Genomic DNA, 57,671 nt, shown 5'->3' on the forward strand with positions numbered 1-57,671 from the left:
ATCAAGTAACCAATGACTAAGCATAAAAATACCCTCATAATCAAAAGATGATAAGGGTATTGTGAAGCAACCAAAAGATCGGTCAACCGATCAAAAATACCTTAACTGATCGGTGTTAGCTTATTGCGGCTTTTTGTTCTCTGTATTTTCATGCAATTCGAGCTTTGGTGCACTCATACCCTTGAGTAATCGACCAAATATATCAGCGCCAGTAATAATGCGCTTTACATCACTCCACACTAATACCACATCGTGATCAATGGCCCCATCAAACGATTTATCGAGAGAATGACTAGCGCGTATTTTTAAAATCACTTCACTCAATCGCATCGCTTCGTCAGCAACAATTATAGGTCTGTGACAATAATGATACGGGTCAAATGTATCTGGCTCAAACAACGCTGAGCGTAAAAAGCCGTCTGCATCAACAACCAATAAAGGCCAACCATCTTCATTAGTAATGATCACCCAGTTGTAACCAGACTTATGTAGTTTTCGTAAAAACTCATTATCAGTCGTTAATGTAAGGTCTGGGAAAATAGGTAAATCGAGTTTAGTCGGCAGTGCAATAATAGAATCAGGATCAATTATCTCCCCTTCTTTAGTTACGCTTATTTCATCTAAACTAAAAAAGTTAAGCGCGCCTATACCCTCAACATGTTGAACATCAGCTTCTTCTGCTTCTATGTGTTTGCGAATAATACCTCTGAGCTCACTTTCAGCAAAGTACGTAATCCCCTCTTTACCTAACCATGCATCAAGTATTAAAGCGGTTGGTTTCGCAACTACATAAAACAGAATCTGATAAAACTTAATTAGCGGCGAAAGCAGGCTCGCCATTTTAAGTGCATTACGAGAAAAATAAGCTTGCGGCGTTATTTCACCAATAATAGTAATCGCAATGGTTGAGAATAAAAACGAACTAGCGCCCATTAATACCGAATCAGAAAGTAGCGTAAGCAGTACATTAATACCTACGTTACCCCATAAAATAGTCGATAATAAAAAGTTAGAGTCGTTTCGAAGAGCCATCACTTTTATGGCCGCTTCGTTGCCTTTTGTACTTTCCATTTCTAGCTGTAATCGGCTTAGCGAAAAAAACGCTAAGTTTAAGCCTGAAAATATTGCCGATTGTGAAATACACAAAGCAATTGCACACCAAATCATGACTTCAAAGGTCATTGTATTTTCCTGTAAGTAATACCAATCCGCAATAATACTTAATCAATTTGAGGGTTATACCTGACGCTAACTACGTTAAAATTTCGGATATAAAACAACTAAATAACGAAATTTTTGCCTTGTTATCGACAAGATTTTCTTCCCTCAAAATAGATCACTTAATTAAGCAACTTGGTATAAGGCTTATAAAAGCAATAAACTGCCCAAGCCTAAAAAGGTAACAAACCCAACAATATCGGTAACGGTAGTTAAAATTACCGAGCCAGATAATGCAGGATCAATTTTCATTTTGTCTAAAATAGACGGAATAACAACACCCGCAAGTGACGCAGCGACTAAATTTAATAATATGGCTACCGTAATCGTAATACTGAGCATTAAATCGTTAAACCATAAGAAGGTAAGCAGACCTATTACAAATGCCCACACCAAACCATTTACAGCGCCAACACGTAGCTCTTTTTTAAGTAACGCATTGCGGTTTGAATCTGTAACCTGTCCGAGCGCTAAACCACGCACAATAACCGTTAATGTTTGGCTACCAGCGATCCCGCCCATAGAAGCAACCACTGGCATTAATACAGCGAGTGCTACAACTTGTTCTATAGTTGCTCCAAATAAACCGATGAACCACGACGCCAAAAACGCAGTCGCTAAGTTAATACCCAACCATATACCCCGGTTTTTAGCACTTTTTCGCACACTTGCGAACAAGTCTTCGTCTTCACGTAAACCACCGGCTTTAGCGGCTGCTTCGTCAGCAATCTCTTGGCGTAATTCGTACGCAGAGGCAATGGTTAATCGTCCGAGTAATTTATTGTCAGAGTTAACCACTGGCAATGCCATTTTTTCACTGTGGATCACCACTTCTGCCGCTTCATATAAATCATCATCAGCATGGAGCGATGAAAAGTCATGATTTGCCAATGTCATTAAGTTATCGGTGTCGCTGGCTTTTATTAAATCATTTACCGCAACCTCTCCTATTAAGCTGCCCTTACGGCTTACCAAATAAATAACCTCACTGTATTGCGGTAAACCTTTATGTAGCAATTTTTTAGCGCCACCGGCAGTTAGCTTCTCCGATACTTTTAAAAAGTCAAAACCTAACCAGTGACCAAGTTGTTCTGGCGGGTATTGCTGCGCTAAATCATATTGTTTGGTTTGCGCTTCATCGAGTTGCTTTTTTGCATACTCAACAAATCGCTCAGGTATAACTTCTTCAAGTTCCAGTAGTTCTTCTACATTAACTTCGTCAAGAAGCTTAAAGGCATCAGTGTCCTCTAGTGTTTGCAGTAACCACAAACAGCTGTCATCACTTAAATTAACAAAGATTTCGTGTTGCGTGTCTTCGTCAAGTAGTTGCCAAATTTCTAGTCGTTGCTCTTTTGGTATAGCCTCAAAAAGTAATGACAAGTGCTCAGTAGAAAGCGTTAACTGCGCATCTGCTAATAACTTATTTTTACGTTCTGTTGTATCGCATTGCAGTAAATCATTTATGAGCTGTGGAAGTTGGTCTACCGGATACTCAATCATCTTAAAACCTTAAAATTTAAAAGCGCACATTACTTATAGTTTACTTGAACAATAAAAAATTGCAGAAAAAACGTGAACTTATTAAGCATGCGCAGGCTATTTTTGCGCATTGTATGGGCAAACTAAATGCAGTACTAATATTTATTTTAAAAAATTAAAAAAACAGTAAAAGGAATTGTTTTTAAGGAATTAAACGACAAGTAAGTAAACCAAACGGATTACTTATAATAAAAAAAATCCCATATTAGCCAGGCTAATATGGGCAAAATCACACAATGAATAAGGTGTTTTTAAATTACGGTTTGTGCTTTTAATTAAAGTCTATCGGTAATATTTCGTACTAAGTCAGAATCTACAAATTGAGCAATAAGTGCAGCGCCCCACGCATAGCCACGCTGTATTGGGTAGCCTTTAAAAATCCAGCGCTTACGCACGTGATTAAAATGTTCTAGGTAGTCTTGTTTAGATTGTGGCAAAGGTTGATCGCCTAGTTTATTCCATGCTTTATATACACCTGACATATCAGAGCCTCGCATAAAGCGTTGCAACCAACGCGGAAAACGCGAAAAGCTAATGGTTGACTGAAAATCAATAAAATAAGGTTTACCGTCTGCGCCGCATAAAATATTACCCATATTACGTAAGTCTAAATGCACGATGCCTTTACGATGCATTTTTGCTACTTGGCGCTCAAGCTCGCTAAAAAAGTTAACCGGTAGAGTTTTGTCTTCATGAATTAAAGAGCGCAGTGGCGTGCCTTCAATATAGTTATAAGCCACAGCTATCGGCGATAACCTACAAAAGCGATTAGCAACTGCGTCAAGCTCAGCTAATCGGCTCAATCCTTTATATTCTTGATTTACAGATAGTCGCGCAAATGTTTTGCGAATAAGCCACGGGCTTTGGCTAAAATCTTTAACAATTAAATCAAATTCATCATCTTTATATCGATATACAATCGCGTTAGCAAAACGCCCCTTATGAACAACACTTAAGTGATGTTGCATAAAAGTATGTTCTGGATATTGCTGCTGTAATTGTACTAACAAATTATTTTCAATCATAACAAACCTAACAAGATGATAACATTAATTGCCTAGGCAACTATATTAGCAAAATTAGATTCTACGCACAATCAGATCAGCTAACTTGCACGCTAACTTTCTATTGAAACAGTATCGCTATTTTATTGATAATCTATTTGTGAGGGGCTACTTCGGGTAATGAATCGAGGTTATTTATAGCTTTGAAGAGTAAGTCTATTATTTGGTTTTTTTCAGGTTCTGAAAAACCACTTAATGCTTGAGCATATACTTCATTTACTACTGGCATTATTTCTGGACAAAGGACTTTACCTTTTTCACTTAAACACAAAATAGTTGAGCGCTTATCAAGCTCACATTGTGTTTTAATAATGAGCCCCTTTTCTTCAAGCCTATTTAGTAAACGGCTCATAGCGCCACGATCGTAAACCATATACTCACATAATCCAGCAAGCGTATTAACCGACTTTCTCGCAAGTAGTACTACCACAATATATTGCGCTGACGTTAAATCCATAGGGAGTAATTTAGCATCGACATGAGTGGCTAATCTCGAACGTAAAAAAGACACTAAACGCCCCAAGTCTTGCTCTGGTGCTAGTTCTTCTCGAGTGCAGTGTTTAATTGATGGCATATTTTGCATGGCTATTTCACTATAGTAGATATATTTGCATGCAGATAGACCTTAGCACATACAAAAAATTCAATAATTTTTATAAAAATTAAGCAGCTAAAACTAAGCCAAAAAATAAAGCCGCAATCTGCGGCTTTATTTTATACAGTTTAGGGTTTTATTAAATTTTAAACTGGCCAACAAGCTGGCCTAAGTTTTCACCACGGGCAGCTAAATGTTGACCTACTGTAGAGGTGGTTTTGCTTGAAATAGTCAACTCATTAACTATTTCTTGAATGGCAAATACATTACGGTTTATTTCTTCTGTAACGCTACTTTGTTCCAGTGCTGCAGTCGCAATTTGCGTACTCATGTCGTTAATTGATCTAACCGAGCTTGTTACTGCACCTAAACTTTCTGAAATAGCACGAGACGATTCAACCGAGCGATTACAGCTATTTTGACTCGCTTGCATTGCGGCTACTGCATCTGATACTAAATTATGTAGCTCGCTCAACATTTCACTAATCTCTAGCGTACTAACTTGAGTACGACTAGCTAAACTTCTTACTTCATCAGCAACAACTGCAAATCCTCGGCCTTGCTCGCCCGCTCGCGCAGCCTCTATTGCAGCATTAAGTGCAAGTAAGTTTGTTTGTTCGGCTATTCCGCCTATTACACTTAGTACGCTATTAATTTTTTTAGATTGGTCACTTAGTGAATCAACTTGTTTAGCGGCTAAGTTTATCTCGCCCATTAAGTTAGATACTTCACTGAGTGAAATATCAACACACTCTTGCGCTTTAGCAACTTCTTGCGTTGCCGCTTGGGTTGATTCTGCTACTTGATTCGTATTTTGTGCCACCTCATGAGAAGTAGCCGACATTTCGGTAATCGCAGTCGCGACCAAGTCTGTTTCGTGATTATGATTAAGTAGTTTGTCTTCAATTAATCGTGTTTGTGTATTTATATCACCAGAAGCTGTTTTTACATCGTGTGTAACATCAACCACATTAGCAATAATGCCATGTAACTTACTTACAAACATATTAAATGCTTCACCAAGTTGGCCTATTTCATCGTTAGTATCAATGTCTAAACGTTTAGTTAAATCGCCCTCACCTTTGGCAATATCGTCAAGGCTTTGCGCCATACGCTGTATTGGTTTTACCATTGTATTTGCGGCAATTAACGCACATATAATTGTTAAAACAACCCAAAATAAAGCAATTAATAATAAGGTCATTACTTTATCATTCATGTGTTCTTGCATTGTCGTTTGGTATTTAACTAATTCGGTGTCTATATCATCCATATATGCGCCAGTGCCAATCATCCAGTTTGTGCCGGGGATCATTGCTGCGTAGCCCATTTTCTCAACTAGACCTGTCGTGTTTGGTTTTTGAAAATGATAGTTAAAAGCCCCGCCGCCTTTTCTGGCTTGCTCCAGTAAACCTACTATGATTTTTTTACCGGTAGGGTCTGTCATCCCTATTTTGTTTTGCCCTTCAATAGCATCACCTAATAATGCATGAAAAACACTAACGCCATTTGTATCATATATAAAAAAGTAACCACCTTGGCCAAACGTCAAGTCTCTTAAAGCGTTTTTAGCATCCTGCTCAGAGCCATTAGCTAATTGATAGCGAACAATTTTGCTAGCAATTTCAACTTCGGTGCTTAATAGCGTTTGTTTGTCACTTATTAACTTAGTTTGAAATGCTTCAAAATTTTGCTGCTGATTTTTATTCTCTAAATAATAAGAGCTCAGCATTAAGCTAATCAAAAGTAGCATTAAGGGCAAAATAGCTAACAACAAAAGTTTGTTTTTCAAGCTTAAATTACTCATTGTTTCTCCGGGGTGTATAAATGCACATATAGCGACAATAGCCAAAAATTAAATTACGACTGTTTACATCGTTTTATTGGGGTTTAAAAGCATAGTAATAAAAACAAAATTAGTGGGAGTAAACTCATACCATTGTTCAATTGGCAGATATTATAGTTGCAAGGTAGGTATTTTGACACTAAAAACACTGAGACCTTCGTATTAATTAATGTATAATTTGCCGCCCTTTCATAAGAGATTTAAAATTCTAATGACTGGATTGATCTAAACTTAATTTGATCGCGTATTAAAGCGGCTAATTAATCCCTATGTAATGAGTTAGCGCATTACTCATGTTAGTATAGATTTTAGGTTCATATAAATAATGAACATATAGATATTAATATTTTATTAACATATAATAAGCCTATATCACTAATACAAAATAGCTAGAATGAAATCGGAACGCATCACTTTGAATCACAGTTATAATCTTATAAAAATGAATTATTAATGAAATATATTTTATACCTTGTATTTTTAGTATCTGCACACGTTCTCGCAACGCCTGTAAATAATAGTATTGCTTTTTACTACTCGGCACCTATGCCATTAGCCGAAATGACTTTTTACTCACGCGTTGTCGTCCAGCCTGAACTCGTCACCGAGCACGAGCTTAATTGGTTTAAAAAACGAAACATTGCTGTTTACGCTTATTTAAGTGTGGGTGAATCGTTTAATAAAAGTGAGTCTTCACTTTCAGTCAATCCTAATTGGAATAGCCATATTGCCGATTTAACATCTACGCATTGGCAACAACAAATGCAAGATAGCGCAGCTACTTTAAAAGCGCGTGGTTTCAGTGGTTTATTTTTAGATACGCTAGACAGCTATCAACTTTTAGATGACAAGCACAGTAAGTCAGATCAACAAGATGGCTTAGTCGCGATTATAAAAAACCTCTCTGATACGTTTAATAAGCATCTTATTCTTAATCGAGGCTTTGAGTTATTACCTAAACTTACTGGTTTAGCTAATGACTTAGTTGCTGAAGGTTTATATAGCCATTACAACCCAACTAATAATAGCTACAAATTAACTACTGAAAACGATCAAGCTTGGCTAAGCGCACAATTAAAAACAGCACAAAAATTAGGTTTTAAAGTACAAGTTATTGATTATGCACAGCCTGACAACCGCCTTGCTATGGCACAAAAAATAAAACAAGCTGGCTTTACTCCTTGGGTAACAGATGGGCACTTACAAACATGGGGTACATCAACCATATCGCCAGTACCAAGGCGCATCCTAATTCCGTACAACAGTAATGTAAAACCACTCATTTACACTACCGTACATTTAAAGCTTGCGACCATGATTGAGTACTTAGGGTATATCCCTGATTATGTTGATGTAGCTAAACGAGATTTGCCGTTAGTAGATCCAAGTTTACATGCTGGTATTATTTCATGGACAAACAGCGATGCTTTTTACACCCCAACTATTACTAATTGGTTGGAAAGTAACTTAGGCGTTGTACCTGAGCTAATTATGGGTGAGCTACCGCAATCAACGAAACTGTTACTTAACCTTGGTATTGAAGCGCTTAGCGTATTGCCTCCTGGCCCTTATGAACTTAATCATTTTACTACATGGCTAAAAGGCGAAGCGACAACATCGCCTGCGATAATTAAGCCCTACTTACTGAAATTAGCAACTGATGCCACCCCGCTTATCAATATAAAAGCGGCTGATGGAACTATAATAGTGCAGAGTACTAAAACAAAATATGGCGCGGTTGTTGTTGCACCTTGGCTTATAGATACCTTGCCAATGGAAGGTAGTAAATGGGTTATTGACCCACGTACACTACTCACCAAAGCAATGGGACTACCTCCGATTCTAGTGCCTGATACCACAACTGAAAGCGGTAGGCGTATGCTAACGCTGCATATAGATGGCGATGGTTTCACAAGCCCAGCACATTACGCAGGTAAACCCTATTCTGCAGAAGTGATTCGCGATGAAATAATTAAACGCTACAAACTCCCTTTGACTTCATCGGTTATTCAAGCTGATATTGAAAAAAGTGGCTTACATTCAAAACAAAGTGCCAAGCTTGAAGGTATAGCGCGCAGTATTTTTAATTTGCCTTATGTAGAAATTGCTTCACATACTTATAGTCACCCTTATTTTTGGACTGCGTTATCTGGCCTTAGAATAGTAGATAAAGATGAAGTAGATTATGGCTTTCATCTTGATGTACCTGGCTACAACAAAATAAGCTTAAAAAAAGAAATCACCGATTCAATAAAGTATATTGATGAAAACCTGACACCAAAAAATAAAAAAACAGTGATGATGTTGTGGTCAGGCGATGCAACTCCCGGCCCTAAAGCGCTTGAATTGGCTCGCGATGCTGGCGTATTTAACGTCAACGGTGGTAATACAGATGTAAATGCCGATAACCCAAGCCTTACGCATGTATCTCCAATAGGCAGACCAGAGCGAGATTTGCTGTATCAAATTTATGCCCCCATATTAAATGAAAATGTATATACAGACTTATGGCATGGGCCTTATTACGGTTTTAGACGCTTAACCGAAACGTTTGAAATAACAGAAAAACCATATAGATTAAAACCATACACTATTTATTTTCATTTTTACTCAGGTGAAATCCCTGCGGGACTAGACGCACTAAAACACAATATAGATTATGTTTTAGCTAGGCCAAATACACCGGTGCATTTGAGCCATTACGCAAAAGTAGCAAAAGACTTTTACTTTTCTGCGCTAGCAAAAAACAGTAATAATGAATGGTTATTTAGCTCAAAATACATTCGTACTTTACGAATTCCTACTGATTTTGACAGGCCAAATATTGCCCAAAGTGAAGGTATCTCAGGCGTCACCAAAAAAGGTGACTACATACACATTATTAATAACGTAGCTCGTCTTAGCTTTGATCACAGCAAAAATAGCAAAAAACCTTATTTAGCGTCTGCAAATGTTGTTATTGATAACTGGCAAGTTAACGGACCTGTTAGCTTTAAAGCGTGGGTACCTGCTTCACTTGATTTAATAAATGCACGTTCTTGCGAGTTTGTATCTAGTTTGGGAGAGCGCTTTAAAGGTATTACACGCGCTAATGTGACGCACTTTAATCTGCCAAAAGGTCAATTTTATGGTTATCTTAACTGCAATGGAGTCGCTCGATAATGAATGCTAAAAAGCGCCCTCAGTTAATTTCTGTAAAAACAATATTAGCGATATTAGCTGTAAGTTGTTTTGCACTATATGCGTTATTTCCTCATACCTTATTTTTTGAAGATGATGCACTTTCACAAGATTATACTTTTGAAAAATCGTATCTTAATGCAGCGCTTAACACAGAGCCAAATAACGAAAAGCTACGCGCAAAATTGGTTGAACTACATATAGGACTTAGCGAGTATTCACAAGCGACTAACGAGCTTGAAAAACTACCAAGAGGTGAGCGCAAAGCAACTCTTGAAATAAAGCTGCTTTACTCATTATGGCTAGCAAGCGGCGCTAAAGTTGACGATCGCTTTGAAGAGTTATCTTTAAAAATAGGTGCCCATAAAAACTGGAACGAACAAATACTAACTATTGCAAAAGCCGTTGGGTTAAACGCCAAAATTGCTCAGTATTATCAAAAAAATAAGCAACCTCTCCTTGCAGCCGATTACTGGTTAAGCGCAGGCGAACCAGCCAAAGCACTCGATATTTATAAAGCAAACATAAATGCTGACATTGCAGTCAAAGCGATTAAAACGGCACTTGGTGCAAATAATCCGATACAAGCTTACGCCTGGTGGAAAACCTATGGTGATAAAACCAATATTAAGCGTACGCTTTATTTAGCTAACTTAGCTGGCAACACAGAGGATGCAGCTCAAGCAATTGAAAACTTATTAAATGCCGAGCCAGGTAACACCGACTACTTAACAAAAGCCATGCACCTGCGTTTAGCTAATGGAAATGCAAAAGGGGCAGAGCAATTACTCGCCAAACTATTACTACAAACCCCAAATGACAAAGAGCTACGCTTACTAAATTGGAAAATAAAGCGCTGGCAGAACAAGCCTAAAGAAGCGCTTAAAGAGTTTAAATGGCTAATGTCGAACAGAGCTGTAACCCCAGCAATGCTTACTGACAGTGTTAATGACGCTGCGGCATTATATTTATACCAAGACGCCAACGATATATATGCATACAAAGCACAAAACCGACAATTAAAAGGCAACGGCTTTGCTAAGTGGATGCAAACAAACGAATTTATAGGCAACACAAAACAAGAACTTAGTAATATTGACCGTTTTGAACAAATAAATGGTAAGAGTGCATTATCACAATATTGGAAAGCGAAAGTACTTCACGATTCCGGAAATTTAAAAGCACTAAGAGCTTTATGGCCTAAATATAAAGGACCTAAAAATGAAGAAGACTTACTTTGGATGGCTCGTGCTTTTTGGCTTAAAGATGACTTTAAAACGGCATTGTCTATTTTAAAAAACAAACAACAAAGTACTGATGGAGAATTTTGGACCGCACGAGTAGATATGGCAATGCGTGTTCAAGATAAAAAAGATGAACTTTATGCTTTTGAACAATTAAAAGAAATCAGCACACTAAGCGTTGGCGATATGCTTCACTATCAACAATTAAAGTTTGAAGATGATCCTAAGGGCTTACTAAACTATTTATGGCAACAATCACCACTTCAGCCTAGGCAACTTATTAAAATTGCACTACTAAGCACACAAGTAAATGATGCTAAATCGGTTGCGCGCATTCATAAAGAGCTTGAAAAGCAACGCTACAATAAAGCCCTCTACCCTGCTTGGCTAATTCTTTCAAATTGGTATCAAAATCAGAGTGATCTAAATGCGGCTTACACCACATTAAATCGTGCAGCAAAACTAAGTGAGTACAATCCTGATGTAGTACTTGCACAAGGTTGGTTAGCGCTGCAAATGCACGACACCGTAATGATTAGCCGTATTTTAACTCGCTATTCGGACAGCGATCCATCCTATGCGTGGACGCAATTATTAGCTAGCCTATCTATTTATGAAAAATCATATAACAGTGCTTACTTTTATTTACGAAAACTAGCTGTTGCAGATCCAAGTGACTTAACAACACTGGTTAACTTAGCCGATGTAATGAAGCAGCTTGGTTATTATGCGAATGCTGCCGAGCTAAATCACTATTTATTACAGCATTTACCTAAAGATAAATACGCATACAGAGGCCTAATGTACCGCTGGGCAGGTGCAATGGCTGTTCCTCATTTAATACAGTCAAACGCCATGGATGAGCTTGCGCCCGACACTATTGGTGAGCCTCAAGCAAACTGGTGGTTAGCACGTCGAGCTGCACAAAAGTTAGAACCTTGGCAAAAACTACAGCTTTATATGACCAACGGCGAATTCAATAAAGCGAAACAACTAATAGCCGAAGGCTCACTAAGCAAATTGGATGAGCTAAACGCTTTACTCTATTTGAAGCAGCCATACGCAACAATGCAGCGTTGGTATGAAGAGCTGACTGGTGAGCTTGACGAATCACAATTGAGTTTACTCAGAAATGCACGAGCATCCTACTTTAGAGCGCTTGAAATTAATCTATCGCCAGAGGCTGGTTTAAACAGCAGCCAGTACGATGTGAACGTTTATTTTCCTTATGCAAGTGGGCAATGGAAATTAAGTTTAAGTAATCAGCAAAACCTTGATAACAACGGGTTGCTGTTTGCGATAGAAGATAAAATGACATTTGGTCGTTGGTATTTTGATGCAAAGATAGATTCTCACCAAGGCAGCTTAGCCAGCCGCCAAGGTCTTAGTCTTGATTCTCGTTATCAATGGGATTCTCGTACTCAGGTAGGTTTAAAACTTGAATATAATGTTGAAAACCGCCAATCAGAAGCGCTACTTAGTTATGCTCAGCTAGATAAAGCCACGGCCTATGTTAACTACAACATTGATAATAGACAAAATGTGCAGCTTTCAGCAGCCGCTATGTCTTTTTCTCGAAGAGACGATGGTAGTTCACTCATTAATGGCCAAGAATATAACGCGCGTTATCAGTACAGCATTTTAAAAGATCGCCCAATTTGGAACGCTTACTTTAGTGCGCAATGGCAAGACTTTGAGCGTGTAAATGCGTTAATAAACACAGAAACAAGGCCTCTAATAGTTGATCTTCAACCATTTAGACGCTTTGCACTAGGCACCTCATTTGCCTCAACGGGTTCATTAGAGCCGCCTTATTTAGGCGCAAATCCTTCGTGGTTATTTGATATAAGTACTGGCTATCAAACACTTAACGATACAGTAGATGTATCTGTTTCGAGTGGTGCTGGTTGGTCTGTACTAGGCGATGATTTATTTAAATTACAGCTGGGTTACCAAAGTAGTAATAAAGTGGGTAACTCAGATACACAATTACAATTAGGTTATTACGTACATTTTTAATGTTAGGAGAGAGTATGTTTCGTTTAATTATACCGTGTTTGGTATTACTATTATCTGCTTGTACCACCAGTAGAGTTGCTGATGATGTAGAGCTTAGCCCTTCAAAAACAGTGGCACTTATGCCACTAGTTAATCATGCTCAAACACCGCTTGCTGGTGAACGTGCTGAAGATATTTTAGCCAGTATTTGGCAGCAAAATAAATTGCCAACTCTTATACGCGCTCCTCGCGTAAACACTAAAGAGCTTCCACCACTGGACGATCAATACCGTTTAGACAATGCTATGCAATGGTTAAGTACTCAACAAGCTGACTATGTACTAACAGGTAGCATTGAAGAGTGGCGCTATAAAGCAGGTCTTGACGGAGAACCTGTTGTAGCACTGACCTTATCACTCACAGTTAACGGGCAAACAACGCCAATTTGGACGGGAACTATTGCTAAAAGTGGTTGGGGTCGCGATAGCATTGCAGCAACAGCACAAGATGTGATTGCCGATTTAATTTCTTATATAGAGGTTAGTGAGTGAAAACACATTTCCTTAGACCAAGAGACGTTCCTGAGCTACAAATATGGGCTGAGGTATTTATATTTACCGCGCTTGCTTTAGGGCTGCCTGTATTATTTAACGCAGAGGACCCATTTTGGACTGAGGGAGGGTTTTCGTGGCCTGTACTTGGCCCACTTTTAGTTTCTCTACGTTATGGCTTTTCAAAAGGCTTTATTAGTATTTTATGTTTGCTTGTTGGCCAACTTTTTTTACTTCAAGCAAATATTTTATCATCGCAAAGCGACTTTAATATTAACGCCATGATTGGCTACATTATTGTAATTATGATCACTGGCGAGTTTAGAGATGTGTGGGAGCGTACTAATCAACAGCAAAGTATTCAGCTCGAATACGTAACCGACCGCCTTGAAACCTTTACTCGTCAATATCATTTAATTAATTCATCTCACGATAGAATTGAGCAAATGCTAGCGGGCCATACTTTAAGTTTGCGTGAATCACTACAAGCAGTAAGAACCACTATCGGGCTATTAAAAGAAAGAAGACTTGATAGCGCAGCGCAAAAAATAATCGATTTATTTGTTGAGTATGGTTCACTTGAACGGGCAGGTTTATATAAAGTTGAAAACGATACCGTTTTAGAACCACCACTTGCCTCTCTCGGCAACATGAGTCAAGTAACTGTAGATGATCCTCTTATATTAGCGATGATTGAAGAAAAAGAATTAGTATCGGTAAAAGACGAAAAAGCAGCATCGGGTACAAGCAAATACCATATAGCAATTCCCCTTATCGACGTAAATAATACTATTTACGGCGTTATTTTGGTTGAAAGAATACAATTTTTTGCGCTCAAAAATACGACTCTTACATTACTTGCTGTAATGGCAGGACATATTGGCGACCTGCTGCGCCATGAAATAACAAATCCAGTAATGACCTATGAGGAATCTCCGTACTTTATCCGTCAAATTAAACGCGCGAATAAAGAAGCCAAACGATACAACATTCCATCGCAGCTACTGAAAATCAAAGCCGAGAATATTACGGATAAATCAACTCAACTTATGAGTTATTTAAGTGAAGCTCGTCGTGGTTTAGACATTTACTTATATGATGATAAAAATCAAATATTACTGCTATTAATGCCATTGGCTGATGAACTTGAAAAAGCAGGATTTATTGCCCGAGTGAACACTTGGTGCAAAGAGCGTACGGGTAACACCTTAGCTGAAATCGACATTGTAATTGAACAGCAACTCGCTCTGCCTATAAGCTCAGATGACATAAAGCGATTGGTTTCACTTTCATGATTATAATTATTGTAGCAGCTATATTAGGGTGTATTTGTCAGTACTTTGCACTGATAGAAGTATTGGAAACACCTAACTGGTTTTTAGCTATATTATTACACGCTTTTGCTAGCATCTTTTTTGCTATTGTTAGTTATTTTTTTATACCTAAAAAATACAAAACCACTCCTTATAGCTCTTTTTTGCTCATGTTTTTATTATTATTTACATTACCTGTACTTGGAATTATTGGCGTTGTAGTAGCGCTTACGTTTGCTCTTTGTAAACCTCTAAAAAACGATGATATAGAAATTGAAGAGCATAAAATACCGGAGCTTCCTTTTGAAGCTAGAGCAATATCTGCAAATCCAACCTATTCTATTGGCGGGCTAAAAGCAATTTTAAAGCACGCGAGTGAACCAAATAAACGTTTAAGTGCTGTAATGGCAGCTCGTCACATGAGTGACTCACAAGCTATTCCTATTTTAAAGCTAGCACTTAAAGACTTAGAAGATGACATTCGGCTACTCGCCTACTCAACTCTTGATGGTAAAGAAACCAAACTTAACGAAAAAATCAGTTTATACCAGCAAGAAATAGCCGTTACAACTAAGCAACCAAAGTTAAGTAATTTACAAAAACAACTAGCCGAACTTTATTGGGAGCTAAGTTATTTAGGGTTAGCGCAAGGTGCACTGCAAAAATACGTTTTAGAAAAAGCAGAAACACTTGCACAGCAAAGTATTGAGCACGTAAAAATACCTGCAACCTTTATATTTTTAGGCCGTATATCTTTAGCCTTAGGTAAATATGAAATAGCTCACGAGTACTTAATTAAAGCGACCGAATTGGGTATGGCAAGGCGTCATGTTCTCCCTTATAAAGCCGAAGTTGCCTTTTGTATGAACAAGTTTGACGACTGTAAACGCTACTTAAAAGAACTCCCAGAACAACCAAAGGGCAGTGAATTACGTCATTTACAGGAGTATTGGCATGAGTAATAAAAATGCAGATATTTTACTGCTTTTAGAAGGTACTTACCCTTATGTGCGTGGTGGAGTATCTAGTTGGGTTCATCAAATAATTGAGGGGTTACCTCATTATAACTTTGAGCTTGTTTTTATAGGTGGTGCGCCAGAGCATTATGGCGAAATTCAATATACTTTGCCTAAAAACGTTACAAAACTGCATGTTCATTATTTAGTTGAAAATGACACCTCTGAAATAAAAGCTAAGCACGGGGTTAAATATAAAAAAGAACTCTTTGATTTTTGGCAGCAACTACAAAATTATTTTAGAGATTGTAATGAGCCGATACCCACTGAGTTATTAAAATTTGCATTTGAAACCTTAGCTAAAAAAGACGGTATTAACGAAGCCGACTTTTTGTATAGTGAATCGTCATGGCAAGTACTCACTAAATACTATTCAACTTATTGTGATGAATCTTCTTTTATTGACTTCTTTTGGTCTTATCGCAATTTATATAAGCCATTATTTAAAATAGCTGAAATTGCACGCGGGCTTCCAAAAGTTAAACTTATTCACTCAATATCTACCGGATATGCTGGTATTTTAGGCTCTGGTGCCAGTGTTATAAGCGACACACCCTTTTTGTTGACCGAACATGGAATTTATACCAAAGAGAGAAAAATAGATCTTATTCAAGCCAGTTGGATCAAAGAATCAGAACAAAGCCTAGGTAAAAACTTAAATACAGAAATGGGCTTTATTCGCCGTATGTGGATTAACTTTTTTGAGCAAATAGGCCGAACAACATATCAAGAAGCCGATAAAATCATTTCGCTATACGACGGTAATAGGCAACGCCAAATAAAAGATGGTGCCGCACCAGAAAAAGCATTCGTGGTTCCTAACGGCATTAAAACAGTACGCTTTATTGAAGCGCTTGAGCAGCGCCCAAAACACATCTCACCTATTGTTGGATTAATTGGACGTGTAGTGCCTATAAAAGATATTAAAACCTTCATACGTGCGATTAAAGAAGCGCAGTCGGTACTGCCAGAAGTAGAAGGTTGGATCATCGGCCCCTTTGAAGAAGATCCACAATATTACAAAGAATGTGAATTGCTTGTAGCCAGTCTTGATTTACAAAATAATGTTAAATTTTTAGGTATGCAAGATATTACCAAAATCTTACCAAAGCTCGGGATTGTGGCTTTAACCTCTATTTCCGAAGCGCAACCTTTAGTACTTTTAGAAGCAATGGCAGCCGGTGTTCCTGTACTTGCTAGTGATGTGGGCTCATGCCGCGAAATAATCGAAGGCGGAACCGATGAAGATAAAGCATTAGGTAAAGCCGGTGAAGTTGTCTCAATTGCTTCACCTAGCGAAACAGCACAACAAATATCAAACATGCTAACCAATGAGCAAGCCTGGCTTGAGTATCAAAAAAGTGGTTTAGACCGCGTACAAAAATTTTATGACGAGAGCCACATGTTTGCCCGTTACGATAAACTTTATAAGGATACAATGGCATGGCCGGAATAGGTTTTGAGATACGAAAAATTCTCAAAAAAAATACCCTGCTCTCAGTTTTTGAAGCTTACGGCTACGCGGGCTTAATAGGCTCGGGCCCTTGGTTGCTCTCTATTGTAGCGCTCATGCTCATTGGTATTTTAAGTTTAGGCATTGTATTACCTAAAGTACTTATCATTCAGTTTTTAACACTCGTTACCTACATGATGGCCGCCTCACTTATTTTAACGGGGGGTTTGCAGTTATTACTAACTCGATTTATTGCCGATTTGTTTTTTCAAAAAGAAGAGGCAAAAGTACTCCCTAATTTACTTGGTGCGCAACTTGTAACAACAATAGCTGCGTTATTGGTGGGCTTAGCTGTATGGCCTATGCTCCCTATACCCGTAGTAACTAAGATAATAATTTTAGGTGCCTTTGTAAGCCTATGTAACCAATGGCTTGGTGCTATTTTTCTATCGGGCATGAAAGAATACCGACTGATTCTAATTACCATGTTAAGTGGTTACGCCTTTATGGTGTTGCTCGCATATTTACTAAGAGACTGGCAACTAGACGGTTTGTTTTTTGCTTTTTTTGCAGGTGAAGCCCTACTCTTTTTTAGCTTTCTATTCATGATTATTCGCCGCTACCCAGGTGAAAAACTCATAAGTTTTGACTTTTTAAGTAATAAAAAAGTGTATTACAGCCTATTCTTTTGTGGTCTATTTTATAATATTGGCGTGTGGGCTGATAAAATCATTTTTTGGTATTCTCCGAGCACATCAATTCAAATTATTGGCACGTTGAGAGCCAGCCCTATTTACGACTTACCTATATTTTTGGCCTATTTGTCTATTATTCCTGGTATGGCAGTGTTTTTAGTAAAAATGGAAACAGACTTTGTAGAAGAGTACGACCGTTTTTACACTGCTATCCGTAAAGGGTCACCTCTTGAAGAGATCTATATATTGAAAGACAATATGATCCAAACTGCACGTGCCGGTTTATATGATATATTTAAAATCCAAGGTATTACCGTTGCATGCTTATTATTATGGGGTGAGCAAATACTGACCTTTATAGGCATTGATCCAAACTATAAAACGCTTTTATTTATTGATGTAGTTGGTGTAGGCGTGCAAGTTATATTTTTATCTATTTTAAATATTTTATTTTATTTAGATAAACGCTCAACAGTACTATTTTTAGCCGGGTTGTTTTTAGTAATAAATGTTGTTTTAACTTTACTATCTATCGCTTTTGGGCCGCAGTTTTATGGTTACGGCTTTGCATTAGCAACTATTATTACCTCAGTAGTAGGATTGTTTTGGCTTTCAAAACAGTTTGAAGATTTAGAATACGAAACGTTTATGCTGCAATAGCATGTTATAAAAGCGCAAGATAAAGGCTGCAAACTGCAGCCTTTATCTTCATGTTAAAAACTCTAATAAACCGCGCTCAAACCGGCTAAGGTACTTTGTTTTACGTGGTAATTTAAAATTGTCGCGCCAATGAGTTTGATCTGATTCATTTTTCTTACAAAGCTCAATAACATCAGGGTGAATATAAGAGTTACGCGCTATTGTTGGCGTATTGTCGAGCTTTGAAGAGACTTCATCAAGCATTGCTTTTAATGTAATAGCGCCTTTCGCTTCGTATATTTCTTTAAAAGCAATCACACTTGCTCGCCATGTTCTAAAGTGCTTTGCGCTAAATTCTTCACCCATTATCTTTTGAATATACTGATTGATTTCAGTAGAGGTAACGTTAGAGCGCTCACCTTCTTCTATATATTGAAACAAATGTTGTCCGGGTAAGTCTTGCAGTTCCTTAATAACACTACTCAATGCTTTGTCCGTTATATTTACTTCCCTTTCTTTACCTGACTTTGCACGGTATTTTAATCTAATATTTTTACCTGTTAATTTTGCATGCCTTGATCTTAGGGTTGTCGCTCCGAAACTTTTATTTTGTTTTACATTACGTTCATTCCCCACCCGTAAAGCACCTAAATCCATTAATCTAACAATGGCTGCTAAAGTACGTTCATAATCGAGCTCATCACCTTGCAATGCTTCCTTTAATTGAGCCCTAAGTAACGGCAGTTTATGTCCAAACACACTACAAGCTTGATACTTTTTAGCATCTTGTTGTTGTGTAAATAATGGATGATATCGGTACTGTTTTCGTCCTTTACTGTCGTAACCTGTTGCTAAAATATGCCCATTTTCTTCAGGGCAAAACCATACACTTTAATAAGCAGGCGGGAACGCGAGTGAATTTAAGCGCTCAATAACGGCCTTCTCTTTAATTATTTTTCCTATTGGGTCAAAATACTGCCAATATTTGTTTTTTTGCTTTCGGGTAATTCCGGGCAAACTATCATCAACGTAAATCAATTCCATCATTCCTCCTCAAGCATTTAAAAGAGATATTGTTAACTCGCTTAAGCTTATATTTCAAAGCATAGAATGTACCACTTTAAAATAACCTTAAACTGAACGACTTTATTGATATATAATCAAAAATTGAGCAAAAACAAAAATACGATATATATAATGGTTATTATAACTACGCTTATATTCTCCCTTAATTGGGCATGCTGTTTAAAAGGAGCATTCAATGGCTTTTGATTACGGATCGATTGATCTTGGACTAAAAAACCCCTTCAAACTTGAAGGTAAAGTAACAGCTGTAAGAGGACTCATTGAGTCTATAGCGGGTATTAGTTTACTTGTTATTGCTGCAGGCTCAGTAAAAGAAGATACAACCGCTGGATGGATTTTAATGGTGTTTGGCATGCTTATTTTAGCATTCGGCATTCGCTCACTTTCAAGTGGTATTTATGCAACGCTTAAATATTTTGTAGGCCGAAACCACCCTACATCTCTTGCTTATAACTACAGCAAATCACAAGCATCAACTGCTCAAGAAGAGAAAAAAGAAGTAGCCTATAGCGCACAATCACTCGAAGAAATGCTGGTTGGTCGTAAAAACAGTACGTTTAAAGAACCTAATGGCTTTTTATCACGTTTACTTCACAGCTTAATTCCTAAGTTATTATTCCTACCTTATCCGATTCGTAATGTTGCCCAGCGCTTATTTGGCTCATGGGTCAGTACACTTGTTGCCCTTATTGCTTATGGCCTTGTGGCATTTGTATCTTTATCGGGTTTTACCGGTGAAGCTGGCGAATTAGCATTTCCTGTTTATAGCGCAATATTAATGTTTTACGTGCTTTTTTCATGGCGCTCTACGGGTAAACCTATCTCTCGAAATGCTGAAAAAAACATTGAAGCACTTGGCACTGGTGCACTTGCCAAAATTATTTCTTTATCTTTCATCCTGCCAATCGCTATTGGCCTATCTATGTCATGGTTAATGAAAGAGCAACGCATTAGTAAACAAGAAATAGATAGCTGGCTTGAACAATTGCCAAGCCTTCATGCTGGAATGTACTTAATTGCAATTATTATATTAGCGACTCTAAGCTGTGCGCTTGCTTTTATTATGATTAAAGCACGTCTAAATTCAGTGACACCTTCAGCTGAAGTATCAGAGCTACGTGAAAACTGGCAAGAATCAGTTCATCCAGACGAAATCTTTATAAACCTTGATAACTTAGTAATGGCTAATCGTCGTTATAAAGAAGTACCAAATCGAGTTTATAGAGAGTTAGATCCTAAGCTTCAAGAACAAATTGAAGGGAAAGGCGGTTTTAAAGGTGAAATGATTCAAGAAATTCAACCTAAATTGCACTCAATGGATTTAGGTAAAAACTTCTCGTTAGCAAGGCTAATTTCTTTAGTGAGCGGTAACTTACTTTATATTGTAGCGTTGGCGTTTACTGTATTTTTAGCGTATTCGTTTATCAACATTTACCATTATGTTGACGCGGCAAATATTAATAGCTTTAAACAAGCATTTAATAACCAACATGTTGTTCAATTTAGTGAGCTATTAATGACAAGCTTTCACTTATTACTAATTGGTATACTCATTAAAGCATTTGCGCAATTGCTAACAAACACAGCTCATTTATTTTTTGCTGAAATGCAGTTTGAATCACTATTGGTATATTTTAAATGTGAAGGCACATTTACTGAGTCTAAAATATCAACTGGTACGGGGATTCATGATAGTACCCGCTCAGAAAATACGTTAGTACGCAGTAGCATAACGCCTTGGATTATTGTATCTCGTGTTATTTCTACTACGTTTGCAGCAACAGGTATGAAAAACCTTGAGCACCCTCGCCATATTATGGAAATGCATAAAGACGAAGGTCAATTACAAGCAATCAAAAAAGACGTTATCGCGTTCTTGAAAGACCGTGAATCTATCGCCTCAATCACCAGTGAGCGTGATTTAGGTAATGCGTCACAAATACATCAATTAAACCAGCAAACGCGTGCTATACCTACTCAGCAAGCGATAACTAAAGATGACGAAGAAGCAGCAGGTTATTTAAGACAAGAAGAAAACTTATCTCCTGAACCTAAAGCCTAACTCCTTTATTATTAATGCCACCTTGTTAAATTAGGTGGCATTTTTTATCCTTTATTAACCTCTATTCAATACCTTTTAACTTTATTACCTCTTTTATACTCAACAACATGATTAATATTGCATTAGTCTACAAAGCCCTTGCTTTATGTGCCAAAACACAAATAATGAAGTATTAATCACAGGGTAAGAATGAGGACAATGAGCTATATACTAACCACCCAATGTGCTGATGATGTAGGCTTAATAGCTAAAATCACAGGGCTTTGTTATAAAAACAATTTGAATATTACGCGTAACAATGAATTTGTAGATAAAGACGCACAGCGATTTTTTATGCGTACAGAGCTTACAGGTGAGCCACAAAGCGACTTTTTAGATAAACTACGACTATTGTTACCACAAGGTGCTCAACTTGCACTGCACTGTGGTGCTAAAACAAAAGTGGTTTTACTTGCCACCAAAGAAGCACATTGTTTAGGTACTGTATTACTCAAACAGTTCGAGCAAGCCCTCAACATTGAAGTATTAGCCGTTATTGCTAACTACCCTGACTTAGAGCCATTAGCAAAAGGGTTTGATGTGCCATTTCATGTGGTATCGCACGTAGGGCTTACTCGTAGCGAGCACGATGAAAAAGTAGGTGACTTAATTGCCAGCTATAACCCTGACATTATTGGTCTTGCCAAATACATGCGTATTTTAAGCCCTGAGTTTGTTGGCCGATTCGATAATAAAATTATTAATATCCACCACTCATTTTTACCTGCATTTATTGGTGCAAAGCCTTATCATCAGGCATTTGAGCGCGGTGTAAAAATCATTGGCGCAACGGCTCATTTTGTAAACAATGAGCTGGATGAAGGACCTATCATTCTTCAAGACGTAACAAGCGTAACGCACGCTAATACTGCAGAAATGATGGCAAAAATGGGTAAAGACGTAGAAAAAACCGTATTTAGTAAAGCACTGCAACTCGCCTCTGAACACAAGCTATTTATTAATGGTAATAAAACGGTGGTGTTTTCTTAGCATTAATTATTTTATACATAAAAATATGCCAGCATTGTTGCTGGCATTTTTTTGCTCATAAATAAGCAAGTGACTTTTTAAAGGTAAATTATGCCTGCTCTATCGGTTCTAGTTTTAATTTTGCGGCAATTAAAACGGCTTGAGTACGATTGTACACGCCGAGCTTTCTAAATATGGCTGTAATGTGTGCTTTTACTGTCGCTTCTGATATGTGTAGCTCATAAGCAATTTGCTTGTTAAGTAAACCTTCGTGCAGATATTGCAGCACTCGATATTGCTGGGGTGTTAATGAGGCAACTTGCGCTGCTATTTCTCGGTCTTCACCTTCTATTTCAGCTACTTTGTTTTTTAACTCTTTTGGTAGCCATGTATCGCCTTCAAGTATTTGGTTAATTGCGCTGGCAATATCATCAGACGATGACGATTTAGGAATAAAACCCATTGCGCCGTAACCCATTACTTTTGAAACTATATTAGCGTCTTCACTACCTGAAACTACTGCAATAGGTAAGCTTGGGTATTCTTCTCTAATACGAATAAGACCATATAAATCACCATTACCTGGCATGTGAAGGTCTAGCAGTAATATATCAAGATCCTCTTGCTCGCTTAACACTTGCAACGTGCTGTCAAAATCGGATGATTCAAAAACGTCTAAACCTTCAAATTTTGCGCTCAATGCGCCCTTTAGTGCTTCACGAAATAACGGATGATCGTCCGCTATTAAAAACTGACTCATGGTTCACTCCTAATAAATTCGGCTGCCAGTTAGGTATAAAACCTTCACTGACAGCCGATATACTACGTTTAGAATCAACTTGTAATCAAGTTTTTAACGCACATTTAACGATTTAATCTGTTCTCGATTAGTTCATCAACAACAGAAGGATCGGCAAGCGTTGATGTATCGCCAAGTTGTTGGTGCTCATTTGCAGCGATTTTACGTAAAATACGACGCATAATCTTGCCTGAACGCGTTTTTGGTAAACCTGGAGACCATTGAATCATATCTGGTGATGCTATTGGGCTAAGCTCTTTACGAACCCAGTTACGTACCTCTTTGGTTAACTCATCACTGACTGTTACGCCTTCATTTGGCGTAATATAAACGTAAATGCCTTGGCCTTTAATGTCATGCGGGTAACCTACAACTGCAGCTTCTGCAACCGCTGGGTGAGCAACTAACGCACTTTCAATTTCTGCAGTACCTAGTCGATGACCAGACACATTAAGCACATCATCTACACGACCTGTGATCCAGTAATAACCATCTTCATCACGACGACAACCATCACCTGTAAAATACACACCTGGGTAGGCACTAAAGTAAGTTTGCTCAAAACGCTCATGATCGTTATAAACCGTTCTCGCTTGTGATGGCCAGCTATCTAAAATAACTAAGTTACCATCTACAGCACCTTCAAGTGTATTACCTTCAGCATCAAATAATGCAGGCGCAATACCAAAAAATGGATGTGTTGCAGAACCTGGTTTTGTATCAGTAGCGCCTGGTAATGGCGTGATCATTATGCCACCGGTTTCTGTTTGCCACCACGTATCAACAATCGGACAATTAGATTTACCAATACTCTCGTAATACCAAGTCCACGCTTCAGGATTAATTGGCTCACCAACCGAACCTAAAATACGTAAACTATCACGGTTTGATGAAGCAATTGGCTCATCACCTTTCGCCATTAATGCACGAATTGCTGTAGGCGCAGTATATAAAATAGTTACACCGTGTTTATCAACAATTTCACCCATGCGCCCCGCTGTTGGATATGTAGGTACACCTTCAAATAAAACTTGCGTACAACCGTTTACCAGTGGTCCGTATGCAATGTAGCTGTGGCCTGTGATCCAACCTACATCGGCACTACACCAATACACATCGTCTTCTTTTAAATCAAATACGTACTCGTGTGTCATTGATGAGTAAACTAAGTAACCACCTGTGGTATGCACAACACCTTTTGGCTGTCCGGTCGACCCTGACGTATATAAAATAAATAGCGGATCTTCAGCATTCATTGGCTCTGGTTCACACTTCGCTGGTAAATCAGAAACTAGGTCATGCCACCATATATCGTGCTCATTCCAATCAACTTCGCCGCCTGTTAATTGATGTACTATAACGTGTTCAATTGAGGTTACAGATTCTTGCGCTACTGCTTCATCTACATTTGCTTTTAGTGGTACACAATTACCCGCTCTGCGCCCTTCATCTGACGTAATAACAACCTTAGCACCCGAATCTCTTATACGGTCGGCAATCGCTGAAGGTGAAAAGCCACCAAATACAACAGAATGAATAGCACCAATACGTGCACAGGCTTGCATTGCATACACAGCCTGTGGCGTCATAGGCATATAAATCGCTACTCGATCACCTTTTTGCACACCTAACTTTTTTAAGCCATTAGCAAACTTAGCAACTTCATCATGCAGCTGCTGATAAGTAATATTCTCGCTTTGAGATGGACTATCACCTTCCCAAATAAGCGCAACCTTATCGGCTTTGGTTTTTAGATGACGGTCAATACAATTGTACGAAGCATTTAAATAGCCATCTTCATACCATTTAATATTTATGTGACCTTTGTCGAATGATGTGTTTTTAACTTTAGTGTAAGGAGTCGACCAATCGAGGCGTTTGCCATGCTCACCCCAAAAACCTTCAGGGTCATCAATAGATTGCTTATAAAGCGTATTATATTTATTTTTATCTACAAGAGTCGCATCTTTAATATGCGCCGGAACTGGATAGATACTTTGTGACATCTTCGTCTCCATTAAATTACTTGCCTTAGGCTCTTATCAAGGATTACTCAGCAGTGCCTTATTAAGTATTAGACCTTAGTTGTATTCCTCTTCATTTTGCTCATTTGTAGTTTATAATCCTTCTGCTTTCAATTTTTTTACATAAATAATACAACGCGTTAAATGTAAGTAAATACAAACTTATCTACTCTAAAACCTTAGTCTTATAGACCAATAGGTAATTGAGTAAATATTGCACATATTCAACAGTGTTCGGTACTGTAATAAACGTATTTACTGTAGTACTTACTAAAATCTTTATTTAACGAATGAAAACAATATGTGTATTGAAAAGCTAAATTAACACCCTTTTTATTCGTAAGTAATACTCGTAGCAAGTAATACAACCTTACATGAAAAAAAAAGTAACAAACAACAAGTAGCCTATAAAGGACACCACAATGAAATTTACCCCATTAAAAACATTGGCAGCAAGCGCTGTACTATGTGCACTATCAAGTACTGCATACGCGGCAACTGCTGCAAAAATTGGTGATACCGAATTTACTTACGGTGGATACATTAAACTCGACTCTATGTGGAGTGATTATTCAGCAGGTGCGCCTGCAGGCTCAAACGTAGGCCGCGACTTTTACGTACCAAGTACACTAACAGTTGGCGACGATAACAGCTCAGATGCTGTATTTGACATGCATGCACGTGAATCACGTTTTAACTTTGGTACTTCAACGTTAATGGATAACGGTAAGACCGTAAAAACTAAAATTGAAATTGACTTTCTAGCCTCTGCAACTGGCGGAAATGAACGTGTATCAAACTCTTATGCACCACGTATTCGCCACGCGTTTGTTACTTACGATGGTTGGTTATTTGGTCAAACGTGGTCTAACTTCCAAAATGTAGGCGCACTTGCTGAAACACTTGATTTTGTAGGCCCAGCTGAAGGCACTGTGTTTGTCCGTCAATCGCAAATTAAATATACCACTGGCGCATGGTCTTTCTCATTAGAAAATCCAGAAAGTACAATTTCTACGGCTGGCGGTATGGTAGTTACTGATGATGCATCATTACCTGATTTTACAGCTCGTTATACGCACAAAGCAGATTGGGGTAATGTTGTTGTTGCCGCACTTGCACGTCAACTTACTTACAAGGTAGGCGGTGTTGATGCCGATGAAACATCGTTTGGTGTAAGTGCTTCAGGTAAAATAAACCTTGGTGAAGACAACCTTAAATTTATGCTTACGCAAGGTAAAGGCTTAGGCCGTTACGTAGGCTTAAACGTTGCTCACGGCGCAGTACTTAATGGCGATGAACTAGATGCGATTGACTCAACTTCTGGTTTTGTTGCTTACCAGCACAAATGGACAAGTAAATGGCGCTCCACGTTCTTATACTCATTCTTTAGCGCTGATAACAACACTGATTTATTAGCTATTTCTGGCGATCCGACAGAATCAAGCCAAAGCTACAGCGCAAATATTCTATACTCACCCGTTAAACGTTTAACGTTTGGTGCTGAACTAAAGCATGCTGAACGTGAAACCGAAAATGGCGTAGATGGCGATTTAGACCGTTTACAATTTTCCGTTAAATACTCTTTTTAATAGTAAAAACCTAATTAATTTATAAAGCGGCCTAGGCCGCTTTTTTTATAAGTGAAATTAAGCGCCGTTCTATATAATTCGTTAATCCGTACCTATAATCTTTATATATGACCTTAAAATTCAATAAAACAGAATAATTATAGATAAAAACCCAGAAACACGATTGCAAATCAATATCATTTAGATTAAATTGCGCACTTCTTTTTGAACTAACTGGAAAAACTTATGTCGTCCCCTCAAGTTTTGCGTTTATCTAAACTAAGCTTTGCTACTTCTTTAATTTTATCTGGCTATGCATTTGCCGATGAAGCAAATACAAAAGATGAACCTCTAGAAAAAATTGCAGTGTATGGTCAGCATCATAAAAACTACATAACAGAAGAAGCGCAATCAGCCACTAAATTAGGTTTAACAATTAAAGAAACACCACAGTCAATCTCTGTTGTATCACGCGCACTAATGGACGACTTTTCACTAGACGATATAAACTCAGTACTTGAAAGCACGCCAGGCGTAACAGTAGAGCAAATAGAAACCGACCGTACTTACTTTAAAGCTCGTGGTTTTGAAATTACTAACTTTCAAGTTGATGGATTAGGTATTCCACAAAGCTCAGGCTCTATTCAAGGAAGTCTTGATACATCAATTTACGACCGCGTTGAAATTGTGCGTGGCGCTAATGGCTTAATGACCGGCGCGGGTAATCCTTCTGCTACTGTAAATATGGTTTTAAAAAAACCAACATATAACACACAAGCTAATGCGTCTGTGTCATACGGTTCGTGGAATAAAAAACGATTAGATTTAGATGTATCTACGCCAATAAATGAAGAACACGCCGTACGTGCTGTATTTACAAAGCAAAAAGCTGATTCATACCTAGACCGTTACGAAACAGATAAAACAATTATTTACTTAGCCTACGAAGGCAAATTAACCGACAACACATTATTAAGCGTTAACTACGTTAATCAGCAAAAAGATGCTGATAGCCCACTTTGGGGGGCACTACCTCTTTATTACACTGACGGCACACCAACTGACTATGACGAATCAACCAGTACTGCTGCTGATTGGTCTTACTGGGATAACAGTGCAGAGCAAGTATATGTAACGCTTGAGCAAAATTTATCAGCTACTTGGGTAGCTAGAGCGCGCTATGCTCACATTGAAAACGAGCAAGACTCAGAGCTGTTCTACGTATACGGTACACCAAATAAAGACACTGAACTTGGTTTAACCGGTTATGCAAGCCGTTATGATTACGAAGATAAGCATGATTTATTTGATCTATACGCCAGTGGTAAGTTTGATTTATTTAATCAAGAGCACGATCTATCATTTGGTGTTAGCCAAGCAAAAATGGATTACACCGAGCAGTCTCTTTACGATTACACCACAGGCAATGGCTTTCCGGCAATGCCATCACTTAAAACGTGGGATGGGGTAATGCCACAAGCAACACTTGCTGATGGCGTAAATGGAAGCAATATAACGAATGAGCAAAAATCAGCTTACATATCAACTCGTATCAGATTAAGTGAACCTTTAAGTGTGCTCGCTGGCGTGCGTTATACAGATTGGGAAACAAAAGGTACAGCGTACGGTGTTGCTCAAACTCGAAGTGACTCTGAGCTAATACCCTACATTGGTACAGTGTATGACTTTAACGAATCTCTATCGGCTTATGCAAGCTATACAGAAACATTTGTACCGCAAAAAGAACTAGATATAAATGCCAATCAACTACCTGCTGTTACTGGCAAAAGTAGCGAAATAGGTGTCAAAGCACAGCTTCTAGACGACCAGTTATTTGTAACGTTCGCTTATTTTGATGCAAAACAAGATGGCCTTGCTGTTGCTATAGCTAACTCATTACCAAGTGATACGCGTTATTATGCAGCTGATGGCATTAGTAGTAATGGTTTTGAAGTAGAGTTAAGTGGTAAATTTACAGATGATTTAAGTGCAAGTATTAGCTTTAGTAATTTAAATATTGATGGTGATGATTTAGTAAAAGATTACACACCAGAAAACCAACTTAAAGTGGCCGCAACCTACCAAGTGCCTTTAGTTGATGGCTTATCATTTGGTGCAAATTACCGCTGGCAGGATTCAACTAGTCGAGTACAAGTTAGCGATGCTAATGGTATTGCAAGTGTTACTACCAACCAAGATGCATACGGGTTACTTGATTTAATGGCCACTTACAAAATTACAGATAACGTAGGAGTCACTTTCAACGTTAATAACACCACAGGTGAAAAATATTTGCACAGCCTATACTGGGAACAAGGTTACTACGGTGCACTGCGTAACTACGCTCTATCTGTAAATTGGCAGTTATAAATATATTTGATTAATTAAAGGCTGTAGATTTTTGCAGGTTAAATTAAAAAACGACACATTTTTAATGTGTCGTTTTTATTTTTATCTAACCTAAACTCTGGTTAAGAGATTTACTAACGTATTGAATCGTAGTGGTATTTAAATTTATTTTCTCTAGCCAGAGATTTTCAGTGGAAACAAGGCGAATTTACGCGTCAATAGCTGGCCTATTGTAAGTAAATTCAACGCAGTTAGCGCTGAAAATAGCTGCTCGAGATAGATTTATTATCCAGAGCTCAGGTTATCTACTTTAAGTTTTTAATAACAAAAAAACGCTAATCATTACTGATTAACGCTTTTTAAAGCTCGGGTCAAATCAAGCTTAAAAACTCATTTTGAGGCTGTTAAAGATCAGCGTCATCGCCCAACTTATCTTCACCATCATCTGGTTCAATAGTTGCTTTTAATAAAAGCATTTCGCGTAATTTACCTTCAATCTCATCTGCAATTTCTGGGTTTTCTTTCAAAAACTTAATTGAGTTAGATTTACCTTGGCCAACCTTGTTACCACAGTAGCTATACCAAGCACCTGCTTTTTCAACAATTTTATGCTTAACGCCTAGGTCAATTAGCTCGCCTTGCTTAGAAATACCTTCACCATACATGATGATAAATTCAGCTTGTTTAAACGGCGGCGCTACTTTGTTTTTAACAATTTTAACGCGAGTTTCGTTACCAACAACTTCATCGCCTTCTTTAACAGAACCAATACGACGAATATCAATACGTACCGATGCGTAAAACTTAAGTGCATTACCACCCGTTGTTGTTTCTGGGTTACCAAACATAACACCAATTTTCATACGGATTTGGTTAATGAAAATACATAACGTGTTAGAGCGTTTAATGTTACCAGTAAGCTTGCGTAATGCTTGCGACATTAAACGTGCTTGTAAGCCCATGTGCGAGTCGCCCATGTCGCCTTCAATTTCAGCTTTTGGTGTAAGTGCAGCAACCGAGTCAATTACAACAACGTCTACCGCGCTTGAGCGCACTAACATGTCACAAATTTCTAATGCTTGCTCACCGGTATCTGGTTGCGATACAAAAAGCTCATCAATGTTAACACCAAGCTTTTGTGCATAAACTGGATCTAGAGCATGCTCAGCATCAATAAAGGCACATGTTTTGCCTTCTTTTTGTGCTTCTGCGATAACTTGTAAAGTAAGCGTTGTTTTACCAGATGACTCAGGTCCGTATACTTCAACAATACGTCCCATAGGTAAACCACCTATGCCTAAAGCAATATCAATACCTAATGAGCCTGTAGATACAGATTCAATGTTTAACGCTTTGTTATCACCCAATTTCATAATTGAGCCTTTACCAAATTGACGTTCAATTTGTGATAGTGCAGCGTCCAACGCTTTTTGTTTGTTATCGTTCATTTTATTCTCCAAATCCAGCTAATGGAATCAAGTATACTGTATGAAATCACAGTATCAAGCTAATTTTTTTATTTTATCTCATATATTACACTTTTCAATGCAAATACAATAGCTTGCAGTCTAACTTGAGCCCTATCGCCGGTGAATACTTGTTTAAAGGTCAGTACTTTGTCATTAATTTGTATTCCAAACCACACAAGTCCCACAGGTTTGCCATCAGTTGCCCCGCCAGGTCCTGCAATACCCGATACAGCTATAGATATATTTGCATTTGTTGCTTTAATAGCACCTAATGCCATTTCACGCACTGTTTGTTCGCTCACAGCACCGTACTTTGCTAATGTGCTTGCACTTACATTTAGCAAATCTTGCTTTGCTTGGTTGCTGTAAGTCACAAATGCACGGTCAATATAAGCCGAGCTTCCGGGCGTATCTGTAAGGGCATAACTCACTCCGCCACCAGTACATGACTCAGCACTAGTGATCCATAAGCATTTATCCGTTAAAATAGCGCCTAATTGCGCAGCAAGTGTTTTAATCTCTTGATGTAATTCCATATTCAGCCTTTGGGTAAATACATGTCGTTTGATCTTTATGCACCACACACTATAAAACAACAAACCCCTATGATGCAGCAGTATCTAAAAATAAAATCAGAGCATCGCGATATTTTATTGTTTTATCGTATGGGCGATTTTTACGAACTCTTTTTTGATGACGCTAAACGCGCCGCTCAATTACTCGATATTTCGCAAACACATCGCGGTAAAGCCGGCGGCGATCCTATCCCAATGGCGGGCGTGCCTTATCATGCCGTAGAAAACTACTTAGCACGCCTAGTTCAAATGGGTGAATCAGTCGCTATTTGTGAACAAGTTGGGGATCCCGCAACCAGTAAAGGCCCTGTCGATCGCAAAGTTGTACGTATAGTTACACCGGGTACAATTTCTGACGAAGCGCTTTTACAAGAACGACAAGACAACTTACTTACTAGCGTTTGGCAAAGTAAAAAAGGCCTATATGGCATTGCGTACCTTGATATTAACTCGGGTCGCTTTAACATTGTTGAAGTAAATACCGATGAAGCCTTTAGCTCAACGATTCAACGCCTATCGCCAGCAGAACTTTTGTATAGCGAAAGTTTTGAGAACGTTCATTTAATTGAGCATATAAAAGGCGCTCGTCGTCGCCCAGAATGGGAGTTTGATTTAGATACGGCTCAGCACTTATTATGCGATCAATTTGGTACTAAGGATTTAGTGGGTTTTGGTGTAGATAAAGCCCACAGCGCACTTGTTGCTGCAGGTTGTTTAATGCAATACGTAAAAGATACACAACGTATTGCACTGCCACATATTCGTGCAATTACGCTTGAGCATAACGAGCACGCTGTTATTTTAGATGCCGCAACGCGTAAAAATTTAGAGCTTACCGTTAATTTATCAGGCGGGTTTGAAAACACCCTTGCTCAAGTACTTGATAAAACAGCAACACCTATGGGCTCTCGCTTACTTAAACGCCGTATTCATACTCCGGTGCGTAACAAAGATGAGCTAAATTCTCGTTTAAATGCAATTAGCGCTATTTTAGATGTACAGCTTTGTGGTGAATTACATGAGTCATTAAAAGACATTGGTGATGTAGAGCGTGTTATTGCACGCTTAGCTTTATGTACTGCTCGCCCACGCGATTTAACTCGCCTGCGCAGTGCATTACAAGCACTTGCACCACTGCATACCTTATTAGGTGATGCTAACGATCCTCGTATAGCGGGTATTATCAAAAACTCACCTGAACTCCCTGATTTACAGGAGTTATTAGAGCGCGCTGTTATTGATAACCCTCCGGTACTTATTCGTGACGGTGGCGTTATTGCCCCTGGTTATAATAGCGAACTTGATGAATGGCGTAACTTAAGTAAAGGTGCAACCGATGTACTTGATCAACTAGAGCTGCGTGAACGCGAACGCACGGGCATTAGCACACTTAAAATTGGTTATAACCGCGTACATGGCTTTTTTATAGAAGTAAGCCGCGCCAATGCTCACCTAGTACCCGCCGACTATATTCGTCGTCAAACACTTAAAAATAACGAACGCTATATTATTCCAGAGCTAAAAGAGCACGAAGATAAAGTACTTGGCAGTCAATCAAAAGCCCTAGCGCTTGAAAAACAACTATACGAAGAGTTGTTTAGATTTATTGCTCCACATATAGAGCAACTGCAAATAATGGCAGCAGCACTGGCTGATTTAGACGTGTTAAACAATTTAGCTGAGCGTGCATTTGCACTTAATTACGCAAAGCCAGAACTGTGCGATGACGACAATATTAGCATTAAACAAGGTCGTCACCCTGTGGTTGAGCAAGTAATGAAAGAACCGTTTATTGCCAACCCTGTAGAGTTAAACAGCCAACGTAAAATGCTAATTATTACCGGTCCAAACATGGGCGGTAAATCAACCTATATGCGCCAAACAGCACTTATTGTTCTCATGGCTCACATTGGCAGTTATGTACCTGCAGACAGCGCTAAAATTGGTAATATCGACCGCATATTTACACGTATTGGTGCAAGCGACGATTTAGCATCGGGTCGCTCAACTTTCATGGTAGAAATGACCGAAACAGCGACTATTTTAAATAATGCCACGGCGCAGTCTTTAGTGTTAATGGATGAAATTGGTCGTGGTACAAGTACCTACGATGGTTTATCGCTTGCGTATGCTACAGCCGATCATTTAGCGTCAAAAATATCTGCAAAAACATTGTTTGCTACACATTATTTTGAGCTTACAGAGCTTGCTGAGCAAACAACGGGCCTTGTAAACGTGCATCTTGATGCAATAGAGCATAACGATACTATCGCCTTTATGCATACAGTGCTTGATGGCGCTGCAAGTAAAAGCTTTGGCTTACAAGTAGCTGCCCTTGCGGGAGTTCCAAAAGCTGTTATTGCACAAGCAAAACAAAAACTTAAGTTACTTGAAAATCATCAAAGCGTTACTGCACCAAATACAGAGCAACAAGCATTTACTTTCAATAACGAAGTTACACAAAGTGCCTCTTCTGAAGTAGAAGAGCAGTTAAGTGCTATTGACCCTGATAACTTATCGCCACGCCAAGCACACGATTTATTATATAAACTAAAAGCATTGTTGTAATTTATATCATCTGATTTACAAGCATAAAAAAAGCCGAAGAATAAATTCTTCGGCTTTTTAACACACATAGTCTTTTAAATTATTTAAGCTGTTACGAAAACTGATTAAACAAGCTATCTGTACTTAAACCTTCTTGTTGCAAAATGTCTTTTAGACGACGTAATGCTTCTACCTGAATTTGTCTTACACGTTCACGTGTTAAGCCTATTTCGCGGCCTACATCTTCAAGTGTAGATGGCTCGTAGCCAAGCAATCCAAATCGACGTGCTAACACTTCACGTTGTTTAGGGTTCAATTCACCTAACCAATCTACAATGTGCTTATTAATATCATTGTTTTGTACTTCGCCTTCAGGGCCAGCACTTTTTTCATCAGGAATGATATCAAGTAAAACACTGTCATTTTCACCACCAATAGGCATGTCTACTGATGCAATTCTTTCGTTTAAACGTAGCATCTTAGTTACGTCTTCAACGGGTCTATCTAGGCAAGCTGCAATTTCGTCAGCTGTTGGCTCATGGTCAAGTTTTTGAGTTAATTCTCGAGCTGTACGTAAATAAACATTAAGTTCTTTAACTACATGAATAGGTAAGCGGATGGTGCGAGTTTGATTCATAATGGCACGTTCAATTGTTTGACGTATCCACCATGTAGCGTAAGTTGAAAACCTAAAGCCACGCTCAGGGTCAAATTTTTCAACTGCGCGGATTAAACCTAAGTTCCCTTCTTCAATTAAATCGAGTAAAGCCAGGCCGCGGTTGTTGTAACGGCGTGCTATTTTAACAACTAAACGTAGGTTACTTTCAATCATACGTTTGCGTGAGGCCTCACAACCTCTAAGTGATTTACGAGAAAAAAACACTTCCTCTTCAGCGCTAAGCAAAGGAGAAAAACCAATTTCGCCTAAATATAATTGAGTTGCATCAAGGTTTTTAGTGACTTCTTCTTTTGCAAATATTTCATCGTCTTCTACTTTATCAAGTAGAGTAGTGCTTCCATCTGTGGCGGTGTCATCAAAATTTTCGTCAGTCGTGTTATTTTTGTCAAGTTTTGCTACGCTAGCCATAAGCCTTCTCCCGAGCAATTATCAATACCTAAAAATTAGGGTAGGTATTTAGCAGGATTGACAGCTTGCCCTCGGTAGCGAATTTCAAAACGAAGCGCGGTGACCGGAGATTCTGAATTACCAATTTCTGCTATTTTTTGTCCTGCCTTAACCTTCTGCTTTTCTTTAACAAGTAATTTCGAGTTATGTGCGTAAGCACTTAGGTAATCATCATTATGTTTCAATATGATTAAACTACCGTACCCTCGAAGAGCGTTACCCGCGTACACCACCGTTCCTTGTGCCGCGGCTAAGACTGAAGCCCCTTTGCGATTAGTAATCTGTAAACCTTTATAACCGTTTTCCTTATTAGAAAAGCGTTTGGTAATTTTGCCCTTTGCAGGCCAAGACCATTTAACTTTACTGCTCGACAAACGTTTAGTATTACTAACTTTGTTACTGGCTTGTTTCTGAACATACTCTCGTTGTTTTGGGGGATCAAGCTCTTTCTTTAATATCATGTTATTTTTTTGTTTATTTTTTATAGACTTTTTACTCAAATTCGTATATTTTTCATCCCTTTTAATTTTTTTAGGCTTGGGGATTAAGGAGATATTTTGCCCTGGAAAAATGGTGTAAGGTGATGGAATTGAGTTGTTTTTTGCAAGTAACCTAAAATCCTGCCCGGCACTAAAAGCGATAGAATAAAGCGTATCTCCTCTTTGTACTTTATAGTTACTTCCATTAATGTTAATAGTATGACCTAAATCGTTAACATTATTATTTAGACTGCTAACTGGCGCAGGAATATGGCGAGAAGAACAACCAAAGAGAAAAATACTAATAAATATAGTCATATACAGTAAAAAATGTTTATTCATTGTATTTTCCTCCCAAATTAGACAATTGATATTTTTAACGCTTAACGCAATAAAAAGTACGCTAATGCAATTAATACCACTAATCCCCAACCAAGTATTTCAATATACTGACGTAATTTTGCTTCCATTTTAGTCCCGCCCCACTTCATTAAAGCTGAAACTAAAAAGAACCGTGCACCGCGCCCAATAGCTGATGCGAGTAAAAATGGCAAAAATGCCATTTGCAAAACACCTGCGCCAATTGTAAATACTTTATATGGTATCGGCGAAAAACCAGCTAAAAACACAACCCAAACACCGTAATCTTTAAACCAATTTAATGCGATATCAAACTTTTCTTGCCAGTGCATTTGTGCAATTAATGGCTCAACAACCGGTTCGAATAACCAAAAACCGAGTAAGTAGCCAATTATGCCACCAAAAACCGACGCTATTGTGGCAAAGCTTGCAAAGCGCCATGCTTTTTTAGGTTGCGCAAGCGACATAGGTGCAAGCATTACATCGGGTGGTATTGGAAAAAAAACTGACTCTGCAAAGCTCATTGCAGCTAAATAACGTTCCGCATGACGGTGTTTTGCCCACACTAGGGCCATATCGTATAACTTGGTAAACAACTTCAAAATGAATTCCTATTCAATATCGCCAGGTACTAGCGGCACAAATCTAACGGGAGCAATAACATGCTCTTTATAATTATCGCCTTTGCGGATAACCATTATTAATTTTTGATTACTCTCACCAATTGGGGCTAATAACACGCCGCCATCGGCTAACTGATCAAGTAAGTCTTGCGGTACTTTAGAGGCCGCAGCAGTCACTATAATACCATCAAACGGTGCTTGTGATTGCCAGCCTTGCCAACCATCGCCATGCTTCATGGTTACATTATATAAATCGAGTTGCTGCAACCTGCGTTTTGCCTGCCACTGAAGTGTTTTAATACGTTCTACCGAGTAAACCTTAGTAAACGTTTTAGCTAATATTGCAGTTTGATAGCCAGACCCAGTGCCAATCTCCAATACTTTATCGCGCACACCAGCTAAGCGAAGTAGCTCTGTCATGCGCGCTACTATATAAGGCTGAGAAATAGTTTGCCCTTGCCCAATAGGTAACGCTGTATTTTCATAGGCTTTGTGTTTTAACACATCATCTATAAAAATATGGCGAGGAATGTCAGCTATAGCACTGAGTACTTGTGTATCTTCAACGCCTTCACGCTTTAGTAAGTCAGATAACGCTTTTGCACTGCGAGTATAATTAGCGAGCACGATTAATCTCCAAATCGGCTAACCAGTCTCCTACGGCTTTTAAGCTATCTTTTGCTGTCATATCAACACTCAATGGCGTCACCGATGCATAGCCATTGTTAATAGCGTGAAAATCGGTCCCCTCTCCTGCATCGCTTTCAGTCCCTAGCGATCCATACCAATAAATATCACGACCCCAAGGATCTGTTTGTTTGGTCATGGTTTCGGCTTTATGGCGAGCGCCTAGGCGTGTTACTTGCACCCCTTTTAATTCACTTAATGGAATATCTGGCACATTAATATTTATTATTTGATCTTTTGGCAGCGGGTGCGAAGCCAAGCCTTTAATAATATTTACGGTAACCGCGGCGGCTGTTTCAAAATGCTCGCCCTTATGTGAGCAAAGCGATACCGCAATTGCAGGTAAGCCCAAGTGGCGACCTTCAGTTGCAGCGGCAACAGTGCCAGAGTAAAGCGTATCATCGCCTAAATTGGCACCATGGTTAATACCAGCAACAACAAGGTCTGGTTTTTCATCAGCTAACTGATTTACACCTAAATGTACACAATCAGTAGGTGTGCCATTAACCGACATAAAACCATTTTCAAGCGTTGTAGCTCGCAGCGGGTTCATTAACGTTAAAGAATTACTTGCGCCACTACAGTTGCGATCAGGTGCAACAAGGGTTACCTCTGCAATTTGTATAAGCGCCTGATATAAAACTGCAATGCCTTTAGCATTTACGCCATCATCGTTACTTAACAGTATCTTCATTTATGTCATTATCCTTCTCTTTGCGCTCTCGTGGGCTTGCATCTGTGTAATCCACCAGCTCGCGTAATAATGCGGTTGCAAAACACCCTTTTGGCAAACCAAAACTCAGCTTTAAACTGGTTTCATCTATGGTCTCAACCGTTAAGTTTTGCGGAATTAAACGCAGCATTCTGCGCTCATTTTTAAGGCCTAACTCACCTAAGCCATCACACCATGTTTGGAAAGGTTCAAGCCAGATTTTTTCTTGTTCGGTTAAACCTTTTTCGCTTTTCCCCACCATAGGTGCCGACATCATAATATCGCCAGTGGCTAATCGCTCTATGTTTTCGTCGTTAATTGCATCTTCAAAAAATGCATTACTGCCGCTGAGCATAAATACTTCACGGTGCATTGTTTTAGCTAAACCATGCTCTTTAACACGTAAATTTACTATTTGATTAAACACATGAGAGCGCGCTGCTGAAATAATAATACCGCGCAGTTTTTTATCGCGAATGCGCTCACCGGCAAACATTTTTTCAGCCATAACTAAGTTATGACCGCCATGCCCAAATCGTTGTTCGCCAAAGTAATTAGGCACACCTGCGCGTACTGCGTTAATGCGGCATAAAATATCAAGGGGCTTGGTTACGTTACGAAGCGTAATAGTAAATTTATTACCTTTGTGGCAGCCCGTGCGTAATTTACGGTCGTGGCGCTGTTGCGACACAATAAAAATACTCTCGCTATTTAAATCGCTAAAATCGATAGGCTTTTTAATCGGTACTTTTACACTAAACCACTGTGAGCACACACCGTGGCGATCTTTCATGCCGGCGTAACTTACGTCTCGCGGTGAAACACCCGCACGCTGCGCAATTAGCTTGGCAACATATTGCGTATTTTCGCCTTTTTTAACCACCTGCAAACACACGTGTTCGCCACTGCCTGTAAATTCTATACCTAGGTCTTCATCAACCATAAAGTCTTCAGCGGTGGTTTTAAAATCAGCTTTAGAAAGCGGAGCACCGTATAAATAATTTAAATCGCTCATGCGTTTTTTGTACTCATAGACTCTTTACTCATAATAACCACTGCATGGCTCGAAATACCTTCCCTGCGCCCTTCAAAGCCTAGCTTTTCAGTAGTAGTGGCTTTAACGTTAATTTGGCTAAGGTTACAATTTAAATCGCTGGCTAAATTAGCACGCATAGCTTGAATGTGTGGCAGCATTTTTGGCGCCTGTGCAACAATAGTCACATCGCCATTGCCAATTACATAACCTTGCTCTTTAGCTAAGCTCACCACATGGCGAAGTAAAATACGGCTGTCGATATTTTCATACTCACTAGCCGTATCCGGAAAGTGCTTACCAATATCACCCATTGCAAGCGAGCCTAAAATAGCATCACATAATGCATGAATAGCGACATCGCCATCTGAGTGCGCTAAAAAGCCTTGTGGATAATCAATTTTTTCACCACAAATAGTTAACGGGCCTTCGCCGCCAAATTTATGTACGTCAAAACCATGGCCAATTCGTATCATAATGCACTCTCGTTTTGTTGTTTATGTAATAAAAACCCAGCCAAGTCTAAATCCTCTGGCGTGGTTATTTTAATATTATCGCTGCGACCTGCTACAAGCTTTACTGGCTTACTCGCCCATTCAATTGCACTTGCTTCGTCTGTAATAGTTGCCCCACTTGCTAATGCGCCTTGAAGTGCATTTTTAAGCTCGTCATATTTAAAAAACTGCGGGGTAAGTGCTTGCCATAAATCGTCTCGTGGCACAGTTTGTAGGGCATGAGTGTGGCCGCGTTTTATGGTGTCTTTTACTTTGCTAGCTAAAATACCGCCTTCATCAGCGCGTATACATTCATCAATTAAACGTTCTATATCACTGATATTAACTAGCGGACGCGCAGCATCATGTACAAGCACCCATGCTGGAGGATTGGGCGCTAAAAAAAGTAAGCTATTGAGTACTGAATCTGCACGCTCTTTACCGCCACTGGCGCGAACAATGCGCTTATCAAGTGTTGGGAGTTCGTCAAAATAGGGGTCGCTGTCGCTAAGGGCAACAACAATAGTGCGTAATTGAGATAATTGAGAAAGTTTAGCTAAGGTGTGTTCTAAAATGGTTTTACCGGCTAATTGTATATATTGCTTAGGCGCATTGTGCTGCATTCTACTGCCAACGCCCGCAGCTGGTACAATTGCTGCAATAGTCTGTTTATTTGTCATATTGTTTGCCCGGTAAAACACGAATAAATGTTTCGTCCGGTTTAATCATTCCCAATTCGTTGCGTGCACGCTCTTCAATGCCTTCTTGGCCAAGCTTTAAGTCTTCAATATCTGCTTTAAGTACTTTATTACGTTTAATGAGCTTTTCGTTGGTTTCTTGATGCGACGCTACAGCACCTTTTAGCCGTGTGTAGTCTTGTAAACCATTATGACCAAACCATAATCTGTATTGTACAAACAGTGCTAAGCACAGTAAGCCAACTTGAAAAATACGCATTTAACACTCCTTATTTTAAATTCCAAATACCTTAACTTTAATACGCTAAGGGGCGCTTAAAATTGCGCCAATTAATACTACCCGCTAAAAGCATTTCGCGTAGTGATAAAACCCGTGGCATACAACGCTTCGAAAATTGCCACTGATGCCCGCAACATGCAGCGGTTAAACTCACTTTACTTGGCTTTATTAGCTGAGCATTTTGCTGCTCTAGCCCACTTCCTAAAAAATCAAACCAACCAAGCTCGTTACAATGCAGCTTATTTTCGCCTAACTGATCGATACTGTCTATTCTAAGACGCACCTGATCGTAGCCATGCAATATAACGGGCACTATAAGCCCCACTTTGGCATACGTTTGATAAAAAAGTTCATTAGCTTGAACATTCACATCGGGTGGGGTCGGTTTTTGCTTTTCAAGCCACGTACTATTTTGTGCATCAAGCGTAAAAGGCGTGTCACCATTGGCAACTAACGTTGCCGCTCGCTCAATATAATAAGGTAGGCTTTTTAACTGGCGGCGCAGTTTATCGGCATTAGGCTCTGCAACTAATCGCTGAACCTCACGCTGATAAAACGCATTACACAATTGTGCATACAACACTTTTTGTGCATCAGTTTGCCAAATTTCAACTTGCTGCTGAGCACCAAGTGACTGATTTTTAGCGACCAAAAGCTGTACTAAAAAATATTCAGGTAAATGTTTTATAACACAGTATTGAATATTTTTTAAGCGCAGCGCACTAATTAAGCGCTTGGCTTTTCACCTAATTTTGCTTTACCTGATTCTAAAAATTGCACAACCGTATTACGCTTTTTACCAATCAGCAAACTGCCATCAGCTAAAAACATAAAGTTTTGCCAATTGCGTTTAAATACATCAAATGTTGTTTCGATAATATTATCGCGTGCCATACAAAAATAAACAGTGGTGTTAGCTTCCCAATCTAAAAACGTTAAGATTGCTTCTGGTGGTTGCGCATCACCATTTTCCCACGCATCTTGCCAATCTACTTCTTGGCTAAAGCTTTTTTCTTGGCCACACCAATCGGTGTCTTCAAAAAAATCTGGGTGATCAAACTCACGGCTCACCATGGTTGTCCAAAGTACGGCTGCACGCTCATCGCCCATAGGCTTTATTTTTGCTGCGTCTTCATCAGATACAGGTAAATCTTTGTGGCGAAAAACCCACGCCTTTTTGTAATCATCTAAAGAAATATAGTTCATAGTGTTGGCAAATTAGTTAACATTAAAAGTGCAAAGCCAAATTATACAAGAGATCAAAACATGACTACAGCAATAAAACCACTTTCCCTCAAACCAGGTATGTACCAACACTACAAAGGGCCGCAATACAAAGTTATTCACGTTGCCACCCATAGCGAAACCGAGGAACAACTTGTGATTTACCAAGCACTCTATGGTGAATTTGGAATCTGGGCGCGCCCACTTAGTATGTTTTTAGAAACTATTGAAAAAGACGGTGAGGTCATACCGCGTTTTGCCTACCTTGGACCTGCCGTTTAACTATGGCATTATAACAAAATAACTTACTCCTCAGACCAGACAAGGGTACACCGTGCAATTTAATTCTACTGACAATTACATCGCAAGCAGCTCGCTAAAACAGGCAGTAAATGCCGCCATTATGCTCGAAAAACCACTTTTAATTAAAGGCGAACCCGGCACAGGTAAAACCATGCTGGCTGAGGAGTTAGCTAAAAGTTTAGATACAGTACTTATTCAGTGGCACATTAAATCGACTACTAAAGCGCAGCAAGGCTTGTACGAGTACGATGCGGTTTCGCGCCTGCGCGACAGCCAATTAGGTGACGAGCGTGTACACAATATTGGTAACTACATTGTTAAAGGTAAGCTTTGGCAAGCATTTACTCATGCAGAACTACACGGTAAACGCCCAGTACTATTAATTGATGAAATAGATAAAGCCGACATAGAGTTTCCAAACGACTTATTACTTGAGCTTGATAAAATGGAGTTTCATGTTTACGAAACTAATGAGCGCATTGTAGCCAAAGAGCGCCCTATTGTGATCATTACCTCTAATAATGAAAAAGAATTGCCGGATGCATTTTTACGCCGCTGCTTTTTTCACTATATTGATTTTCCTAGCAGCGATGAAATGCAGCAGATTATTGACGTGCACTACCCTAACGTTAAACAAGATTTAGTACGCCAAGCACTCGAAGTGTTTTTTAACCTACGCGATGCAAACGGCCTTAAAAAGAAGCCATCCACTAGCGAATTACTCGACTGGCTTAAACTGCTTATGGCAGAAGACATAGACGCTAAAACACTGCACGACAAAGCTAAAAAAGGCGGATTAATGCCCATGTTTGGCGCACTGCTTAAAAACGAGCAGGACATAAGCCTAATCGAAAAATTAGCCTTTATGAGCCGCCGTTAAGATGTTGATTGCGTTTTTCTTCAAACTGCGTGAATACCGCTTACCTGTAAGCCTGCGCGAGCTACTCGATTTAATAAATGCCTTAAAAAAAGGCGTTATATTTGCCGACGTAGACGCCTTTTACCATTTAGCACGCACCATAATGGTAAAAGACGAAACCCACTTTGACCGATTTGACAAAGCCTTTAGCGACTATTTTAGTGGTATTGCTGACCTCGATTTACTCGAGAGCTTAAAGCAACAGCACAACTTACCTGAAGACTGGCTACGTAAAGAATTCGAAAAAAACCTAAGCGATGAAGAAAAAGCCCAACTTAAAGCTATGGGCGGACTCGACGAGCTTATGAAAACCCTAAAAGAGCGTTTAGAAGAGCAACAAAAACGCCACGCTGGCGGCAATAAATGGGTGGGCACTGGCGGTACATCACCTTTTGGTGCGTATGGCTACAACCCAGAAGGCGTGCGTATAGGGCAAGACGGTAACCGTAACCGCCAAGCGGTAAAAGTGTGGGATAAACGAGAATACAAAAACCTCGACACCGATCGCGAAATTGGCTCGCGTACTATTAAACTCGCCCTTAAAAAGCTGCGTAAATTTGCCCGCACTGGCGCAAGCGACACGCTAGATTTAAACGAGACTATTCGCGCTACTGCAAAACAGGGTGGCATGCTTGATGTAAAAATGGCACCTGAGCGTCACAATGCCGTAAAAATATTGATGCTGTTTGATATTGGCGGCTCAATGGATGACTACATTCATACCTGCGAAGAGCTATTTAGCGCCGCCCACAGCGAATTTAAACATTTAGAGTTTTACTACTTTCATAACTGCTTGTACGAGAACGTTTGGCAAGACAACGCGCGCCGCCATTCAAACGTAATAGACACCATGACGCTCATAAACAAGTTTACCAGCGACTACAAAGTAATATTTGTAGGCGATGCCACTATGGGCCCATACGAAATAGCCTACCCTGGCGGCTCGGTAGAGCACTATAACGAAGAGCCTGGCAGTGTATGGTTATCACGAATCACCAACCATTTTGATAAGGTAGCGTGGCTTAACCCACAACCCGTTGAACACTGGCCGTACTATCAATCAATTGGTTTTATAAAAGAGTTAATGAACAACCGTATGTATGCGCTGAGTTTAGATGGAATAAGTAGAGCGATAAAAGAGCTGAGTTAGTTTACGCAGCTTCATAAAAAAGTCTTTAAGCCGACTAGTCATGCAGTTCATCATAAGGAGGGTATTCGTAATGAAACAATTCTATTGTCTGAATTACGGTTGCTAAAAATCCAAATATTTTAAGTGCCATTGATTTATCAACAATTAAAGCAATATGCCTACCATGTTGTAACCAATGGCGGTTTACATCTGTGGGTTCTTCAAACTTCTGAAAATCCACAGGTTTAAAGTAGTAATCTAAAAGTCCACTTACAGATTTCAAGGAAGCACTTAATTCTAAACCAAATTCTAGGGACTTGAACTTATCTTTAATTACTCTTTGGTTATAGCGCACTCTCTCTTTAGCATTAGGGATGTCATCTTCATAATCGAATTGTGATAATGCAGACTCTATTAATGTAAAAGCTCCTGGTAAACAGGCTTCAAAAAAACCATTTTCATAAGCCTTAATAAGGCTTTTTAGTAAATTTAATTGAAAACCATAAAAAATACTTTGCTCTTTAAACACGTCAAAAATACCTGCTTCAAAACTATTAATGAAGCTGAGCAGCTCTTCATTTTTTAATAGTCCATTTTTATGATCTATGTATTTATATCTGTATCCAGAGAAAGAAACAGTTTGTAAAAAAGGTAATCCAAAGTCTCGACTCAAAATATTCACACTTTTAACTAGATCATCTTGGTCTTCACATTCAACATACTTTTGTGCACTTTTTATAGAGCTTTTTATACTTTCATAGTAATTTCGAACCTTCATCTCACTCATAAGCTTATTTCCTTTTAGTTGATGTGGGATAAATTAGGATATAGGAGCAGAACTAATTAAACAGAAAATAGGTGTTAGCTATATAGTTCAATGCTTTAGAATGACACAACAAAAACCTCGGTAATTTACCGCTCGTCAATTAGATGCTCTCCCCCTTTGTGCTTGATTTCCGAGCCCCCTTGCTGATGTATGCTGGATGTTTCTCGAATATTTGCTATTTCATCCGGTGAGATAGCAAGGTCGTTAATATCATTTACTGAATGAGTACGTAATGTAAGCTTTCCTTGTGAATGCGCTTTAGCATCACTAAGAGTTGTAGTTAATTCTGAAAATAAATCACGTTTGCTCATTACATCATCTCCTAAAACTCTTTATATTGCTTTTTTGTTCTTCTGTAAATGGTGAACGCATACAACTCAAAGCGCTTTACTCATAAACAAGCTGTACGGGTCTAGCTCATAATCACCAAACGGTTCGCATTTTTTAAAACCAAATTGAGCATAAAGCTTTTGTGCGGGTAAAAATGCCTCTGCGGTGCCGGTTTCTAGACTTAGCTTTTTATAACCACGCAGTGTGAATTGCTCAATTATATGGGTGAGCAATTTAGCTGCTATGCCTTGGCGTAAATAGCGGCTTGATGTGCGCATTGACTTAATTTCGCCATGCGTTGTATTTAGTGCTTTTAAAGCACCAACACCCGCTAAATTATTATCAATCCATAAGCTATAAAAGGTTATATTGGGCTGAGTAAGTTTAGTTACATCCAGTGCATGTACGCTCTCCGCAGGTGAGTGTTTTAGCATATCGTTATGATGCCCTTGTAGTAGCTTTATAACGTGTGGGTTTGAAAGTTCACCTGTTCTAATATCCATTTATACCTCGTTTAATCCTAGAATTTAATGCTTGAGGGCTTTAGGGCTTTAATTAAAACCCTAAAGTAAGGGGTTATATTTAGGCTGCTAGCTCCCACACTATAAACGCTACTGCAAAACCTACTAAATACACTAGTCCTAACCACGTTAAGCTACGTAATAACACGCTGTGTTTTATTGCTAAATCAAACTAGACATCCACCTTAATTAAACAAACAAAGCTATCTCAATTAAGATAGGTGTTGTCTTAATTTTTTTACCTCGCGAGTAGTAAAAAAAAACCAAAAACGCGGCTTAAAGCCGCGCCTACAAATATAACCCCAATCCTGTAGGCGCGAGTTTACCTCGCGAACATGCTTAATAAAACATACTTAACAACAAAATTTAGGGTGGGTGTTTTGTTGGTGTCTTGTTTATTTTTGTTTTATGAGCGACCTGATAAAAAGCGGATCGTTACCCAAATCAGAGGGCGAGTATTTTTTTGTTCGCACTACTGAATAACTTATTTACACGTGGTTTTCAATTGTGAGTAAGGGTAATCTTTACCAAATTGAACTTTTGATTAAAACCGTTATAATTCACGCACTTTTGATTAAAGCTGTTGTAATTCATCCATTATGAAAAATATTTTTATTGTTATTTCACTCATTTTAGCCGGTTTTTTTGGCTACAACTATTTCACTTCCAACTCGACAAAAGTTGTATTAGATAGCGCATCCGAAACTTCAACACAAAAACTTGCTAACAATTGGGATGATATCACTCTTCCAAAAGAGATTGAAAATCATTCAAATATTGAAGCTTGTGATACAACAGAGGCAAACATTTGTTTTGGCTCAGGAAGTATATTTTACAAAGAAACCAAAGATGTGACTGTAGCAAGCTTAGTATCAACTGCAGAAACATCGCGTTACGGTGTCCAGGTTAAAAAAACAGGTGAGCTGTTTGTGTTTTCTATAGAGAATGACATTTCTGACGACGAACTGGATTTTGGTAATATTGCTTGTTACAAATATGAGGGTAGTGAAGAAGGCTTTACCGAAACGCGTGAATTAAAATTAGATATTTACGGTACAAAAGTAACAGGGACAAAGTTAGGTTACTCCCAATCAGTTGAATACAGCGTTGGGTATGAAGGTATTGTTGAAGGAGTACTAAACAGCCTTGGAGGAAATACTGTAAATGCTATCACTACACTTACTATTGCAGATGGAGGGGAGATCCGCCAAGAAGAAATATACATTTTAGGTGAAAACTCAATGACTGAAATGCGATATCGTTTAGTCGATGATTTTAAAAATAGTATTTTACGTATCGATAAGAGTATAAAAAAATCCGCAGAAGGTCAGATTTTCCCTATTGAGTATAAATATAACAAAGTAGAGTGCCCGTTATAGGGCTTTGATCTTTAATTAGGCTGCCAACTTCCAAATTATAAAAGCTAAAGCAAAACCAACCAAGTACACTAAGCCTAACCACGTTAAGCTGCGTAGTAATACGCTGTGCTTAATAGCTGGCTCTGAGCGCACAAGGCTAAAGTTGAGCCATGCAAAAATAGGCGTTGTAACAAATGAAAGCGTCATCGCAAACGTAAGCATGGGGCCAAGGGCTGATTTAAAAAATAAAATAACCGCCATACCGGCAAGTGCTTGTAGTATTAGCCAAATATTTAAGCTGTGTTTTGATTGCTTAAAGCCAAGTAATTTATGCGATTCGTTTAAAGTACGCGCGTAACCATCTAGTACAGTTAATGTGGTGCCAAACATACATAAAAAAGCAATGGCTGATACAAGCGGCCTTGCCCACTCCCCTATTGTTAATGCGTACATATCAATAAGCTGCTTGGCAAACGCGACACCACCGAGTTCTATACTGCTGGTTTGCCCGTATTGCACTAATACACCTAAGCTAAAAAATACTAATGCTAAGCCAGCTGTAAGCCAGTAACCTACGTTAAAATCGAACAGGCCTTGGCTTTTAGTGACGGTTTGCTGCGCTTGTTTTTCTTTTAGCCATAAAGAACTTAATGCAGATATTTCGATAGGCGCTGGCATCCACCCCATTAAAGCCACCATAAAACTCAGCATTGCAAGTTCGTACGGTGAAGGACCAACGTAGTCAGCAGGTGCCATTGGACCGTTACTAAATGCTATAGCAAGAGCAATTAATGTTGCAAGTGTAAGCAGCCCCATAATGCCTTTGGCAACGTTATCGAGCGCTTTAAAGTGCCCAAGTAGTAATATAACTAAACATACCCCTAGCAGCATCCAACAAAGTAAGGTTACTTCAATAACAATAGGTAGAGCGTAATGCAGTAAGCTTGCGGTAAGCAGTAATACGCCGGCGGTATTAACAACGGCGGCTACAATGTTTAAACCAATAAAGCTATAAAAGTAAAACGGACCTTTACTTTTATACCCCTCTACTAGGCTATTTTTAGTAGCGAGAGTGTATTCCATACCAAAGCGAAAAAACGGGTACTTTAAAACATTAACAACGAGGATAAGCCAAAATAATTGCCAGCCAAATATTGCCCCAGCTTGTGTAGAGGCAACTAAGTGAGAACCTCCAATAGCGGCTGTTGCCATGAGAATCCCAGGGCCAAGCGCGTTCAGGCTTGATTTCCATTTCGATACTGCTTGGTTCATTTACTGCTCAAAAATAGTGTGTGTGAGCCTCTAACTTACAGAAATTACAGGCAATAAAAAAGAGCCAGGCGGCTCTTTTTTACAATACTTTGTGACTAATTTTTATTTAAGATCCATCTCTTGGATGATCTCGTGTGCGATTTCAGGTGTCGTGCTTACAGGCTTTTCGTGTAAGTTTGCTTTTATTTGCCCTTTTCGATGTTTTAGTGCCGCATCGAGTTTTTTAGCTGCGCTTGCAATAGCTGGGTACATAACTTCGTTTTCCCCTTTTACCGATATGCGCGTGCCTTCGTAATTTGTGCTAATTTCAGCTTGGATCTTATGATGCTCTTTAGACAAAATAATATCGAGCGCAATAAGCGATGGGAAATGGCTCTCGATTTTTGAAAATTTTTCGTTGATGTGCTCTCTAATAGAGTCAGTAACTTCAACATGGTGACCAGAAAGATTAATTTTCATAGGGTATCCTTTTATTTGTTACCTACAATTAGTATTGGGGGCTATTTAGATTAACACAAGGAAAAAAGAGAGATATTTGAGGGTTATTTACGGCTTTTGGTGATTTAAATCATGTGTTGCGCAAAGTTTATGCAAAGCCCACATTGCATGGGCTTTCAGACGTCTACTTAATTTAAGCTCTGATTGATTAATCTGTGTACGAACAACAGTAATCAGCAAAGTCAGATACTTTTACTTTAAAGCTTACGTTTGCATCTACATTAAACGATTCACCTGCATTAAATGTTTTCCATTCGCTCGCGCCTGGTAATAAAATATCCCATTGGCCAGCTAAAAGCTCCATGCATTCTTTTTGGTTTGTATCAAAAACAAACTCACCTGGTTGCATAAAGCCTAACGTTTTCGCTTCGCCATCACCTAAAATAACGGTACGGCTTGATACTTTTCCGTCAAAATATACATTGGCTTTTTTTACTACACTTACGTTATCGAACTTTGGCATTTTTAGCTCCTGCTATTAATTTAAGATTTTTATTTATAAATTTTATCGCACTACCTTGCCTGATAGGTAAATAGCTTGCAAGAGAAGCGTATTGAAAGTTACTCACTTAAAGTATTCAAAGCAGCCCTTTGGGTAATATTAAATAAATTAGAAGCTGCCTTCCCACGTGAGCAAACTCTTCGCCTACCACTCAAAATTATACCAACCTGCATAAATCTTTGATCAATTTAACGAATTAAATTGCACTATAACGTCGTTAAAAGTTTTTTATTTAGAACAACTAGATATAAAAACTTTTGCCTAGTTCTAGCGTAATTTTCTTAACGTTTAATAGACCCCATATATAAGCAGATTGGTATTAAACTCCCTGTAGACGCCCAGCTTGCTGGCGTTTTAAAGCAACGCTTTTACAGTTATTCAAACAAAAAAGCCCGCCCTGTTTTAAACAGAGCGGGCTTTTAAATATTAAAGCAATCGATTAAAAAAGCTCGTTTGCTTTGCTTACAATGTTTGCCACTGTAAAACCAAAGTGCTCAAACAGTTCGCCTGCAGGTGCTGACTCACCAAAGGTAGTCATACCTACTACTGCGCCGTTTAAACCAACGTACTTGTACCAGTAGTCAGCAATACCAGCTTCTACTGCTACGCGGCGTGAAACTGATGCCGGTAATACGCTTTCTTTGTATGCTGCGCTTTGCGTTTCAAAGGCATCAGTACAAGGCATAGATACAACACGTACCTTTTTACCTTGGCTGCGTAGTTCGCTTGCTGAATCTTGTGCTAGTTGCACTTCAGAGCCCGTCGCAATAAAGATAATCTCTGGATTGCCGTCACAGCTAAGGATGTAACCACCCTTTTTAACGTCACTTAATTGCTGTGCGTCACGCGCTTGTTGCTCAAGACCTTGGCGAGTAAAGATTAACGATGTAGGACCGTCTTTACGCTCAATAGCTTGTTGCCATGCAATTGCCGACTCAACTTGGTCACACGGGCGCCAGTTGTATAAGTTAGGCGTTAAACGCATGCTTGCAATTTGCTCTACTGGTTGGTGAGTTGGACCATCTTCACCTAAACCAATAGAATCGTGCGTGTATACAAAAATGCTTGGTTGCTTCATTAATGCAGCCATACGTACAGCATTTTTTGCGTATTCAACAAACATTAAAAACGTAGCACCGTAAGGAATAAAGCCTTTATGAAGGGCAATACCATTCATGATGGCCGACATACCAAACTCACGCACACCGTAGTAAATGTAGTTACCGCTTGCATCATCGCGTGTTAAACCTTTAGAGCCATCCCAAATTGTTAAGTTTGAGCCAGCTAAATCGGCTGAGCCACCCATAAATTCTGGTAATAACGGACCGAACGCATTTAATGCATTTTGCGATGCTTTACGAGACGCTGGGTTTGCTGGGTTTGCTTGTAATTGCTCAATATACGCTTGAGATTTTTCAGCCCAATCGCCAGGAAGTTCGTTGTTAATACGACGCTTGTATTCTGACGCTAGCTCTGGGTATGCTTTTGCGTATGCTGCAAATTTTTCGTCCCAGCTTGATTCAAGCTGTTGGCCTTTTTCTTTGCTATCCCATTGTGCGTAAATATCATCAGGAATTTCGAACGCATCGCCAGTCCAACCTAAAAATTCGCGAGACGCTTTAATTTCGTCATCACCCAGTGGAGCACCATGACAATCGTGGCTACCTGATTTATTAGGTGAGCCGTAACCAATAATTGTTTTACAACAAATTAGTGATGGCTTGTCGGTAACGCTCTTAGCCTCTGCAATTGCAGCACTTACAGCATCGCTGTCGTGGCCATCAACACCACTAATTACATGCCAGCCGTATGCTTTAAAGCGCGCTGGTGTATCATCGGTAAACCAACCTTCTACTTCACCATCGATTGAAATGCCGTTGTCATCCCAAAACGCAACAAGTTTACCAAGGCCTAATGTGCCAGCAAGTGAACCTGCTTCATGTGAAATACCTTCCATTAGGCAACCGTCGCCCATAAATGCATAGGTAAAGTGATCAACAATATCGTGACCTTCACGGTTAAACTGTGCAGCAAGTGCTTTTTCAGCAATTGCCATACCTACTGCATTTGTGATCCCTTGACCTAATGGACCCGTAGTAGTTTCGATTCCTGGTGCATAGCCATACTCAGGGTGACCTGGTGTTTTAGAATGCATTTGACGGAAGTTTTTAATTTCGTCTAGCGGTAAGTCGTAACCACTTAGGTGCAATAGAGAATATATAAGCATTGAACCGTGGCCGTTTGAAAGAATAAATCTGTCACGGTCAGCCCACTCTGGATTCGTTGGGTTATGTTTTAGATAATCGCGCCATAATACTTCTGCGATATCAGCCATGCCCATAGGGGCTCCAGGGTGACCAGATTTGGCCTTTTGTACTGCGTCCATTGACAAGACGCGAATAGCATTTGCAAGTTCTTTGCGAGATGGCATGAATTCTCCTACCTTTATGTGTATTTGCGCGGGTATTTATGTGTTTGTTTATGCACCCAAGTAACTTGGGTTCGTTTATACCGACCATTCTTACTTATTGTGGGGGCGGTGTGCAATTAAAAACCCTATAAAAGTGAGGCATTATGAATATTTTTTAAGACCAAAAAGTTATTAGTAATTTTATTTAGACGTCTAGGCGTAAAAACACTATGCAAGGTGTTTTGTTTTCGATAAAATACGCCCCTTAATTTTTTAGCGCTAATACCGACGTTTGTGAAGCGCAATATTTGTGAGCAGAATTACAATGGCAAAACATTTATTTACTTCTGAATCAGTTTCTGAAGGTCATCCGGATAAAATCGCCGATCAAATCTCTGATGCGGTACTTGATGCTATCCTAGAGCAAGACTCTCATGCCCGTGTTGCATGCGAAACTTACGTAAAAACCGGTATGGTTATGGTTGGTGGTGAAATCACTACTAGCGCATGGGTTGATATCGAAGAAATTACACGTAAAACAATTCGTGACATTGGCTACACAAATTCAGACATGGGTTTCGATGCGGACTCGTGTGCTATTTTAAACACTATTGGTAAACAGTCTCCTGACATTAACCAAGGTGTTGACCGTACTAGCCCAGAAGAGCAAGGCGCTGGCGACCAAGGCTTAATGTTTGGTTATGCATGTAACGAAACAGAAGTACTAATGCCTGCTCCAATTACTTACTCGCACCGTTTAGTTCAACGCCAAGCTGAGGTTCGTAAAAGCGGCGAGCTTAACTGGTTACGTCCAGATGCAAAATCTCAAGTTACTTTTGCATACGAAAACGGCAAACCAGTAGGTATTGATGCTGTAGTACTTTCTACTCAGCACAGCGAAGATATTTCACAAAAAGATTTAGTAGAAGCGGTGATGGAAACAATCATCAAGCCGGTACTTCCTGCAGAGCTTATTACAAGCGCGACTAAGTTTTTCATTAACCCAACGGGTCGCTTTGTAATTGGCGGACCAATGGGCGATTGTGGTTTAACTGGTCGTAAAATCATTGTAGATACATACGGTGGTATGGCTCGTCACGGTGGTGGTGCTTTCTCTGGTAAAGATCCATCAAAAGTTGACCGTAGTGCTGCATACGCTGCACGTTACGTAGCTAAAAATGTAGTGGCTGCTGGCCTTGCTGATAAGTGTGAGCTACAAGTTTCTTACGCAATTGGTGTTGCAGAGCCAACTTCTATCAGCGTTGAAACGTTTGGTACAAGCAAGCTAGAAGAAAGCCGTTTAATCGAGCTTATTCGTGAACACTTTGACCTACGCCCTTACGGCTTAATTCAAATGCTTGATTTAGAGCGCCCTATCTACCTTCCTACAGCGGCTTACGGCCACTTTGGTCGTGAAGAGTTCCCATGGGAACGTACAGATAAAGCAGACGCACTTCGCGCAGCTGCTGGCCTTTAAGCCAAAATTGTTGTAGTAAATTAAAAACGGCCCTTTTAAGGGCCGTTTTTACATCTAAAACTTATTCGCTATATTGTTTGTAGAGCGCCGACAAAATAACTATTAAATCGACCTCGAATTCTTTTGTACTTTAGGTATATACTCATTTCATTATAAAAGCTTTAGGGACAGTTAAATGGCCGATAACTTTCGTGTTATATTTTCAGGACTTGCCGATAACGTTGACATAAAAACAGCGTGCGCAAACTTAGCTGCAAAATTAAAAACGTCAGATGAAAAAGTAGCTCTTTTTTTTAAAGGTAAGCCACTGTTTGCACCAAGCGATAAAGACAAAGCGTTAAAACAGGCTAAATTACTAGCAAGCTTAGGCATTAAAAGTAAGCTTCAAGCTGTTTCAAACATCATTCAAAATGGCTCAAACCCTGCTGCAAATAACAACCAACGTGATGAACGTATTTTTGATGCACTCGATTACATCACTAGCAGCTTAATTCGCCTTGAAGAAAAACTAGATGAGTTAGAGCAACGTCTTCCTGAAACTCAATTAAAAGCACCAGACGAAAATATTGACGAATGGCAAGATGACGACCTAATGCTAGATGATGACTTAGCAACACCTAAAAAACGTAGCAACTTACTTTTGTATTCACTAATTGCTACTGCCACAACGTTGCTAATAGTGTTGGCTATTTTTTTAGTTTTTCCTGATTTATTCTCTTTTTAGTAGCGGTTTAATAATTTAATGAGCAATAAGCGCGCACAAATAAGAACTGATATTCGTGAAATTCGTAATAACTTGTCAAATAATCAGCAAGTAATTGCTGCTCAATCGCTAAAAATGAATTTTATTCAACATCTAAAAAGCGAAAAAACAACAAATTCAAAGCATATTGCCATTTATTTAAGTAACGATGGAGAACTAGACACCTCATTGTTAATTAAAGAATTATGGAGTTTAAAGCATGCTATTCACCTACCTATAATACACCCATTTAATGGCGCTAATTTACTATTTCAGCGCTATGAGAAAAACTCACCCATGAGAGCAAATCGCTATGGTATCTTGGAGCCTAAGCTGAACTGCTCTCAAATATGCCCATTACCAGCGCTTGATTACCTCCTTATGCCATTAGTTGCATTTGACAAACAAGGTAATCGCCTAGGAATGGGAGGTGGGTTTTACGACAGAACATTGGCACGTTTACACGAACAAAATTGGCAAAAACCGCAACTAATTGGCCTTGCACATGAATGCCAAAAAGTTGAAACTTTACCAATAGAATCGTGGGATGTACCACTTAAAACCATTATCACCCCAGATAAAACATACAGTTGGTAACATTTAAATTTAGTTACTAACCGCATATTTCTGACATATATGAGCACAAAGCAATGACACAAGACGAATTAAAAAAAGCAGCTGCTTGGGCAGCACTCGAGTTTGTAAAAGAAAACACCATTGTAGGCGTAGGTACAGGCTCTACTGTTAACCATTTTATTGATGCTCTTGGCTCAGTAAAAGACACTATTGTAGGCGCGGTATCTAGCTCAGAAGCTTCAACTGCGCGACTACAAGCGTTAGGTATTGAAGTATTTGAGCTTAATAATGTTGCTGCTTTAGATGTATACGTTGATGGCGCTGACGAAATAAACGCTCAGAACGAAATGATTAAAGGTGGCGGTGCAGCCCTTACTCGCGAAAAAATAGTAGCTGCTGTTGCTAAGCAATTTGTGTGTATTGTTGATAACACCAAATTAGTAGATACATTAGGCGATTTTCCGCTTCCGGTAGAAGTTATTCCGATGGCGCGCAGCTACGTTGCACGAGAATTATTAAAACTTGGTGGTGACCCTGTTTATCGCCAAGGTGTTGTTACCGATAACGGTAACGTTATATTAGATGTATTTAACTTAAAAATTACCAATGCTAAACAACTTGAAGCACAAATAAATTCAATTGTTGGCGTAGTTACCAACGGCCTATTTGCGATGCGTGGTGCTGATAAAGTGATTATCGGTACTAAAAATGGGCCACAAATTAAATAGGATGAGGTTATGAGTAAGGTATCGTTAGCAAAAGACAAGATTAAAATTCTCTTGCTTGAAGGTGTTCACCAAAGCGCTGTTGAAACGCTAAAACGTAACGGCTATAGCAATATCGACTACGTTAAAACATCCTTACCTGAGGACGAGCTAAAAGAGCGCATTAAAGATGTTCACTTTGTAGGGCTTCGTTCTCGTACTCATATTAACCAAGCCGTACTAGACTCAGCTGAAAAGCTAGTTGCTGTAGGTTGTTTTTGTATTGGTACAAACCAAGTTGATTTAGATGCAGCACGCGAACGCGGTATTGCTGTATTTAACGCTCCATTTTCTAATACTCGTTCAGTTGCTGAACTTGTACTTGGTGAAATCCTACTTTTATTACGCGGTATTCCAGAGCGTAATGCAGCGGCTCATCGTGGTGGCTGGTTAAAAACAGCAAATGGTTCGTTTGAAGCACGTGGTAAAACTTTAGGTATTATTGGCTACGGTCACATTGGTACTCAGCTAGGCATTATGGCTGAAAACATCGGTATGAACGTTGAATATTACGATATCGAAGATAAGTTATCACTGGGTAATGCAAAGCAAGTGCACAACCTAACTCAGCTGTTACAACGCTCTGATATTATTAGCTTACACGTACCAGAAACACCGCAAACTAAAAACCTAATAGGTAGCGCAGAACTTACTGTTATGAAGCAGGGATCTATTTTGATCAATGCTTCACGCGGAACTGTTGTTGATATTGATGCACTTGCAGAAGCACTAACAGAGAAAAAACTAAGTGGTGCAGCAATCGATGTATTCCCTACTGAGCCAAAATCTAACGATGAAGAATTTGTATCGCCACTGCGCCAATTCGACAATGTTATTTTAACACCGCACATTGGTGGATCAACACAAGAAGCACAAGAAAACATAGGTATTGAAGTAGCGGGTAAACTGGCTAAATATTCAGATAATGGCTCAACTATTACTGCGGTTAACTTCCCTGAAGTATCGCTGCCTGAGCTTGCTAATCGTAGCCGTTTATTACACGTACACCACAACCGCCCTGGTGTACTAACGCAAATTAACCAAGCGTTTGCACAGCACGGTATTAATATTGCTGCGCAATACCTGCAAACAGACGCATCTATTGGTTATGTAGTTATTGATGTAGATACAGATCAATCTGAGGTAGCACTTAAAGAACTAAGCGCTGTTGAGGGTACAATTAGAGCACGTATTTTACATTAATAAATACTTTTTATATTAAAAAGGGTCACTTCAAAGTGACCCTTTTTTGTATTTAGATTACATATACTTTCTTAAGTATTTTTTGAATACCGGATCTGTTGCAGCCAACTCTTTTTGCTCAGCTAATATCTCTTTTAAAATAGCGCCTGAGGTAAGCGGGTTTGCAAGTACCACTCTAAATACAACTGTAGGTTGATTGTCGTATTTAGAAGGCGTTAAACGAGTACGTGATACAAATGAGCGACCAGACTCTCGCTGACGTTTTTGCATACTGGCAGTAAAGCGATTCAGAGAGGCAAAAATATCTAACCGGGTTGCAGCATCTGCATCGGCTATTGCTTGTTTAATTTGCTTAGGGACATAACGATACGTTAATAAGCACAACTCAGGTTCTGAAATAAGCTCAAAGTCTTCATCAGCTTTGATTATGTCAGCAAAGTAATGCGCTTTTTTGATGCTTCGATCAATCAGCATTTCGTAACCTTTACGGCCAATAACACGTAAGCAAGCATGTACTAACATTGCCATACCTGGTCGGCTACCTTCAAGTGTGTGGCTACCTAAGTCTTTTGAACCTTTACGCAGTATGTACTCAGCATGATGCTCTATTGCATCGGTTGCTGCAGGGTCTTTAAATAAAACTAAACCCGCGCCCATTGGTACATACATTTGCTTATGTGCATCGATGGTAATTGAATCTGCTCGCTCAATTCCTTTGAGTAAAGGGCGATGCGTGTTTGATAAAAGCGTTGCTCCGCCCCATGCAGCATCTACATGAAAATGACAGTTAATGTCTTGTGCTAAGTCGGCCATTTCATCAAGTGGGTCAATATTGCCGGTTTCGGTTGTACCCGCGACCCCAATAATTGCCATTACTTTAATACCTTGCGATTCAAGCTCACGTGCTTTTTCGCGCATAGCTCCTACATCAACTTTATTATTTTCGCAGGTTTTAATACCAATTAAGTTATCGCGACCAATGCCCAGTAAATCAACCGATTTACCTAAAGAGTAATGTCCGCGTTCTGATATTAATACGGCTAAACCTTTATAGCCATAATGCAGCATACCGGCAATTAGACCTTGTGCACCAATCCCCCTAAAATCGCCATCGGGCTTTAATAAGCGGTTTCGCGCAATCCAAAGCGCAGTAATATTGGCAACCGTACCACCAGAGCAAAATGCACCTAATGAGGTTTTAGCACTGTGCATCCATTTAGAATAAAACGCATCTTCTTGCCCGTACGCTAAATGATGCATCATTCCAAGCACTTGACGCTCAAGAGG

49 protein-coding genes and 1 pseudogene (1 of these 50 running past the window's edge) are annotated in these 57,671 nt (G+C 39.2%); 21 read left to right on the plus strand and 29 right to left on the minus strand.

The genetic code is table 11. From position 1 onward, the window contains the following. Positions 1–120: 120 nt before the first annotated feature. From I6F49_RS11185 to I6F49_RS11205, 5 genes are all read right to left on the minus strand, one after another. A complete protein-coding gene (locus I6F49_RS11185) occupies positions 121–1,182 on the minus strand; it encodes a DUF21 domain-containing protein (RefSeq protein WP_166420149.1) in 1,062 nt (353 codons plus the stop codon). A 183-nt stretch (positions 1,183–1,365) separates the two neighbouring features. Continuing rightward, a complete protein-coding gene (locus tag I6F49_RS11190; protein ID WP_197180488.1) occupies positions 1,366–2,718 on the minus strand; it encodes a magnesium transporter in 1,353 nt (450 codons plus the stop codon). A 314-nt stretch (positions 2,719–3,032) separates the two neighbouring features. Beyond that, positions 3,033–3,782 carry a serine/threonine protein kinase gene (locus I6F49_RS11195; RefSeq protein ID WP_197180490.1) on the minus strand — a complete coding sequence of 250 codons (750 nt, stop codon included), beginning with the start codon at positions 3,780–3,782 and terminating at the stop codon, positions 3,033–3,035. 133 nt (positions 3,783–3,915) lie between these two features. Then, a complete protein-coding gene (locus I6F49_RS11200) occupies positions 3,916–4,404 on the minus strand; it encodes a MarR family winged helix-turn-helix transcriptional regulator (protein WP_197180492.1) in 489 nt (162 codons plus the stop codon). 151 nt (positions 4,405–4,555) lie between these two features. Then, entirely contained in the window at positions 4,556–6,223 is a 1,668-nt protein-coding gene (locus I6F49_RS11205; RefSeq protein ID WP_197180494.1) for a methyl-accepting chemotaxis protein, read from the minus strand. 492 nt (positions 6,224–6,715) lie between these two features. On the opposite strand from I6F49_RS11205, the gene I6F49_RS11210 reads away from it, so the two are divergent. The 7 genes from I6F49_RS11210 to pelG are packed head-to-tail and all read left to right on the plus strand — an operon-like array spanning position 6,716 to position 18,372. Continuing rightward, on the plus strand, positions 6,716–9,424 hold the full coding sequence (locus tag I6F49_RS11210) for an endo alpha-1,4 polygalactosaminidase (RefSeq protein ID WP_197180496.1): 2,709 nt from the start codon (positions 6,716–6,718) through the stop codon (positions 9,422–9,424). Next, complete coding sequence (locus I6F49_RS11215) at positions 9,424–12,705, plus strand: tetratricopeptide repeat protein (protein ID WP_197180498.1); 3,282 nt, start codon at positions 9,424–9,426, stop codon at positions 12,703–12,705. The genes I6F49_RS11210 and I6F49_RS11215 overlap by 1 nt, the downstream gene beginning before the upstream one ends. 14 nt (positions 12,706–12,719) lie before the next feature. Beyond that, on the plus strand, positions 12,720–13,235 hold the full coding sequence (locus I6F49_RS11220; RefSeq protein WP_197180500.1) for a protein PelC: 516 nt from the start codon (positions 12,720–12,722) through the stop codon (positions 13,233–13,235). After that, positions 13,232–14,530 carry a PelD GGDEF domain-containing protein gene (locus I6F49_RS11225; protein WP_197180502.1) on the plus strand — a complete coding sequence of 433 codons (1,299 nt, stop codon included), beginning with the start codon at positions 13,232–13,234 and terminating at the stop codon, positions 14,528–14,530. Before I6F49_RS11220 ends, I6F49_RS11225 begins: the two co-directional genes overlap by 4 nt. Beyond that, positions 14,527–15,510 (plus strand): protein PelE, encoded by a 984-nt coding sequence (locus I6F49_RS11230; protein WP_197180504.1) that lies wholly within the window; start codon positions 14,527–14,529, stop codon positions 15,508–15,510. Before I6F49_RS11225 ends, I6F49_RS11230 begins: the two co-directional genes overlap by 4 nt. Then, on the plus strand, positions 15,503–17,020 hold the full coding sequence (gene pelF, locus I6F49_RS11235) for a GT4 family glycosyltransferase PelF (protein WP_197180506.1): 1,518 nt from the start codon (positions 15,503–15,505) through the stop codon (positions 17,018–17,020). The genes I6F49_RS11230 and pelF overlap by 8 nt, the downstream gene beginning before the upstream one ends. After that, positions 17,008–18,372 carry an exopolysaccharide Pel transporter PelG gene (pelG, locus tag I6F49_RS11240; RefSeq protein WP_166420160.1) on the plus strand — a complete coding sequence of 455 codons (1,365 nt, stop codon included), beginning with the start codon at positions 17,008–17,010 and terminating at the stop codon, positions 18,370–18,372. The genes pelF and pelG overlap by 13 nt, the downstream gene beginning before the upstream one ends. Positions 18,373–18,420: 48 nt before the next feature. On the opposite strand, the pseudogene I6F49_RS11245 reads toward pelG, so the two are convergent. Then, a pseudogene (locus tag I6F49_RS11245) lies at positions 18,421–19,395 on the minus strand (DNA topoisomerase IB). Positions 19,396–19,612: 217 nt separating this feature from the next. On the opposite strand from I6F49_RS11245, the gene I6F49_RS11250 reads away from it, so the two are divergent. Continuing rightward, positions 19,613–21,499, plus strand: a complete 1,887-nt coding sequence (locus tag I6F49_RS11250) for a hypothetical protein (RefSeq protein WP_197180508.1) — start codon at positions 19,613–19,615, stop codon at positions 21,497–21,499. 198 nt (positions 21,500–21,697) lie between these two features. After that, a complete protein-coding gene (gene purU, locus I6F49_RS11255; protein ID WP_197180510.1) occupies positions 21,698–22,528 on the plus strand; it encodes a formyltetrahydrofolate deformylase in 831 nt (276 codons plus the stop codon). A gap of 88 nt (positions 22,529–22,616) precedes the next feature. Here the strand turns inward: purU and I6F49_RS11260 are convergent, their stop codons facing one another. Both I6F49_RS11260 and acs read right to left on the minus strand, forming a co-directional pair. Then, on the minus strand, positions 22,617–23,267 hold the full coding sequence (locus I6F49_RS11260) for a response regulator transcription factor (protein ID WP_166420164.1): 651 nt from the start codon (positions 23,265–23,267) through the stop codon (positions 22,617–22,619). 104 nt (positions 23,268–23,371) lie between these two features. After that, positions 23,372–25,312 (minus strand): acetate--CoA ligase, encoded by a 1,941-nt coding sequence (gene acs, locus I6F49_RS11265; protein ID WP_197180512.1) that lies wholly within the window; start codon positions 25,310–25,312, stop codon positions 23,372–23,374. A gap of 440 nt (positions 25,313–25,752) precedes the next feature. Between acs and I6F49_RS11270 the strand changes: the two genes are divergently transcribed. Continuing rightward, positions 25,753–26,919 carry a DcaP family trimeric outer membrane transporter gene (locus I6F49_RS11270; protein ID WP_166377806.1) on the plus strand — a complete coding sequence of 389 codons (1,167 nt, stop codon included), beginning with the start codon at positions 25,753–25,755 and terminating at the stop codon, positions 26,917–26,919. A gap of 225 nt (positions 26,920–27,144) precedes the next feature. Continuing rightward, positions 27,145–29,268, plus strand: coding sequence for a TonB-dependent siderophore receptor (locus I6F49_RS11275; protein WP_197180514.1), 2,124 nt, complete (start codon positions 27,145–27,147; stop codon positions 29,266–29,268). Positions 29,269–29,651: 383 nt separating this feature from the next. Here I6F49_RS11275 and recA read toward each other — a convergent pair whose 3' ends face one another. Both recA and I6F49_RS11285 read right to left on the minus strand, forming a co-directional pair. Beyond that, on the minus strand, positions 29,652–30,695 hold the full coding sequence (recA, locus tag I6F49_RS11280) for a recombinase RecA (protein WP_024591486.1): 1,044 nt from the start codon (positions 30,693–30,695) through the stop codon (positions 29,652–29,654). 68 nt (positions 30,696–30,763) lie between these two features. Further along, positions 30,764–31,252 carry a CinA family protein gene (locus I6F49_RS11285; RefSeq protein WP_197119075.1) on the minus strand — a complete coding sequence of 163 codons (489 nt, stop codon included), beginning with the start codon at positions 31,250–31,252 and terminating at the stop codon, positions 30,764–30,766. Positions 31,253–31,273: 21 nt separating this feature from the next. On the opposite strand from I6F49_RS11285, the gene mutS reads away from it, so the two are divergent. Continuing rightward, positions 31,274–33,859, plus strand: coding sequence for a DNA mismatch repair protein MutS (gene mutS, locus I6F49_RS11290; protein ID WP_197180516.1), 2,586 nt, complete (start codon positions 31,274–31,276; stop codon positions 33,857–33,859). A 91-nt stretch (positions 33,860–33,950) separates the two neighbouring features. Here mutS and rpoS read toward each other — a convergent pair whose 3' ends face one another. From rpoS to I6F49_RS11345, 11 genes are all read right to left on the minus strand, one after another. After that, positions 33,951–34,925, minus strand: a complete 975-nt coding sequence (gene rpoS / locus I6F49_RS11295; protein WP_197180518.1) for an RNA polymerase sigma factor RpoS — start codon at positions 34,923–34,925, stop codon at positions 33,951–33,953. Between the two features lie 35 nt (positions 34,926–34,960). Beyond that, positions 34,961–35,785 carry a peptidoglycan DD-metalloendopeptidase family protein gene (locus I6F49_RS11300; RefSeq protein WP_197180519.1) on the minus strand — a complete coding sequence of 275 codons (825 nt, stop codon included), beginning with the start codon at positions 35,783–35,785 and terminating at the stop codon, positions 34,961–34,963. Positions 35,786–35,826: 41 nt separating this feature from the next. Then, entirely contained in the window at positions 35,827–36,405 is a 579-nt protein-coding gene (locus tag I6F49_RS11305; RefSeq protein ID WP_197180521.1) for a YqaA family protein, read from the minus strand. Positions 36,406–36,414: 9 nt separating this feature from the next. Beyond that, positions 36,415–37,053, minus strand: coding sequence for a protein-L-isoaspartate(D-aspartate) O-methyltransferase (locus I6F49_RS11310; protein WP_197180523.1), 639 nt, complete (start codon positions 37,051–37,053; stop codon positions 36,415–36,417). Continuing rightward, entirely contained in the window at positions 37,043–37,807 is a 765-nt protein-coding gene (gene surE, locus I6F49_RS11315; RefSeq protein ID WP_166420173.1) for a 5'/3'-nucleotidase SurE, read from the minus strand. The genes I6F49_RS11310 and surE overlap by 11 nt, the downstream gene beginning before the upstream one ends. Next, positions 37,788–38,840, minus strand: a complete 1,053-nt coding sequence (gene truD / locus I6F49_RS11320) for a tRNA pseudouridine(13) synthase TruD (protein WP_166377796.1) — start codon at positions 38,838–38,840, stop codon at positions 37,788–37,790. The genes surE and truD overlap by 20 nt, the downstream gene beginning before the upstream one ends. Beyond that, positions 38,837–39,334 carry a 2-C-methyl-D-erythritol 2,4-cyclodiphosphate synthase gene (gene ispF, locus I6F49_RS11325; RefSeq protein ID WP_165740817.1) on the minus strand — a complete coding sequence of 166 codons (498 nt, stop codon included), beginning with the start codon at positions 39,332–39,334 and terminating at the stop codon, positions 38,837–38,839. The genes truD and ispF overlap by 4 nt, the downstream gene beginning before the upstream one ends. Beyond that, on the minus strand, positions 39,331–40,032 hold the full coding sequence (ispD, locus tag I6F49_RS11330) for a 2-C-methyl-D-erythritol 4-phosphate cytidylyltransferase (protein WP_165740818.1): 702 nt from the start codon (positions 40,030–40,032) through the stop codon (positions 39,331–39,333). Before ispD ends, ispF begins: the two co-directional genes overlap by 4 nt. Further along, positions 40,022–40,309, minus strand: coding sequence for a cell division protein FtsB (gene ftsB / locus I6F49_RS11335; RefSeq protein ID WP_007584772.1), 288 nt, complete (start codon positions 40,307–40,309; stop codon positions 40,022–40,024). The genes ispD and ftsB overlap by 11 nt, the downstream gene beginning before the upstream one ends. Before the next feature lie 37 nt (positions 40,310–40,346). Beyond that, the gene (locus I6F49_RS11340; protein ID WP_166377794.1) at positions 40,347–40,982 is read right to left on the minus strand and encodes a hypothetical protein; all 636 of its coding nucleotides are present in this window, start codon (positions 40,980–40,982) and stop codon (positions 40,347–40,349) included. Between the two features lie 74 nt (positions 40,983–41,056). Then, positions 41,057–41,536 carry a DUF2947 domain-containing protein gene (locus tag I6F49_RS11345; protein WP_165740820.1) on the minus strand — a complete coding sequence of 160 codons (480 nt, stop codon included), beginning with the start codon at positions 41,534–41,536 and terminating at the stop codon, positions 41,057–41,059. A gap of 60 nt (positions 41,537–41,596) precedes the next feature. On the opposite strand from I6F49_RS11345, the gene I6F49_RS11350 reads away from it, so the two are divergent. From I6F49_RS11350 to I6F49_RS11360, 3 genes are read left to right on the plus strand one after another with little or no spacing between them, the layout of a single operon-like run. Continuing rightward, on the plus strand, positions 41,597–41,836 hold the full coding sequence (locus tag I6F49_RS11350; protein ID WP_165728443.1) for a DUF1653 domain-containing protein: 240 nt from the start codon (positions 41,597–41,599) through the stop codon (positions 41,834–41,836). A 52-nt stretch (positions 41,837–41,888) separates the two neighbouring features. After that, entirely contained in the window at positions 41,889–42,737 is an 849-nt protein-coding gene (locus I6F49_RS11355; RefSeq protein ID WP_165740821.1) for an AAA family ATPase, read from the plus strand. Between the two features lies 1 nt (position 42,738). Then, positions 42,739–43,926: a vWA domain-containing protein gene (locus I6F49_RS11360; protein ID WP_197180525.1), complete on the plus strand. Its 1,188-nt coding sequence runs from the start codon at positions 42,739–42,741 to the stop codon at positions 43,924–43,926. A 34-nt stretch (positions 43,927–43,960) separates the two neighbouring features. On the opposite strand, the gene I6F49_RS11365 is transcribed toward I6F49_RS11360, so the two are convergent. From I6F49_RS11365 to I6F49_RS11375, 3 genes are all read right to left on the minus strand, one after another. Continuing rightward, the gene (locus I6F49_RS11365; protein ID WP_166420179.1) at positions 43,961–44,692 is read right to left on the minus strand and encodes a hypothetical protein; all 732 of its coding nucleotides are present in this window, start codon (positions 44,690–44,692) and stop codon (positions 43,961–43,963) included. A gap of 125 nt (positions 44,693–44,817) precedes the next feature. Further along, positions 44,818–45,042 carry a hypothetical protein gene (locus tag I6F49_RS11370; protein WP_231615083.1) on the minus strand — a complete coding sequence of 75 codons (225 nt, stop codon included), beginning with the start codon at positions 45,040–45,042 and terminating at the stop codon, positions 44,818–44,820. Between the two features lie 66 nt (positions 45,043–45,108). Then, positions 45,109–45,564: a GNAT family N-acetyltransferase gene (locus I6F49_RS11375; RefSeq protein WP_166377786.1), complete on the minus strand. Its 456-nt coding sequence runs from the start codon at positions 45,562–45,564 to the stop codon at positions 45,109–45,111. A gap of 617 nt (positions 45,565–46,181) precedes the next feature. On the opposite strand from I6F49_RS11375, the gene I6F49_RS11380 reads away from it, so the two are divergent. Next, positions 46,182–46,961, plus strand: a complete 780-nt coding sequence (locus tag I6F49_RS11380) for a hypothetical protein (protein ID WP_197180527.1) — start codon at positions 46,182–46,184, stop codon at positions 46,959–46,961. Between the two features lie 15 nt (positions 46,962–46,976). Here I6F49_RS11380 and I6F49_RS11385 read toward each other — a convergent pair whose 3' ends face one another. The 4 genes from I6F49_RS11385 to tkt all read right to left on the minus strand — a co-directional run bounded on the left by I6F49_RS11385 (position 46,977) and on the right by tkt (position 51,643). Beyond that, on the minus strand, positions 46,977–48,152 hold the full coding sequence (locus I6F49_RS11385; RefSeq protein WP_197160841.1) for an NRAMP family divalent metal transporter: 1,176 nt from the start codon (positions 48,150–48,152) through the stop codon (positions 46,977–46,979). Positions 48,153–48,314: 162 nt separating this feature from the next. Beyond that, complete coding sequence (gene hpf / locus I6F49_RS11390; RefSeq protein WP_007376058.1) at positions 48,315–48,671, minus strand: ribosome hibernation-promoting factor, HPF/YfiA family; 357 nt, start codon at positions 48,669–48,671, stop codon at positions 48,315–48,317. A 187-nt stretch (positions 48,672–48,858) separates the two neighbouring features. Further along, the gene (gene ppnP / locus I6F49_RS11395; protein WP_002958974.1) at positions 48,859–49,173 is read right to left on the minus strand and encodes a pyrimidine/purine nucleoside phosphorylase; all 315 of its coding nucleotides are present in this window, start codon (positions 49,171–49,173) and stop codon (positions 48,859–48,861) included. A gap of 478 nt (positions 49,174–49,651) precedes the next feature. Beyond that, positions 49,652–51,643 (minus strand): transketolase, encoded by a 1,992-nt coding sequence (tkt, locus tag I6F49_RS11400; RefSeq protein WP_197180529.1) that lies wholly within the window; start codon positions 51,641–51,643, stop codon positions 49,652–49,654. Positions 51,644–51,947: 304 nt separating this feature from the next. On the opposite strand from tkt, the gene metK reads away from it, so the two are divergent. From metK to serA, 5 genes are all read left to right on the plus strand, one after another. Next, positions 51,948–53,099, plus strand: a complete 1,152-nt coding sequence (gene metK / locus I6F49_RS11405; RefSeq protein WP_166420951.1) for a methionine adenosyltransferase — start codon at positions 51,948–51,950, stop codon at positions 53,097–53,099. Positions 53,100–53,274: 175 nt separating this feature from the next. Further along, entirely contained in the window at positions 53,275–53,823 is a 549-nt protein-coding gene (locus tag I6F49_RS11410; protein WP_197180531.1) for a hypothetical protein, read from the plus strand. Positions 53,824–53,841: 18 nt separating this feature from the next. Beyond that, entirely contained in the window at positions 53,842–54,438 is a 597-nt protein-coding gene (locus I6F49_RS11415; RefSeq protein ID WP_166420953.1) for a 5-formyltetrahydrofolate cyclo-ligase, read from the plus strand. A 53-nt stretch (positions 54,439–54,491) separates the two neighbouring features. Next, positions 54,492–55,145, plus strand: coding sequence for a ribose-5-phosphate isomerase RpiA (gene rpiA, locus I6F49_RS11420; RefSeq protein ID WP_197180532.1), 654 nt, complete (start codon positions 54,492–54,494; stop codon positions 55,143–55,145). 9 nt (positions 55,146–55,154) lie between these two features. Continuing rightward, entirely contained in the window at positions 55,155–56,384 is a 1,230-nt protein-coding gene (gene serA / locus I6F49_RS11425; RefSeq protein WP_197180534.1) for a phosphoglycerate dehydrogenase, read from the plus strand. 57 nt (positions 56,385–56,441) lie between these two features. Here the strand turns inward: serA and panP are convergent, their stop codons facing one another. After that, positions 56,442–57,671, minus strand: partial view of a pyridoxal-dependent aspartate 1-decarboxylase PanP gene (panP, locus tag I6F49_RS11430; protein ID WP_197180536.1) — the 3' portion only. It continues 396 nt past the right edge of the window; the window shows 1,230 of its 1,626 coding nt (coding positions 397–1,626); the start codon falls outside the window, past its right edge; the stop codon is at positions 56,442–56,444.

Source organism: Pseudoalteromonas sp. SWN166 (genome assembly GCF_015864485.1).
In the GTDB taxonomy this organism is placed as follows: domain Bacteria; phylum Pseudomonadota; class Gammaproteobacteria; order Enterobacterales; family Alteromonadaceae; genus Pseudoalteromonas.

Coding starts and splice junctions, on each gene's coding strand:
- I6F49_RS11185 (WP_166420149.1), bottom strand. CDS start 1,182: ATGACCTTTGAAGTCATGATTTGGTGTGCAATTGCTTTGTGTATTTCA.
- I6F49_RS11190 (WP_197180488.1), bottom strand. CDS start 2,718: ATGATTGAGTATCCGGTAGACCAACTTCCACAGCTCATAAATGATTTA.
- I6F49_RS11195 (WP_197180490.1), bottom strand. CDS start 3,782: ATGATTGAAAATAATTTGTTAGTACAATTACAGCAGCAATATCCAGAA.
- I6F49_RS11200 (WP_197180492.1), bottom strand. CDS start 4,404: ATGCAAAATATGCCATCAATTAAACACTGCACTCGAGAAGAACTAGCA.
- I6F49_RS11205 (WP_197180494.1), bottom strand. CDS start 6,223: ATGAGTAATTTAAGCTTGAAAAACAAACTTTTGTTGTTAGCTATTTTG.
- I6F49_RS11210 (WP_197180496.1), top strand. CDS start 6,716: ATGAAATATATTTTATACCTTGTATTTTTAGTATCTGCACACGTTCTC.
- I6F49_RS11215 (WP_197180498.1), top strand. CDS start 9,424: ATGAATGCTAAAAAGCGCCCTCAGTTAATTTCTGTAAAAACAATATTA.
- I6F49_RS11220 (WP_197180500.1), top strand. CDS start 12,720: ATGTTTCGTTTAATTATACCGTGTTTGGTATTACTATTATCTGCTTGT.
- I6F49_RS11230 (WP_197180504.1), top strand. CDS start 14,527: ATGATTATAATTATTGTAGCAGCTATATTAGGGTGTATTTGTCAGTAC.
- pelF (WP_197180506.1), top strand. CDS start 15,503: ATGAGTAATAAAAATGCAGATATTTTACTGCTTTTAGAAGGTACTTAC.
- pelG (WP_166420160.1), top strand. CDS start 17,008: ATGGCCGGAATAGGTTTTGAGATACGAAAAATTCTCAAAAAAAATACC.
- I6F49_RS11250 (WP_197180508.1), top strand. CDS start 19,613: ATGGCTTTTGATTACGGATCGATTGATCTTGGACTAAAAAACCCCTTC.
- purU (WP_197180510.1), top strand. CDS start 21,698: ATGAGCTATATACTAACCACCCAATGTGCTGATGATGTAGGCTTAATA.
- I6F49_RS11260 (WP_166420164.1), bottom strand. CDS start 23,267: ATGAGTCAGTTTTTAATAGCGGACGATCATCCGTTATTTCGTGAAGCA.
- acs (WP_197180512.1), bottom strand. CDS start 25,312: ATGTCACAAAGTATCTATCCAGTTCCGGCGCATATTAAAGATGCGACT.
- I6F49_RS11270 (WP_166377806.1), top strand. CDS start 25,753: ATGAAATTTACCCCATTAAAAACATTGGCAGCAAGCGCTGTACTATGT.
- I6F49_RS11275 (WP_197180514.1), top strand. CDS start 27,145: ATGTCGTCCCCTCAAGTTTTGCGTTTATCTAAACTAAGCTTTGCTACT.
- recA (WP_024591486.1), bottom strand. CDS start 30,695: ATGAACGATAACAAACAAAAAGCGTTGGACGCTGCACTATCACAAATT.
- I6F49_RS11285 (WP_197119075.1), bottom strand. CDS start 31,252: ATGGAATTACATCAAGAGATTAAAACACTTGCTGCGCAATTAGGCGCT.
- mutS (WP_197180516.1), top strand. CDS start 31,274: ATGTCGTTTGATCTTTATGCACCACACACTATAAAACAACAAACCCCT.
- rpoS (WP_197180518.1), bottom strand. CDS start 34,925: ATGGCTAGCGTAGCAAAACTTGACAAAAATAACACGACTGACGAAAAT.
- I6F49_RS11300 (WP_197180519.1), bottom strand. CDS start 35,785: ATGAATAAACATTTTTTACTGTATATGACTATATTTATTAGTATTTTT.
- surE (WP_166420173.1), bottom strand. CDS start 37,807: ATGAAGATACTGTTAAGTAACGATGATGGCGTAAATGCTAAAGGCATT.
- truD (WP_166377796.1), bottom strand. CDS start 38,840: ATGAGCGATTTAAATTATTTATACGGTGCTCCGCTTTCTAAAGCTGAT.
- ispF (WP_165740817.1), bottom strand. CDS start 39,334: ATGATACGAATTGGCCATGGTTTTGACGTACATAAATTTGGCGGCGAA.
- ispD (WP_165740818.1), bottom strand. CDS start 40,032: ATGACAAATAAACAGACTATTGCAGCAATTGTACCAGCTGCGGGCGTT.
- ftsB (WP_007584772.1), bottom strand. CDS start 40,309: ATGCGTATTTTTCAAGTTGGCTTACTGTGCTTAGCACTGTTTGTACAA.
- I6F49_RS11345 (WP_165740820.1), bottom strand. CDS start 41,536: ATGAACTATATTTCTTTAGATGATTACAAAAAGGCGTGGGTTTTTCGC.
- I6F49_RS11350 (WP_165728443.1), top strand. CDS start 41,597: ATGACTACAGCAATAAAACCACTTTCCCTCAAACCAGGTATGTACCAA.
- I6F49_RS11360 (WP_197180525.1), top strand. CDS start 42,739: ATGTTGATTGCGTTTTTCTTCAAACTGCGTGAATACCGCTTACCTGTA.
- I6F49_RS11365 (WP_166420179.1), bottom strand. CDS start 44,692: ATGAGTGAGATGAAGGTTCGAAATTACTATGAAAGTATAAAAAGCTCT.
- I6F49_RS11370 (WP_231615083.1), bottom strand. CDS start 45,042: ATGAGCAAACGTGATTTATTTTCAGAATTAACTACAACTCTTAGTGAT.
- I6F49_RS11375 (WP_166377786.1), bottom strand. CDS start 45,564: ATGGATATTAGAACAGGTGAACTTTCAAACCCACACGTTATAAAGCTA.
- I6F49_RS11380 (WP_197180527.1), top strand. CDS start 46,182: ATGAAAAATATTTTTATTGTTATTTCACTCATTTTAGCCGGTTTTTTT.
- I6F49_RS11385 (WP_197160841.1), bottom strand. CDS start 48,152: ATGGCAACAGCCGCTATTGGAGGTTCTCACTTAGTTGCCTCTACACAA.
- hpf (WP_007376058.1), bottom strand. CDS start 48,671: ATGAAAATTAATCTTTCTGGTCACCATGTTGAAGTTACTGACTCTATT.
- ppnP (WP_002958974.1), bottom strand. CDS start 49,173: ATGCCAAAGTTCGATAACGTAAGTGTAGTAAAAAAAGCCAATGTATAT.
- tkt (WP_197180529.1), bottom strand. CDS start 51,643: ATGCCATCTCGCAAAGAACTTGCAAATGCTATTCGCGTCTTGTCAATG.
- metK (WP_166420951.1), top strand. CDS start 51,948: ATGGCAAAACATTTATTTACTTCTGAATCAGTTTCTGAAGGTCATCCG.
- I6F49_RS11410 (WP_197180531.1), top strand. CDS start 53,275: ATGGCCGATAACTTTCGTGTTATATTTTCAGGACTTGCCGATAACGTT.
- I6F49_RS11415 (WP_166420953.1), top strand. CDS start 53,842: ATGAGCAATAAGCGCGCACAAATAAGAACTGATATTCGTGAAATTCGT.
- rpiA (WP_197180532.1), top strand. CDS start 54,492: ATGACACAAGACGAATTAAAAAAAGCAGCTGCTTGGGCAGCACTCGAG.
- serA (WP_197180534.1), top strand. CDS start 55,155: ATGAGTAAGGTATCGTTAGCAAAAGACAAGATTAAAATTCTCTTGCTT.